55 protein-coding genes, 1 other RNA gene, 1 pseudogene and 1 riboswitch (1 of these 58 cut by a window edge) are annotated in these 56152 nt (G+C 38.5%); of the genes and pseudogenes, 10 read left to right on the forward strand and 47 right to left on the reverse strand.

Annotated elements, in window-relative coordinates:
* Nucleotides 1-1566: the 5' portion of a glycogen/starch/alpha-glucan family phosphorylase gene (glgP, locus tag HMPREF1128_RS06300; protein ID WP_035530205.1), read on the reverse strand. Its footprint begins 702 nt before the window's first position; the window shows 1566 of its 2268 coding nt (coding positions 1-1566); its start codon is at nucleotides 1564-1566; its stop codon lies off the left edge, out of view.
* Nucleotides 1553-3073: a 4-alpha-glucanotransferase gene (malQ, locus tag HMPREF1128_RS06305; protein WP_007524529.1), complete on the reverse strand. Its 1521-nt coding sequence runs from the start codon at nucleotides 3071-3073 to the stop codon at nucleotides 1553-1555. The genes glgP and malQ overlap by 14 nt, the downstream gene beginning before the upstream one ends.
* A gap of 193 nt (nucleotides 3074-3266) precedes the next feature.
* Between malQ and HMPREF1128_RS06310 the strand changes: the two genes are divergently transcribed.
* Nucleotides 3267-3980, forward strand: a complete 714-nt coding sequence (locus tag HMPREF1128_RS06310) for a UTRA domain-containing protein (RefSeq protein ID WP_007524341.1) — start codon at nucleotides 3267-3269, stop codon at nucleotides 3978-3980.
* Between the two features lie 93 nt (nucleotides 3981-4073).
* Here HMPREF1128_RS06310 and HMPREF1128_RS06315 read toward each other — a convergent pair whose 3' ends face one another.
* The 19 genes from HMPREF1128_RS06315 to HMPREF1128_RS06400 all read right to left on the reverse strand — a co-directional run bounded on the left by HMPREF1128_RS06315 (nucleotide 4074) and on the right by HMPREF1128_RS06400 (nucleotide 23971).
* Complete coding sequence (locus HMPREF1128_RS06315) at nucleotides 4074-4433, reverse strand: MmcQ/YjbR family DNA-binding protein (protein WP_007524152.1); 360 nt, start codon at nucleotides 4431-4433, stop codon at nucleotides 4074-4076.
* A 188-nt stretch (nucleotides 4434-4621) separates the two neighbouring features.
* Complete coding sequence (locus HMPREF1128_RS06320; RefSeq protein ID WP_007525353.1) at nucleotides 4622-6430, reverse strand: ATP-dependent nuclease; 1809 nt, start codon at nucleotides 6428-6430, stop codon at nucleotides 4622-4624.
* 26 nt (nucleotides 6431-6456) lie between these two features.
* A complete protein-coding gene (locus HMPREF1128_RS06325; RefSeq protein WP_007525375.1) occupies nucleotides 6457-7737 on the reverse strand; it encodes an ATP-binding protein in 1281 nt (426 codons plus the stop codon).
* A 254-nt stretch (nucleotides 7738-7991) separates the two neighbouring features.
* A complete protein-coding gene (locus HMPREF1128_RS06330; protein WP_007524893.1) occupies nucleotides 7992-9632 on the reverse strand; it encodes an ABC1 kinase family protein in 1641 nt (546 codons plus the stop codon).
* 338 nt (nucleotides 9633-9970) lie between these two features.
* Nucleotides 9971-11044, reverse strand: coding sequence for a T6SS immunity protein Tli4 family protein (locus HMPREF1128_RS06335; protein ID WP_007525000.1), 1074 nt, complete (start codon nucleotides 11042-11044; stop codon nucleotides 9971-9973).
* Nucleotides 11045-11384: 340 nt separating this feature from the next.
* Nucleotides 11385-12458 (reverse strand): T6SS immunity protein Tli4 family protein, encoded by a 1074-nt coding sequence (locus HMPREF1128_RS06340; RefSeq protein ID WP_007525127.1) that lies wholly within the window; start codon nucleotides 12456-12458, stop codon nucleotides 11385-11387.
* Nucleotides 12459-12724: 266 nt separating this feature from the next.
* A complete protein-coding gene (locus tag HMPREF1128_RS06345) occupies nucleotides 12725-13480 on the reverse strand; it encodes a TPR domain-containing protein (protein ID WP_007524846.1) in 756 nt (251 codons plus the stop codon).
* Nucleotides 13477-13890 carry a heme lyase NrfEFG subunit NrfF gene (gene nrfF, locus HMPREF1128_RS06350; protein ID WP_007524999.1) on the reverse strand — a complete coding sequence of 138 codons (414 nt, stop codon included), beginning with the start codon at nucleotides 13888-13890 and terminating at the stop codon, nucleotides 13477-13479. The genes HMPREF1128_RS06345 and nrfF overlap by 4 nt, the downstream gene beginning before the upstream one ends.
* The gene (locus tag HMPREF1128_RS06355) at nucleotides 13890-14423 is read right to left on the reverse strand and encodes a redoxin family protein (RefSeq protein WP_007525339.1); all 534 of its coding nucleotides are present in this window, start codon (nucleotides 14421-14423) and stop codon (nucleotides 13890-13892) included. The genes nrfF and HMPREF1128_RS06355 overlap by 1 nt, the downstream gene beginning before the upstream one ends.
* Before the next feature lie 9 nt (nucleotides 14424-14432).
* Nucleotides 14433-16355 carry a heme lyase NrfEFG subunit NrfE gene (gene nrfE, locus HMPREF1128_RS06360; protein ID WP_007525473.1) on the reverse strand — a complete coding sequence of 641 codons (1923 nt, stop codon included), beginning with the start codon at nucleotides 16353-16355 and terminating at the stop codon, nucleotides 14433-14435.
* A 113-nt stretch (nucleotides 16356-16468) separates the two neighbouring features.
* A complete protein-coding gene (locus HMPREF1128_RS06365; protein ID WP_007524061.1) occupies nucleotides 16469-17416 on the reverse strand; it encodes an ABC transporter substrate-binding protein in 948 nt (315 codons plus the stop codon).
* Nucleotides 17417-17430: 14 nt separating this feature from the next.
* On the reverse strand, nucleotides 17431-18081 hold the full coding sequence (gene tenA / locus HMPREF1128_RS06370) for a thiaminase II (RefSeq protein ID WP_007524295.1): 651 nt from the start codon (nucleotides 18079-18081) through the stop codon (nucleotides 17431-17433).
* Between the two features lie 8 nt (nucleotides 18082-18089).
* Entirely contained in the window at nucleotides 18090-18836 is a 747-nt protein-coding gene (locus HMPREF1128_RS06375; RefSeq protein WP_007524949.1) for an ABC transporter permease, read from the reverse strand.
* Nucleotides 18833-19555 carry an ABC transporter ATP-binding protein gene (locus HMPREF1128_RS06380; RefSeq protein ID WP_007524757.1) on the reverse strand — a complete coding sequence of 241 codons (723 nt, stop codon included), beginning with the start codon at nucleotides 19553-19555 and terminating at the stop codon, nucleotides 18833-18835. Before HMPREF1128_RS06380 ends, HMPREF1128_RS06375 begins: the two co-directional genes overlap by 4 nt.
* A gap of 67 nt (nucleotides 19556-19622) precedes the next feature.
* Nucleotides 19623-19710: riboswitch (TPP riboswitch) on the reverse strand.
* Nucleotides 19711-19853: 143 nt separating this feature from the next.
* A complete protein-coding gene (locus HMPREF1128_RS06385; RefSeq protein WP_007525407.1) occupies nucleotides 19854-21077 on the reverse strand; it encodes a uracil-xanthine permease family protein in 1224 nt (407 codons plus the stop codon).
* 155 nt (nucleotides 21078-21232) lie between these two features.
* On the reverse strand, nucleotides 21233-22750 hold the full coding sequence (putP, locus tag HMPREF1128_RS06390) for a sodium/proline symporter PutP (protein ID WP_007525217.1): 1518 nt from the start codon (nucleotides 22748-22750) through the stop codon (nucleotides 21233-21235).
* A gap of 71 nt (nucleotides 22751-22821) precedes the next feature.
* Complete coding sequence (locus HMPREF1128_RS06395; protein WP_007524250.1) at nucleotides 22822-23394, reverse strand: 5-formyltetrahydrofolate cyclo-ligase; 573 nt, start codon at nucleotides 23392-23394, stop codon at nucleotides 22822-22824.
* Between the two features lie 6 nt (nucleotides 23395-23400).
* Nucleotides 23401-23582: non-coding RNA, 6S RNA (ssrS, locus tag HMPREF1128_RS10240), on the reverse strand.
* Between the two features lie 77 nt (nucleotides 23583-23659).
* The gene (locus tag HMPREF1128_RS06400) at nucleotides 23660-23971 is read right to left on the reverse strand and encodes a cell division protein ZapA (RefSeq protein WP_007524031.1); all 312 of its coding nucleotides are present in this window, start codon (nucleotides 23969-23971) and stop codon (nucleotides 23660-23662) included.
* Between the two features lie 75 nt (nucleotides 23972-24046).
* Between HMPREF1128_RS06400 and HMPREF1128_RS06405 the strand changes: the two genes are divergently transcribed.
* From HMPREF1128_RS06405 to HMPREF1128_RS06420, 4 genes are all read left to right on the forward strand, one after another.
* Nucleotides 24047-24598 (forward strand): UPF0149 family protein, encoded by a 552-nt coding sequence (locus tag HMPREF1128_RS06405; RefSeq protein ID WP_007524755.1) that lies wholly within the window; start codon nucleotides 24047-24049, stop codon nucleotides 24596-24598.
* A 103-nt stretch (nucleotides 24599-24701) separates the two neighbouring features.
* The gene (hemE, locus tag HMPREF1128_RS06410) at nucleotides 24702-25766 is read left to right on the forward strand and encodes a uroporphyrinogen decarboxylase (RefSeq protein ID WP_007524579.1); all 1065 of its coding nucleotides are present in this window, start codon (nucleotides 24702-24704) and stop codon (nucleotides 25764-25766) included.
* Nucleotides 25767-25832: 66 nt separating this feature from the next.
* A complete protein-coding gene (locus HMPREF1128_RS06415) occupies nucleotides 25833-26423 on the forward strand; it encodes a YjaG family protein (protein ID WP_007525009.1) in 591 nt (196 codons plus the stop codon).
* A gap of 126 nt (nucleotides 26424-26549) precedes the next feature.
* A complete protein-coding gene (locus HMPREF1128_RS06420; RefSeq protein WP_007524806.1) occupies nucleotides 26550-26822 on the forward strand; it encodes an HU family DNA-binding protein in 273 nt (90 codons plus the stop codon).
* A gap of 60 nt (nucleotides 26823-26882) precedes the next feature.
* Here the strand turns inward: HMPREF1128_RS06420 and HMPREF1128_RS06425 are convergent, their stop codons facing one another.
* The 11 genes from HMPREF1128_RS06425 to HMPREF1128_RS06475 form a co-directional block, all read right to left on the reverse strand.
* Nucleotides 26883-27704 carry an SDR family NAD(P)-dependent oxidoreductase gene (locus HMPREF1128_RS06425; RefSeq protein ID WP_007524208.1) on the reverse strand — a complete coding sequence of 274 codons (822 nt, stop codon included), beginning with the start codon at nucleotides 27702-27704 and terminating at the stop codon, nucleotides 26883-26885.
* Between the two features lie 7 nt (nucleotides 27705-27711).
* On the reverse strand, nucleotides 27712-28278 hold the full coding sequence (locus HMPREF1128_RS06430) for a nitroreductase family protein (protein ID WP_007524736.1): 567 nt from the start codon (nucleotides 28276-28278) through the stop codon (nucleotides 27712-27714).
* A gap of 22 nt (nucleotides 28279-28300) precedes the next feature.
* Nucleotides 28301-29455, reverse strand: coding sequence for a tRNA 2-thiouridine(34) synthase MnmA (gene mnmA, locus HMPREF1128_RS06435; RefSeq protein WP_007524021.1), 1155 nt, complete (start codon nucleotides 29453-29455; stop codon nucleotides 28301-28303).
* 125 nt (nucleotides 29456-29580) lie between these two features.
* Nucleotides 29581-29829 (reverse strand): (Na+)-NQR maturation NqrM, encoded by a 249-nt coding sequence (gene nqrM, locus HMPREF1128_RS06440; protein WP_007525116.1) that lies wholly within the window; start codon nucleotides 29827-29829, stop codon nucleotides 29581-29583.
* A gap of 12 nt (nucleotides 29830-29841) precedes the next feature.
* Nucleotides 29842-30879: an FAD:protein FMN transferase gene (locus HMPREF1128_RS06445; RefSeq protein WP_007524542.1), complete on the reverse strand. Its 1038-nt coding sequence runs from the start codon at nucleotides 30877-30879 to the stop codon at nucleotides 29842-29844.
* Between the two features lie 178 nt (nucleotides 30880-31057).
* Complete coding sequence (gene nqrF, locus HMPREF1128_RS06450) at nucleotides 31058-32293, reverse strand: NADH:ubiquinone reductase (Na(+)-transporting) subunit F (RefSeq protein ID WP_007524820.1); 1236 nt, start codon at nucleotides 32291-32293, stop codon at nucleotides 31058-31060.
* Nucleotides 32294-32302: 9 nt separating this feature from the next.
* Nucleotides 32303-32899 (reverse strand): NADH:ubiquinone reductase (Na(+)-transporting) subunit E, encoded by a 597-nt coding sequence (nqrE, locus tag HMPREF1128_RS06455; RefSeq protein WP_007524089.1) that lies wholly within the window; start codon nucleotides 32897-32899, stop codon nucleotides 32303-32305.
* 3 nt (nucleotides 32900-32902) lie between these two features.
* Nucleotides 32903-33532 carry an NADH:ubiquinone reductase (Na(+)-transporting) subunit D gene (locus HMPREF1128_RS06460; RefSeq protein ID WP_007524316.1) on the reverse strand — a complete coding sequence of 210 codons (630 nt, stop codon included), beginning with the start codon at nucleotides 33530-33532 and terminating at the stop codon, nucleotides 32903-32905.
* On the reverse strand, nucleotides 33532-34320 hold the full coding sequence (locus HMPREF1128_RS06465; protein ID WP_007525286.1) for a Na(+)-translocating NADH-quinone reductase subunit C: 789 nt from the start codon (nucleotides 34318-34320) through the stop codon (nucleotides 33532-33534). Before HMPREF1128_RS06465 ends, HMPREF1128_RS06460 begins: the two co-directional genes overlap by 1 nt.
* Nucleotides 34313-35548, reverse strand: coding sequence for an NADH:ubiquinone reductase (Na(+)-transporting) subunit B (locus HMPREF1128_RS06470; protein WP_007525457.1), 1236 nt, complete (start codon nucleotides 35546-35548; stop codon nucleotides 34313-34315). The genes HMPREF1128_RS06465 and HMPREF1128_RS06470 overlap by 8 nt, the downstream gene beginning before the upstream one ends.
* Before the next feature lie 2 nt (nucleotides 35549-35550).
* On the reverse strand, nucleotides 35551-36879 hold the full coding sequence (locus HMPREF1128_RS06475; RefSeq protein WP_007524851.1) for a Na(+)-translocating NADH-quinone reductase subunit A: 1329 nt from the start codon (nucleotides 36877-36879) through the stop codon (nucleotides 35551-35553).
* A 430-nt stretch (nucleotides 36880-37309) separates the two neighbouring features.
* On the opposite strand from HMPREF1128_RS06475, the gene nfuA reads away from it, so the two are divergent.
* On the forward strand, nucleotides 37310-37909 hold the full coding sequence (nfuA, locus tag HMPREF1128_RS06480; RefSeq protein ID WP_007525149.1) for a Fe-S biogenesis protein NfuA: 600 nt from the start codon (nucleotides 37310-37312) through the stop codon (nucleotides 37907-37909).
* A gap of 82 nt (nucleotides 37910-37991) precedes the next feature.
* Here nfuA and HMPREF1128_RS06485 read toward each other — a convergent pair whose 3' ends face one another.
* The 4 genes from HMPREF1128_RS06485 to HMPREF1128_RS06500 form a co-directional block, all read right to left on the reverse strand.
* Nucleotides 37992-38435: a DUF5358 family protein gene (locus HMPREF1128_RS06485; RefSeq protein ID WP_007524406.1), complete on the reverse strand. Its 444-nt coding sequence runs from the start codon at nucleotides 38433-38435 to the stop codon at nucleotides 37992-37994.
* Between the two features lie 81 nt (nucleotides 38436-38516).
* Nucleotides 38517-40181 (reverse strand): ribonucleoside-diphosphate reductase subunit alpha, encoded by a 1665-nt coding sequence (locus HMPREF1128_RS06490; protein ID WP_007524304.1) that lies wholly within the window; start codon nucleotides 40179-40181, stop codon nucleotides 38517-38519.
* Nucleotides 40168-41148, reverse strand: coding sequence for a ribonucleotide-diphosphate reductase subunit beta (locus tag HMPREF1128_RS06495; RefSeq protein WP_007524103.1), 981 nt, complete (start codon nucleotides 41146-41148; stop codon nucleotides 40168-40170). Before HMPREF1128_RS06495 ends, HMPREF1128_RS06490 begins: the two co-directional genes overlap by 14 nt.
* A 216-nt stretch (nucleotides 41149-41364) precedes the next feature.
* Entirely contained in the window at nucleotides 41365-41613 is a 249-nt protein-coding gene (locus tag HMPREF1128_RS06500) for a hypothetical protein (protein WP_007525282.1), read from the reverse strand.
* A 200-nt stretch (nucleotides 41614-41813) separates the two neighbouring features.
* Here HMPREF1128_RS06500 and argR point away from each other — a divergent pair, with 200 nt between their 5' ends.
* Both argR and HMPREF1128_RS06510 read left to right on the forward strand, forming a co-directional pair.
* Nucleotides 41814-42266 (forward strand): transcriptional regulator ArgR, encoded by a 453-nt coding sequence (argR, locus tag HMPREF1128_RS06505; RefSeq protein ID WP_007525053.1) that lies wholly within the window; start codon nucleotides 41814-41816, stop codon nucleotides 42264-42266.
* Complete coding sequence (locus tag HMPREF1128_RS06510; protein ID WP_007524861.1) at nucleotides 42266-43147, forward strand: TIGR01777 family oxidoreductase; 882 nt, start codon at nucleotides 42266-42268, stop codon at nucleotides 43145-43147. The genes argR and HMPREF1128_RS06510 overlap by 1 nt, the downstream gene beginning before the upstream one ends.
* 66 nt (nucleotides 43148-43213) lie before the next feature.
* On the opposite strand, the gene argH is transcribed toward HMPREF1128_RS06510, so the two are convergent.
* The 11 genes from argH to HMPREF1128_RS06565 form a co-directional block, all read right to left on the reverse strand.
* Nucleotides 43214-44590, reverse strand: coding sequence for an argininosuccinate lyase (argH, locus tag HMPREF1128_RS06515; RefSeq protein ID WP_007524647.1), 1377 nt, complete (start codon nucleotides 44588-44590; stop codon nucleotides 43214-43216).
* 224 nt (nucleotides 44591-44814) lie between these two features.
* Nucleotides 44815-45780, reverse strand: a complete 966-nt coding sequence (gene nrfD / locus HMPREF1128_RS06520; RefSeq protein WP_007524450.1) for a cytochrome c nitrite reductase subunit NrfD — start codon at nucleotides 45778-45780, stop codon at nucleotides 44815-44817.
* Nucleotides 45780-46457: a cytochrome c nitrite reductase Fe-S protein gene (nrfC, locus tag HMPREF1128_RS06525; protein ID WP_007524349.1), complete on the reverse strand. Its 678-nt coding sequence runs from the start codon at nucleotides 46455-46457 to the stop codon at nucleotides 45780-45782. Before nrfC ends, nrfD begins: the two co-directional genes overlap by 1 nt.
* Entirely contained in the window at nucleotides 46457-47098 is a 642-nt protein-coding gene (gene nrfB / locus HMPREF1128_RS06530) for a cytochrome c nitrite reductase pentaheme subunit (RefSeq protein WP_007524126.1), read from the reverse strand. The genes nrfC and nrfB overlap by 1 nt, the downstream gene beginning before the upstream one ends.
* Nucleotides 47099-47117: 19 nt before the next feature.
* Nucleotides 47118-48620, reverse strand: a complete 1503-nt coding sequence (nrfA, locus tag HMPREF1128_RS06535; protein ID WP_007525271.1) for an ammonia-forming nitrite reductase cytochrome c552 subunit — start codon at nucleotides 48618-48620, stop codon at nucleotides 47118-47120.
* A gap of 304 nt (nucleotides 48621-48924) precedes the next feature.
* Nucleotides 48925-49725, reverse strand: coding sequence for a glycosyltransferase family 2 protein (locus HMPREF1128_RS06540; protein WP_007525558.1), 801 nt, complete (start codon nucleotides 49723-49725; stop codon nucleotides 48925-48927).
* Entirely contained in the window at nucleotides 49725-50606 is an 882-nt protein-coding gene (locus HMPREF1128_RS06545) for a glycosyltransferase family 2 protein (protein WP_007525200.1), read from the reverse strand. Before HMPREF1128_RS06545 ends, HMPREF1128_RS06540 begins: the two co-directional genes overlap by 1 nt.
* Nucleotides 50599-51801, reverse strand: coding sequence for a hypothetical protein (locus HMPREF1128_RS06550; RefSeq protein WP_007525403.1), 1203 nt, complete (start codon nucleotides 51799-51801; stop codon nucleotides 50599-50601). The genes HMPREF1128_RS06545 and HMPREF1128_RS06550 overlap by 8 nt, the downstream gene beginning before the upstream one ends.
* Complete coding sequence (locus HMPREF1128_RS06555; RefSeq protein ID WP_007524940.1) at nucleotides 51801-52571, reverse strand: glycosyltransferase family 25 protein; 771 nt, start codon at nucleotides 52569-52571, stop codon at nucleotides 51801-51803. Before HMPREF1128_RS06555 ends, HMPREF1128_RS06550 begins: the two co-directional genes overlap by 1 nt.
* Nucleotides 52568-53785 (reverse strand): lipopolysaccharide biosynthesis protein, encoded by a 1218-nt coding sequence (locus HMPREF1128_RS06560; protein WP_010130016.1) that lies wholly within the window; start codon nucleotides 53783-53785, stop codon nucleotides 52568-52570. Before HMPREF1128_RS06560 ends, HMPREF1128_RS06555 begins: the two co-directional genes overlap by 4 nt.
* Nucleotides 53763-54731, reverse strand: coding sequence for a polysaccharide pyruvyl transferase family protein (locus HMPREF1128_RS06565; protein WP_007524402.1), 969 nt, complete (start codon nucleotides 54729-54731; stop codon nucleotides 53763-53765). Before HMPREF1128_RS06565 ends, HMPREF1128_RS06560 begins: the two co-directional genes overlap by 23 nt.
* Nucleotides 54732-54870: 139 nt before the next feature.
* Between HMPREF1128_RS06565 and HMPREF1128_RS06570 the strand changes: the two genes are divergently transcribed.
* Both HMPREF1128_RS06570 and HMPREF1128_RS06575 read left to right on the forward strand, forming a co-directional pair.
* Nucleotides 54871-55611, forward strand: a complete 741-nt coding sequence (locus tag HMPREF1128_RS06570; protein ID WP_007524598.1) for a YdcF family protein — start codon at nucleotides 54871-54873, stop codon at nucleotides 55609-55611.
* A gap of 180 nt (nucleotides 55612-55791) precedes the next feature.
* Nucleotides 55792-56133 (forward strand): annotated as a pseudogene (locus HMPREF1128_RS06575) (transposase); the annotation flags it as partial.
* Nucleotides 56134-56152 lie beyond the last annotated feature (19 nt).

Raw genomic sequence — 56152 nt, forward strand, 5'->3', positions numbered from 1 at the left:
TTTTGGTAATTTACCTGCTTTAATTTCTAAGTATTTGTGAATAACATAAAGCGCATTCATCTGTTGGCGTTTATATTCATGGAAACGCTTAATTTGCGTATCAATGATAGAATTTTCATCTAACTCAATACCTTTATTTTCTTTAAGGTAGGTTTTTAATGCCAATTTGTTTTCAAACTTAATTTTCGCTAATTGTTGATGAACCTTTTTATCATCTTTAAAGGCTAACAATTTTTCTAATTTGGTTGCATCATGCAAATACTCATCACCAATCAATTCTTTAATGTAAGCGGCTAATGGTTGGTTAGAAAATTCTAACCAACGACGGAAGGTAATGCCGTTTGTCTTATTGTTGAATTTTTCAGGATATAACGCATAGAACGCTTTAAGCTCTGAATTTTTCAAAATCTCCGTATGTAATGCCGCCACACCATTTACAGAATTTGAAAAGTGAATATCCATATGCGCCATATGCACACGTTTTTGTTTATCAATAATTTGTACTGCAGGATCTTGATATTCTGCACGCACTAATTCATCTAATTTTTTAATGATCACTACTAAATGCGGCACCACTTCATCTAAATAATCTAGCGGCCATTTTTCTAATGCTTCAGCCAAAATGGTATGGTTGGTATAGCCCACCATATTACGTACAATTTCAACCGCTTCTGCAAATTTAATCTGATGTTTTTCCGTTAATAAACGAATTAATTCAGGAATCACCATTGAAGGGTGAGTATCATTGATCTGTACATACGCATAATCAGCTAAATCATGTAAATTACTTCCGCGCTCAATCGCTTCATCAATTAATAATTGTGCTGCATTTGATACCATGAAGTATTGTTGATAAATACGTAATAATTCCCCGTTTTTATCTGAATCATCTGGGTAAAGGAATAAAGTCAGATTTTCTTCAATCGCGGTTTTATCAAACTCAATTCCATTTTTAATCAATTTAGAATTTACTGATTGAATATCAAATAAATTGAGATAGTTTTTTGTTTCTTTCTTATAACCTAAAATATCAATGCGATCTAGTTTAGAGGTTAACGTAAATTTCTTAAATGGCACCTCATAGCTAATATCGGTTGGAATTAGCCAAGAGCTATCTTCAATCCAGTCATTAGGTTCAGCATGTTGTTCATTCTTTTTAAAGACTTGTTTGAACAAACCATAATGATAATTTAAACCTACCCCTTCCGCATTTAAGCCAAGCGTAGACATTGAATCAATAAAGCAAGAAGCCAAGCGCCCTAAGCCACCATTACCTAAAGACGGTTCTGGTTCAATATCTTCAATATGGCTTAATGATTTACCCGCACTTTCTAATTCTGTTTTGATATCTTGATACACACCAAGGTTAATCAGGTTATTAGAAAGTAATTTACCAATTAAGAATTCTGCAGAAATATAATAAACCTTACGTTTACCTGTGTTTTTAGGTTTATCTACTGAGAGTGTTTTTACGTAATTTAATAATTGAATATAAGTTTCTTTATCGCTTAATTGTTCAAGCGATTTATTGGTTTCGTTTTTTACAAATGTACTAAATTTCATCATTATGTTTTTCCTGATTCGCACGTTGATATAACGTGGTCATTTTTGCTAAAAAGTCTTTTTTATCTTGCGTTAAATCAGATTGCTGCATTCTCCATTGCCAGTTTCCACCAATTGTTGAAGGAACGTTCATTCTTGAACTGGCTGGCAAATCTAAAACATCTTGCATTGTGGCAATCGCAGTATTGCTAACCGTTGCAAAAAGCTGACGAATCATCGCTTGGCAAATCGATTCATCCTCACGGCGGTGTGTATAATCATTGATATATTGCTGCTGTTGTTCAGTCAGGCTGTTATACCAACCATTAGTCACATCATTATCATGTGTGCCGGTATAAACAATAGAGTGCGGGATGCAATAATGCGGGCTATCTAAGCTTTCTCCGCTAACATCTTCAAAGCCAAATTGCAGAATCTTCATGCCAGGATAGTTACAGTCTGCAAGCAACTTTCTGGCTTTGTCATCAATATTACCTAAATCTTCGGCAATAATCGGTAAATCGCCTAGTTGCTCTTTAACGGCTTTAAATAAGTCATAACCAGGGCCTGGCTGCCAGCTACCATCTTTAGCCACCTCTGCTTTTCCATCTACCTGCCAATAATCAGAGAAACCTTTGAAATGGTCGATACGCAGTACATCATAAATCTTGAAGCTTTCTTCAATGCGGTGAATCCACCAAGCGTAGCCTTGTTTTTTATGTTCTTCCCAAGCGTAAAGCGGATTGCCCCAAAGTTGTCCTGTTGCACTGAATTGATCCGCTGGAACCCCTGCAACAACAAGTGGATTGCGTTCTTCATCTAATTGGAAGAGTTCTGGTTTTGTCCAAACCTCTACGCTATCTGCCGCCACATAAATCGGCATATCACCGATGATCTGAATGCCTTTTTGATTTGCGTAATTTTTTAATTCAGTCCATTGTTTGAAGAAGAAATATTGCGTCACTTTAAAGTAGTGAATTTGCTCCACCAGCATGCTGCGATATTTTTCCAATGCACTTGGATCACGAGCCACAACTTTTTTATCATCCCATTTTTGTAATGCTTGATTACCAAAATGCTCTTTAATTGCCATAAATTCAGCAAAATCGTCTAACCACAAGCGGTTGTTTTTTTCAAAATTTTGGAAATCCGCTTGGAATGCTTGATTCGCTAAAAAATTTTTCACGGCTGTTTCTAAAATCGGACGGCGCGCATAGAAAACGCGTTCATAATCCACGTTAGTTGGATCATCACCAAAATTGACTGATGCATAATCCGCTTCTTTCAACAGACCCATTTGGGTTAATAAGTCAAAATCAATAAGGTGGGTATTGCCTGCAATTGCAGAGAAAGATTGATAAGGAGAATCACCATAACTGGTGGTGGTAAGTGGAAGAATTTGCCAATAAGTTTGTTTAGTTTCAACTAAAAAATCGACAAAATCATAAGCTGATTGCCCAAAACTACCAATACCGAATGCATTTGGTAGCGAGGTAATGTTCATGAGAACACCACTTGAACGAGTAAGCATAATATTTCCTCTAGGAAGTTATCATTTTGGCTCATTCTAACCTAAATGTATTTTTATGCAACAACTTATACGTAAAAGCTAAAACATTTTCGTAAAAGTGTGACTTATATCACATTTTTTACGTATAACATTGTGGGTTTTATGGTATGCTATGGCTATTTTAATGGAACGGCGGAGAATAAAAGGATAAAAAATGAGCAAGTATAAGCAGATCTATAACGAGATAAAGAGCCAAATTAACAATGGTAATTTAGCACCTTTACAAGAGCTTCCAAGCGAAAATGAACTCATGCAAAGCTATGGTTTCTCTAAAGATACTATCCGTAAAGCACTTTCTTTACTTGAAATTGATGGCTATATTCAAAAGCAGCAAGGCAGAAATTCGATTGTTTTAGAACATGACTTATCTAAACCACAAATGCTTTCTGAAATTAAAACCGTCAGCGAATTAAATAGTGCCTCAACCCATCAAGTAAAAACCACATTAACTAGCTTATATATTGTGCAAGGCGAAGAAGAATTGATGGATATCTTTAACGTCAATGATCAAATTGATTTCTACCGCATTGCTCGTCTGCGTGAAATTGATGGCGAAGCCGTTGAATATGAGGTTTCTTATTTTGATCGCCGCATCGTGCCTTTTATTAGCCGAGAAATCGCAGAACACTCTATTTATCACTATTTAGAAAGCGAATTAAAACTAAAAATTAGCCACTCACAACGTAAAATTGTGTTTCGCTATGCAAATGAAGAAGAAAAAAATGCGATGGATCTTGGTGAGTATGACATGGTTGTCAATGTAACGAGCACCACTTATTTAGCAGATGGGCAACTATTCCAATACGGTAGCATTAGCTACCGCCCAGACAAAATTACCTTTGCATCAACTGCGAAACGACATATATAAGTCAGAAGATAAAAGTAATCCTCTCTTTCACTGAAAGTGAGGATTTTTATTTGGTTTGTAAAGAACAAACGAGCAGAAATAATTTGTGAAACGCTACTTCGTCAAATCATAACTCCAATCTAATAACTTAAAAATTTCTTCCGTTTCTACGCCATGATCTAACACTATTGTCAGCCAATGGGTTTTGTTCATATGGTAGGCGGGTAAGAAATTAGGCGATTGCTGTAAGATGCTTACCATATCGGGTGGACATTTGAGATTGATAAAATTAGCCTCTCCTTCTTCTTTTAAACCAAGCTTGGTTTTACTGATTTTACCAATAAGCGCATACCATTTCCTTTTAGCATTGCCATGACGCAAAACGGCATATTCTGGATGTTTTGCCCAAAGATATTCCGGCTGCGTCGCATATTGATTCGCCGCATAATCAAAGACTTGTTGTGCTTGGCGCATGGTTTACTCCTTGAATGAGGATTTCGGTTATTATTATTCTTAGAATAATAAAAAGAAAGGCAGCTTGAAACTAAAATCTCAAACTACCTTTTCCATTTCTAAAAGCGGTCAAATTCTCCAGTATTTTTGCAAATGCTCTTCAAAAATTGACCGCTTGAAGTCTTAACCCGTCTAAAGATCCATTCAATTTATTCAATTCCTAACTTATTATTAATAACCTTTCGTACATCATCATATTTATTCAAGATAATAGGAAAGCCTGTTACATCTAGCACTTTGCTAGTTATAGATACTTCTAGTTTTCCTTCTTCATTAATTCGATGATGAAATATTGATGACTGTCTTCCTAATGTATTCAAATTTTCTTCCCCTTCTGCATAATGGGCATGAATTGGGGAAACAAAGGATAAAAGCTCGTCTCGAATTGCTCTTGATTCATCAATAGATTCACTATCTGACGCATATTTCAAGCACTTCAGAATATCTTGGTATGTGCTTTCAAGCTCGTCTGATGAAGATAAAATATATTCACTTTCAATAACTGCATCCTCAACTTTATCTGTAATTGCATTATTATCATGATAATAGGATTCAAGAGCTCCTTTTCTCAAAATAAACAATCCTGTTTCTTCAAAAATATCAAATAATACACAGAGTCTATTTTTCAACATACTCCAAGCCCCTTTTGAATTTTGTTCATTGAATACTGCACATAAAGCTGAACGTTTTTTATTCAAGGATTCATTTTCTGATAAGGTAAAATATGAATGATTCTGAGCTATATTAGCAATATCATCCCAGTTATTTTGAACTAATAAACAGAAGTCATCATAAATATCCTTGGCAAAATCTAAAATACTTGAATGGCCTTTTTTACTCACTAATCTATCTGCAGTATTCCGTATTTGTTCATTATGAAAATAAGCACGAACTAGATCCAAACTATCTGCAAAAGCATCTGCATCAACTAAAACTGTTGGTGTTTTACCCATTAATCTAAATAACTTAACTGTTTCAGGCATAGCTTCCTTGCCATTAATCGGCAGAATCTGTGAACCTGCTGCTTCGAGATTTAAATCTAATTTATCTGAAAGCGCATTGCAGACAATAACATCAGATGGGCCTTCGACTAAAAGTGGTGTTCTAGAGAATAAGGCTAATTTGTGTTCTTGTCCTAATCGAGTAATAAGAGTTCTTAATTTTCCATTTTTTAACTCCCCTGCATTTTGAGGAATTTGAATAGGCTCCTCTTTTAAATCATTACAAAAAATAAAAGATAACAAATCATCTGTTTTCGAAATCTTGATCATTTCCGTTGAGTGTGTTGCCATCACAATTATTTTTTTATAGCCATCTTTACCAGGGATTCCCGCAACACGTGTAATTTCTTTAAGTAGAAAGGCTTGTAATTGTGGGTGTAATGAAACTTCAGGCTCATCAATAAGTAAAACCCCGACTTCATCATCGTATAGTGCAGATAAAATCCCAACAAGATGTAGTAACCCAGATGCTTCACGCCCAGAGGAGTAATATGAATTACAGTCATCTAGTCTAGCAAATGACACTTTTAACTCTCCAGCATCCCAATCAATTTCAATATTTCGTTTAAACAATTTTTGTAAACGTTCTCTTACCTTGATTAAGATATCAGTGCGAACTGACAGCGTATGTAAATCTCCATTAATAGTTTCTATTTTATGGCGATATTCAGAATCATATTTACTACCATGAATAGCTCTATCTGCATCACCAGAGCGATCATATTGATCATAATTGGAGCGATATTTTTCCAAAGGACCTAAACGCCCAGCAGAAATAAAACGAACTTTTTTATTAGTGTAACTATTAAAACTTCCTTTTAATCCCTTTAATAAATGAGTTTTTCCTGAACCATTTGGCCCGACAATAAATGTTAATGACGATCTTAGTTCAATTTCTCTAGAAAAATTACCTTCATGGCTATTGATATTAGCTGTAATAGATAATGGGAATTCCATAATTTAGTTCCTTATTAATTAACATATTAAAAAACATACAACGGCACATTCACTAGCCAATCCTGTTCCCGATAATCCGCCATGGAAAAACGAATAGCTTGCGCTGGCTGAAATTGTTCTACATACACTTTCAAACTTTTTGCTTTTAAATTTTCTTCTGCTTTGACCTCAATCGGGATAACGGATTGCTTACGTTGCAGAATAAAATCGACCTCTGCCGTACCTTTTTCAGTTGCCCAATAAAAAACAGGGTTTTCTTGCGTGGCAATCAATTGTTGCAAGACATATTGTTCGGTTAAAGCTCCTTTAAATTCAGTGAAAATACGGCTACCTTCTAGCAGTACGCTGGCATCCAAATTGCTTTGTGCGGCAAGTAGCCCGACATCTAACCCATACAATTTAAAGGCGTTATCTTGATAAGCGGAAAGTGGTAAATGTGGTTTCTTCACTCGAGGCACGCTATGTACTAAGCCGCTGTCTTTTAGCCATTGCAAAGCAATTTCATAGTCTTTGCTTCTCGCCCCTTTTTGTAGCTGAGCATAGATAAATTTTTTATTTTCTTTGGCAAGTTGCTCTGGAATGGAAGCCCAAATTGACCGCACTTTTTGCACGGTTTGACCATCGTGAATATGTTTGGAAAAATCTTGTTCATACGCCATCAATAAATTACGTTGTACTTGACGCACTTCATCGACATTTTGTGTTTCGATAAATACTTTTACCGCTTCAGGCATACCGCCAACAAAATAATATAAACGGAGTAAATCAATATAGGTGGTTTTCATGGCGGAAATTAGCGACCAGTCTTTCAGCTCAAGCAATTTCACCAAATCTTGTTTGCCAAGTGCGGTTAAAAATTCGTGAAAATCCATGGGATAGAGTGGTAAAAAGTCCACTTTGCCGACAGGAAAAGAGACTTGATGATGTAGTGATACCCCAAGCAATGAGCCAGCCGCGACAATATAAAATTGAGGTGCATTTTCGTAAAAATATTTGAGTGAAGATAATGCCTGCGGGACTTCTTGTATTTCATCAAAAATAATCAGGGTGTTTTCTGCTTGAATATCGACACCGCTTTCAATTTTCAAACCGAGTATCAAGCGATCAATATCATAGTCGCCAGAAAATAGCGTTTTCATGCGAGGGTTATTATCAAAGTTGATATACGCCACTTTTTCAAAGGATTGCTCGCCAAAGTGTTTCATCGCCCAGGTTTTTCCTACCTGTCTTGCTCCTTGAATAATCAACGGTTTGCGGTTTGTTTTGTGTTTCCAATTTTCTAAGGATTGTATGATTTTACGCTGCATAATGCCCTCCAAAACGACGGATATAGGCTAATTATACAGTGATGAATACACTTTTTCTAATGATATGAGTTTATATATTTACATTTTTTCAAATGAAAAAATGATTGATTTTTGCATTTTTTAAATTGAATTTAAGATAATGAAAAAGCCGTCTGAAATTTCAGACGGCCTTTTCATGCCAAAAAGCGGTCAAATGTTGAGGTGTTTTTGCAAATCATCTTAAAAATTCGACCGCTTGTATTATTCTCATTACATTAATTCTTATCTATTCGCTTAATCAATAAAAAGACCGCCAGTACTAATGCAATCGCACCGCAAATCAAGCTTGGTATTGGTATACCATTGAGCTGAGGGAGATTTTCGTTCAACGATAAAATAGACGCTGCAATAATGAGTGCAGCAATAATCAACATAATGCCCACTCGTTCGACAGTCTTACGAAAATGCTCTAATCCGTGGATTTCATGTTCAAGACGAATTTCCTTATTGCTGATTTTTTGTAAGAAAATTTTGACTTCTTCCGGAAGCGAAAGCCAGTTGTTGTAGCTGTCAGCAATTTTTTCGAAATTTTCACTAATCACGCGTTTAGGTGAAAATCGTTTCTTGAGCATTTGTGTAACATAAGGTTTAAGTACGGCTGCAATATCTAATTCAGGATAGAGATAACGCCCGATTCCCTCAATCTGGGCAAAACCTTTTGCTAGCAAATAAACGCCCTCAGGCATAATAATGCTATTTTCGCTCATAATTTTGGTAAAACGATTCATCAATTCACTGATATCTAACCCTGCCAAATTGCTTTCAGTGAGGAGCATGAAAATCTCAGAAAGATCATTTTCTAGCGTTTTTTCATTCGGCACATTATAACTGACAGCAAGCTGCTTAATGGTCTCGATGATTTTTCGCACATTTTTTTGAGAGGCATAGTACAAACAATTTCCAAGTAATTCGCGTTCTTTAGGACTGAGTTTGCCCATTGCCCCCAAGTCAATAAAAGCAATCTGCCCGTCAGGCGTTAATAGAATGTTGCCAGGGTGGGGATCAGCATGAAAGAAGCCAAACTCAAATACTTGTTTCATATAGAGATCTAATCCAAGTAAAGCAACATCTTTAGCCAGTAAACCTTGTTGTTCAATCTGTGCTTTATTGGTCACTTTTGAGCCATACACAAAATCCATACAAAGAATGTTATTGTTTGATAAATTCGAATAGGTTTGTGGGACTAAAATACGTGAATCTTGCTTAAAATTATTAGCAAAACGCTCAATGCTACGACGCTCACTTTCAAGGGAGAGTTCTGTTGTAATGGATTCTTTGAAGGTATTTAATAACGCTTTAGGTTGAAGGTTAGAAATAATGTCGTTGCGTTGTTCTAGAAAATTCACGAGATCTTGTAAGATAAGTAAATCTGCCTTAATGACCTCATCAATGCCTTCTCGTTTGATTTTTACCGCAACATCTTGTCCGTTTTTCAACCGCCCTTTGAATACTTGACCGATAGAAGCTGATGCCATAGGCTCTGAAGCAAGCATTTCGAAATGTTCATGAATATCTATGCCTAATTCACGCTGAAATTTCTCTGCAATATCAATGGGCTGAACTTCTACTTTATCTTGCAATTTTTGTAGTTCAGTAATCATTTCAACTGGTAGCAAATCACGGCGATCACTTAACATCTGCCCTAATTTAACGTAAGTTGTGCCCAGCTCTTCCATCGCTCGACGGATACGTTCATATACAGACACGCTTCCACTTGATTCATTGGCTAACTTATTTGAAAGGGATTCCGGTAACCACTTCTCTAAATTACTGCGTTCAAAAAACTCATCTAAACCATAACGTAATAAGATTTCTGCAACCTGCTTGGTACGTTGAAATTTGTTAAAAATGGCCATTGTAACTTTCCTCTTTGTGCATGCTATTTAGCGAGTGTTTAAAATAAGGTTGATTTGCGACTAAATTGAGACAGGTCTTTTACATCTCTAACTGAAGATTTTCGAAAATTGCTGATGATTTCAGTTTATCCATTTTTCAATTGGATCTCTACAATTATTTACAAGGCAAGCCACATTAGATTTTTTTAATTTAATACTAATAATCAAAATCTCAATGCGCTAAGTTTTGAAGGCTTTTGATTTAAAAGAGCGGTCAAATTTTACAGTATTTTTGCAAATTACCTTCAAAATCCAACCGCTTGTATTTTTACTTTAATTTAACTGCAATAGTCCCTTATTTAAAGCCGTTTTTTTAATGTCGGCAATATCACATCCCAAGCGGTTAAAGCCTCTTTCTCACTGAGTGGCGAACCTTTGGCATTTTTCTTATTGGTACCAAAAGTCATCTTAAATCTCACACTGCCATCATCTTTTTCCCAGATAAATAAATATCGATTTCCCTGCCACTTAACCAGTTTTTCACTGCCGGTCATACCATTAATATCGCGTTTTCCTTTGCGGATGGTGCTGTATTTCGCCCACGAGAAGAGTTTATCCAAACCACTATCTTTAGTGAAAAGATCGCGTTCTAATAGCGGTTTATCACCTTCCTCCAAAGATCCACCCGTCGTTAGCTCTGTATAAACGTCTTTATAGTCTTTGATTTTAATGCCCGCACTGCCAAAAAACGGTTCAGTTCCCTTATCGGCAATAAATCCTTCTGTTAAACAGACCCCCTGTTGCTGTGGCATTTCAGTATCTTTACGATCTCTCAGCTTGTCAAAAAAATCATTCCGTATCTGTCCAATAGCTTCATCAACTTTACTTTTTTCCAGCTGTTTCAGGTTTGGTGGCGCTTTGCCGTTGACAGGCATAATGCTTGCAAGAGTTGTAATGGAATAGGCATCATTCTTGCTTAACTTGAAATAGAACGTGACATAATAGATCATGCCTTTTAAGTGCTTTGACACCGAGTGTTCCCATGAACCAGGAGCCTGCGTGACCATCGCTATCGCTTTGTTAGGAATAATTATGCGATTTTCTATAAAACTCTCATTTCCGTTATATCCTTTTTCTTTAACCTCTAATACGGATTCTACTTCCAGATTCCAATAATCTGGTCGCACAATTATCTGCCAACCATTATATCGAAGCCAACCAGTCCCACTTATACGGTTAGCAGGTAAGTTAATTTGGTAGCGCCCGCTGCAAAATGGCTGCTCAGTCCAATACGTAGCCACATTTTGAGCATAATTGCTCGCTGCATTTTCTACTGCTGAGTGGGTTTGGGGATGTTGACTGCAAGAAGACAACATAACACTAGTTAAAACAGTGCTATAAAACATCAGTTTAGAAATTTTCATCTTCGGCATGCGATCTCTTCCTTACTGTAAATTTAAGAATGCTAAATAAAATGGAATTTTTAATCTGCTAACTCCTACTTCTCTTAGTTGTTCTACCATCACTTACAAAATTCAATAGTAAAAGGCTGTCTGAAATCTAACTTAAAGTTTCAGATAGCCTGTTATTGTAAAGATAATGTTTCTAGATACACATCGGCCAACAAGAACTACATCCTGTTAATACTATTGCTATAGCACCATATAATAAGCCAATCTTAAATATATTTTTTCTACGATATTTACGGTTCATTTTTGTCTCTTTCTTAAGCTTTAAAGTTAATAAATGTAGTAAGTTTCATTAAAAATCTGATCAAATTCGCTTTTTCAATGTCGGCAATATTGCATCCCAAGCCGTTAAAGCCTCCTTTTCACTTAATGGGGAACCAGTAGAATTGTCATCACTGGTACCGAAAGTCATCTTAAATTTTACGCTTCCATCATCTTTTTCCCAGATAAATAGATATCGATTTCCTTGTAACTTAACCAGTTTTTCACTGCCGACCATATCATTGATATTGCGCTTTCCTTTGCGGATGGTGCTGTATTTCGTCCACGAGAGGAGTTTATCCCAGGCACTATCTTTAGCGAAAAGATCTCGCTCTAATAGTGGTTTATCACCTTCCTCCAAAGCTCCCCCCGTCGTTAGCTCAGCATAAACGTCTTTATAATCTTTGATTTTGATACCCACTCTGCCCCAAAATGGCTCGGATCCCTTATCAGCAATAAACCCCTCTGTCAGGCAGACACCCTGTTGCTGCGGAATATCGCTCTCACTACGATCTCTAATCTTGTTGAAAAAATCATTCTGTAAATACCCAATAGCTTCATCAACTTTACTTTTTTCCAGCTGTTTAAGGTTTGGTGGCTCTTTACCGTTAACAGGCATAATACGTACAAAAGCTCTAACCGTATAGGCATCGTTCTTACTTAATTTGAACCTATAATCGACATAATAGAGCATCCCTTTTACCTCTGGTAACGTCGGATTACTCCATACGGCAGGAGCCTGTGTCACCGTAGCTATCGCTTTATTAGGAACGATTGTACGGTTTTCTATAAAAATATCACTTCCATTATGACCTAGCTTCTGGATCTTTGACGCCAACTCTACTGATTTATTCCAATAGTCTGGTCGTACGGTTACCTGCCAACCATTGTATTTAATCCAACTGGTGCCATCTTTACGATTAACCGGTAAGTTAATTTGGTAGCGACCACTGCAAAATGGCTGTTCAGTCCAATACCTTGTCGCTTTTTGAGCACCATTGCTTGCTGTATTTTCTACTGCTGAGTGGGTTTTGGGGTGTTGACTGCAAGAAGACAACATAACACTAGTCAAAACAGTGCTATAAAACATCAGTTTAGAAATTTTCATCTTCGGCATGTGATCTCTTCCTTACTGTAAATTTGAGAATGCTAAATAAAATGGAATTTTTGCTGGCGCCTTTCTTTCCATATTGCGCTTGGTCGATAAGTTTATATGTTTTTAATGATAAGTGCAACTTTACACTATATTAAATAATGACATTATCAAGCACATTGCGTGACATATACAATCCATTTTAAAGAGAATATATTACTCGTTTCTGGTAGGTTTCTGTAAAAAAGCCCGCTAAACAAGCGGGCATATTTTTCTTAAGATTTGCAAAATTACTGTTGCACTTTTAATTTTGCCTGCGCTTCTGCAATACTTTGAATCACAGCGCGTCTATCCAGCGCTTCATTATCGCTATCTAAAACACGGCGCCAATAACTCACAGCGCCAGCATAATCTTTATTTCGATAAGCATCGGTTGCAAGCAACAGCAGACTAGCACTCTCTTTAGCATCTAATTTTAAAGATTCAGCAAGCCACGCTTTGGCATTTTCTGATAAGTTTTGACCATTTTCATAGTAATCAGCAGTTGCCATTGCGCCTAAAATCGCCGCCTTTTTACCTAGCACTTTTTGTGCGTTGTCAAAGCAGATAATGGCTGCATTAAAATCATTATTTAATGCATATGCTTGCCCCAACTCATACCACAAATCGCCATCGTTAGGGTTTGCACGTAATCTATCTTGTAGGCTGAGAATATAATGACTGTTTTTCTGCTCTTTACTTTCTAGCGCAGATTGCACTTCAAACGCTTGGTGAAGTTGCTCGCCTTTTTGCACAATTTGAAAACGTCCACTTTGCGCATAAATACCCACGGCCACTGCAGCTACTAACGCTAATACCAATATGGCTACGATAACAAGCGGGCGTTTTTTGGTAAATTTTTGCGATTTTTCGACCGCTTGCTGCTCAAACTCAAAACGGGCTTGCGCTTCTTCTTTTAACTCAGCCGCTAAATCATTTGGTAAGTGTTGCGCTAACTTTAATGCTTGCTCATAAGTTTCTTGGCTGATTTCAGCACGTGTTTTCATGATTTTGCCTCCGCTTTACGGCGTTTGGTTCGCCAGAAAATAGCAGAAAATAAAATCACCACTAGCCCAACCGGAATTCCCCAAAGTGCCCAAGTGTGCGGGTTAAATGGGGGGTTGTAATTTACAAAATGCCCGAAACGTTGAGTCATGATTTCAATGATTTCTTGATCAGACTTCCCTTCATTGACCATCTGATAAACCTCAAGACGAAGTTTATAAGCCGTCGTCGCATTCGATTCCACTAAGTTCTGGTTTTGACATTGCGGACAACGAAGCGATTTAGCCAACGCCACCGCACGAATACGATCGGCATCGGAATGGAATTCAAAGGTATCCACCATTTCCGCTTGGGCAACAACACTCATGACAAGCGGTAAAATTAAAGCTATTTTTTGCAAAATTTTTCGCATTATTTTTCCTCTCGTAAGGCTTTTAAGCGAGGCAGAAAATCTTGCTCGAAATCAGGGTTGTAGCCTTTTTGTTGATAACGCACTACGCCGTGTTTGTCGATCAAATAGCTTGAAGGCGCAGAAGAGACTTTCAGGGTTTGAATTAAGAAGCCTTTTTCATAATCATCAATCACTAAATGAAACGGGTTACCCCATTGCGTTAATGCCTCTCTTGCATCATTAGGCTGATCGCTATAAGTCAGCCCAACAATTGGTACGCCCTCTGCTTTGAGCTTGTGCAAAATCGGGAATTCTTTAATACACCAAGTGCACCAACTTGCCCAAACATTAAGAATATAAGGCTCTTTCGGCAAACTGTTATTATTTAAACGTGCGTTTGGATCAAGCAAATTTTTCCCGACAAACTCAGGAATCGGCTTATCGCGCCAATCTTCCGTCGGTGAAAGATTATCTTTATTCATTAACGGCACTGTAAGCATTGCTACAATCGCCACCAATAACAACAGCGGTAAAAATAAAAAGGCTTTTTTCATTCTATTTTCTCATTTATTACTTTGTTTATGCGCTTTTCTATTCGCTTGGCGATAGCCAAATAATGCTAATAAAGAGGCAAATACCATCACAATGCCACCAAGCCAAAGTGCGCGCACATAAGGTTTATAATGCAATCTAAACGCATATTCTAAATTGCCAAACTTATCGCCCATGACAATATAAATATCATCTAAGAAATGATGATAAAGCCCAACTTCTGCCATCGTCATGGTGCGTACATCATAATAGCGACGTTCTGGAGTCACTTGTGCTAGCGTTTCGTTCTCTTTAGCAATCTTAAAAATAGCGCGCTCAGCCGTGTAGTTTGCGCCAATTACATCTTGATAGTCATCGTAAGTGAAACTAAACCCCGCTAAAGTGGCAGACTCATTCGGTTTCAATCTTACCCCTTTTTCATCGCCATAATAACTATTCATCATTGCCCCAATCACGCAAATTGCAAAACCGATATGCGCTAGACGCATCGCAAGCGGTCGAATTTGCCACATATATCGCAAATAAGGCAGATGAGTCAGAATAATCCAAATTGCCAAGCTAATAAAAATTGTCGGCAAAATTTGTAATGTATAAGCAACTTGCGTCAACGTTTGCATAGTGAGTGCTACGGCAAGCAGTACGGCTACTGGCAATAAATAGAGTCGCCATAAGATCTGTTTAGTTGGTACACTCTTCCAACGCAATACGACTGCAATTCCCATCGCAACCATTAACAACAGCGCAAGCGGCGTGAATACGTGGTTAAAATATGGTGCGCCAACGGAAATTGATCCCCAGTTCATCGCCGTAAAAACCATTGGATAGAAAGTTCCAACCAGTACTGCAGAAGCCGCTACAGCAAACAAACCGTTAATCAGTAAAAAGGCGGTTTCTTTTGACCAAAGTAAGAAGCGTACTTCGCCTTGCCAAAGATTCACACGGAAAGCAAATAATGCCAATGCAATAAAGCTTAAGCTGAAAAAGAGAATAAGCAATGCCATGCCACGGTCAGGATCAACCGCAAAAGCATGAACAGAAGTTAAAACCCCAGAGCGAACAATAAAGGTACCAAGCAAACTTAATGCAAAAGCAAAAATCGCTAACAGAATCGTCCAGTAATTAAACACACCACGTTTTTCACTGACTATCAATGAGTGCACTAACGCGGTGCCTAATAACCAAGGCATTAAAGAGGCATTTTCAACAGGGTCCCAGAACCACCAGCCGCCCCAGCCTAACTCATAATATGCCCACCAAGCACCAAGAATAATCCCGGCAGTTAAAAAGCCCCAAGAAATCATCGTCCACGGGCGAATCCAGCGTGCTACTGCGGCATCAAAACAACCGGAAACTAAACTTGCCACAACCATAGCAAAGCTAATGGCAAAACCAACATAGCCTAAATAAAGCAATGGTGGGTGAAAAATCAGCCCCACATCTTGCAACATTGGGTTTAAATCTCGCCCTTCTGGTGGTGGCGGGAAACTGCGTTCAAATGGGCTTGAAACTAACAAAATAAATAGCATAAAGCCTAAGGCAATCAGCCCAATCATGGCTAAAGTACGATGGTAGAACAAGCGGTCAGATTTATCCGCAAAAATGCAAAATACGCTTGTCCAAAGTGTTAATGCAGCAAGCCAAAACAACATGGAACCTTCATGCCCGCCCCAAGTTGCCGCAAATTTAAAGAAATCAGGTAATTGGCTATTAGAATGTTGCGCAACATAGATAACGGTAAAATCATCCGTTAAAAAAGCGTGCGCTAACAGAGCAAAGGAAAGCAGAGAAAACAGCGACTGCACGCCAGTTAATAGCGGATTTAACGCTAAATAATGCGGTCGTTTAAACAGTTCGCTAAAAAGAGAACAACCCACTTGAAAGGCGGCAGCCACCGCCGCCAAAATTAATGAAAAATAGCCCAATTCCGGAAGCATAATAAAATCATCGCAAAAAAATTTGGGCTATTATGCCACATCTATGCCAAAGACTGAGAGAACTAGATCAATCTTTGTCAAAAAACGTTGATTTATTCACCAAAAAATAACCGTTATGGCGCTAAATCAACAACATAATCTGTGACCGCAAACTTGTTTTTGATTAACCCTTGTTGCTGCATGAATTCAGCCATTTTGTCATAAGTGGCAAAATCAAATGCGCTTGGCTTCTCAGTCAGATAAGGCAGCGTATCTTTCCATGCGCGACGATTCAATTCATTATCTAGCTCAGCGGGTTTATAACTGACAAACAACTCCCAGCTTTCTTGTGGATGCGCTTTTAAATAAGCACTCGCTTGTGTTAAAGCCCGCACAAAATCACGATATTTCGGTGCTTCCAGCTTATCTTTATTTGCTACAATAATGAGCTCATCATAATTTGGCACGCCATGCTTTTCTGGGAAAAACGCTTTGCCTTGATACCCTTCAATTGCAAGTTGATTCAATTCAAAATTACGGAATGAACCAATAACGGCATCAACTTGTTTGCTGATAAGTGAAGGAGAAAGCGACCAATTCACATTCACTAGCTGCACATCTTTGAGGCTTATCCCTGCAGACTTAAGCATCGTTTCTAGTAAAGCCGTTTCAAAACCACTAACCGAATAGCCAATTTTTTTACCTTTCAAATCCGCTAACGTTTTAATTTCACTATTTTCTAACACCACTAAGCTGTTTAACGGTGAATTCGCAAGCGTTGCAATACGAACTAAAGGCAGTTTTTCATCTAACTGCATTTGTAATTGAGGTTGGTAATCTACCGCTAAATCTGCTTTACCTGCCGCCACTAATTTAGGGGGTAATGAAGGGTCAGCCGGCTCAATAATTTCCACTTCCAAATTCTGCTCTGCAAAAAAGCCTTTTTGTTGTGCCACAATCAATGCAGCATGATCTGGGTTGACGAACCAGTCAAGCATTAACGAGATTTTTTGCTTTTCTGCCGCTTGGCTATTTAGCGCTAAGGCGCTCGCAAGCAATGTGAGTAAGTAACGTTTTTTCATTTTGTCTCCTTTTATTATTCAGATAAATCTAGCCCCATTTGCCAAAACCCAATTTCTAGGCGAGTGGCTGTGGTAAAAATTTTTTGGATATTCTGTAATTGTTCGGCATTAAGATGAGCACAGCATTGATTAAGAAAATCAGCGGTTTCTTTTGCTACTTGTTGGAAATCCTCGCTGGCATAAGTATCAATCCACGTTTGATAGGGATTATTCGGCAGTCTAGGATAGTTATCACAAATATAACGGCCAACTTCAGCATAACCGACCGCACAAGGGGTAATTGCAGCGTAAATTTCTGCTAAACCGCCATTTGCACCACAATCAAGTAGATAACGTGTATAAGCAATACAGGCTGCACTTTCTTGTGTATTAAAGATTTCTTCTTCGCTAATTCCCCATTCTTGGCAATAATTAAGATGCAGCTGGATCTCTTGGCAAATAGCGTCTAATGCTTTACGAGGTGTTTCCATTTGCGCAAAATCTTTTGCTTTAAAAATCGCTAAAGCGAAAGCTCTGCTGTAATGAAAAAGATAGATATAATCTTGTTTTAGATAATGGCGAAAACAATCGGCAGGTAATGAACCTGTAGCTAACTGTTTGACAAAATCGTGCTCAATATAATGCTGCCAGTCAGGCTGCGATTGCTGAATAAGTTGTTTTAGCATAAAACCTCTTAATGAATATAACGAACCCAAGGTAGTGATCGGCGTAGCCAGTAATCAGTGAAAAAATATAAGCAAAGCGCAATTAGTAACAATAAAAATAGTGCAGCAAACATTAGATCAATTTGCATTCTGGCATTGGCTTGCAACATTAAATAGCCTAACCCTTCTGAAGACCCCACCCATTCGCCAACCACTGCCCCAATGGGTGCAATAGAAACTGCAATTCGTAGGCCTGAAGCTAATGCGGGCAATGCAGCAGGCAAACGCACCTTAAACAACATTGCCTGTGGAGAAATTTGTAAAGTTTGCGCCAGTTGTACCCAAGATTGAGGCGTATTACGTAAACCGTCATAACAAGCAGCCGTAACGGGGAAATAGATAATCAATACTGCCATAGCGATTTTAGAAGCCATGCCATATCCCAACCACAACACTAAAAGTGGGGCAATCGCGAAAACAGGCACTGCTTGGGAGATAACCAGCAACGGCATTAAAAAGGCAGAAACGCGGCGTGAAAGTGTGAGCAATAAAGCAGAAATTAACCCCAATATAAACCCACAAATTAAGCCCAATGCGATTTCAATTAGAGTAACCTTAGCATGGCTGAGCAATAAATCAGTGTGCTGTAATAAACGCTCAAAAACCGCTATCGGTGAAGGGAAAAGATAGGTTGGTAAGATAAATATTGAAACTACCGCTTGCCATAAGCCAATCAATAAAAGAAACAAGCCAAGCCAATTAGCTAATTTTTTCATGATGCCTCCTGCATTAACTTAGCAATCAGTTCTTCTTGTAATTGCCAAGCGGTTGCTTGAGCCATGTTATGTGGTTTCGCGCCACTTAATTGACTCACTAAATGCATTTGCGCAGGGTGACCTTGCAAAATATAGAGGCTATCGGCTAACCGAATGGCTTCTTGTGGATCATGCGTCACTAAAATGACGGTTTTCTCATGCAACAACTCACATGCGAGATCTTGTAGCTGCATACGCGTTACCGCATCTAATGCAGAGAAAGGCTCATCCATTAAAATTAAATCCGCCTCTTGCATCAAGGTTCTAGCTAATGCGACACGTTGGCGTTGCCCGCCTGACAGTTGATAACAAGCCTTGTGGATATGTGCTTGCATATTGACTGCAGCTAATAATGCTTCAGCTTTTGCTAAACTTTCAGCATTTTTTGTGCCTTTTAAATGTTGTGCAAGCTGAACGTTATCTAATACTGAAAGCCAAGGAAAAAGGCAATCCTGTTGCGCCAACCAAGCTAATTTGAGATGAGGGGCAAAATGAATCTTTCCTGCACTTACGGCGGATTGCTCAAGCCCCGCAATTGCGCGTAAAAGCGTTGATTTTCCAACGCCTGAGCTGCCTAAAAGTGCAACCCATTCGCCTTGCTTCACATTAAAGTTCAAATTATCAAACAGCGATTGTCCGGCAAATTGCAAAGATAAACCTTGGACTTGGAGGCAAAACATAGCAACCTCATCAAGCGTTCAAAGGGAAAATAGCAAGAAAAGCAAAAAGGGGAGAAAATAAAAGAAATGGTTTCATCATTTAGTTTCCTACGTCAGTGTTAACTGTTTCAGGTTCACGGGTATTATCTCAGCCTATGGCACCCCGACTAATATGTTGCAAAATTCTAGTAAAAACCGAGAACAAAAACAAACTTTTCATTTAAATTTTGTGATCTACCTCACATTACAAGCGGTCTGATTTTAAAAATTTTTTGCAAAAAAAGCGCATCTACAAGATGCGCTTCATCACTTATTATTGTTAGGCATTCTGCCCTTTTTCTTTTGGTAAGATTAAGTTCATGATAATCGCTGCGATGGCACAAAGGCTAATACCTTTAAGCGAGAATTCACCTAGATTGATGAACATACCACCAATACCGAAGGTCATGACCACAGAAACGATCACAAGATTACGTGCCTCACCCATATCCACTTTGGCTTTAATCAGTGTACTCATGCCCACAGCCGCAATAGAACCGAATACGAGCATCATGATGCCACCCATCACAACACTTGGAATCGTCTGTAAGAAAGCGCCAACTTTTCCACAAAATGAGATCGCAATCGCCCAACAAGCTGCCCAAGTCATGATTTTCGGGTTAAAGTTTTTAGTGAGCATTACAGCACCCGTCACTTCTGCATAAGTCGTATTTGGTGGACCACCAAGTAAAGATGCCGCCGAGGTTGCAATACCATCGCCTAATAAGGTTCGGTGAAGCCCCGGTTTTTGTAAGAAGTTTTTACCCGTTACCGAGCTAATCGCCATAATACCGCCAACGTGCTCTACTGCTGGTGCAATCGCAATTGGGAGTAAGTAAAGAATGGCTTCTAAATTAAATTGTGGTGTGGTTAAAGTTGGGATAGAGAACCAGCTAGCCTCGGAAACTTTAGTAAAATCAACTAAACCAAGATAAAGTGAAAGCAAGTAACCAACTAAAATACCGAACATAATCGGAATAAGCTTCATTAACCCTTTAGCGAATACAGCAACGATAACAGTGGTAACTAAGGTTACCATAGAAACTAAAATCGCAAGATTTTGCTCAATCTGCATATTTTTGCCAACCGCCATATCCACCGCAACAGGCGCAAGCCCTAAACCGATGATGATAATAACCGGACCTACCACTACAGGTGGGAAAATTCTGTCCATGATTTGTGCGCCACGCCATTTTACTAAAGCGCTAAGCACGACATAGACTAAACCAGCACAGGCTAAACCGCCCATTGTTGAAGGAATTCCCCAATGTTGTACACCGTATTGGATAGGCGCGATAAAAGCAAAAGAAGAAGCTAAGAAAATCGGTACTTGACGACCGGTGCAGAGTTGAAAAAGAAGGGTACCAATACCTGCAGTGAGCAAGGCAGTGTTTGGGTCTAAGCCCGTAATAAGTGGCACTAAAACTAGGGCGCCGAAGGCAACAAATAACATTTGTAAACCGACAAACGCTTGTTTTGGCGTGCTAATAGTTTGTTGAGTCATGTTAGGTAAGTCCAGTTAAGTGAAAAAACGAAAACGTTATCTTTCGACAACTGGAAATTAATTATAGATCAAAACCTAATTGCTGACGATGCCTCTTTAACAATATAAAAGAAAAATCCCGTTAACTGCTGATAATTTATTAACGGGATTGGAAATTATGCTTTCTCTTCAGCTAAAAAGGCTTTGTTGGCTTTATCAAAAGTTTCTAACACTTGCTGATTCGGCATTGGTGTTATCAGAGAAACAATAATAATTGCCAAAATAGCAAGGAAGAATCCAGGAATCATTGAATAAACATCAGGCAATGCCAACCAAAGCGTAATATCTTTCCAGAAATACACCACTAAAGCCCCTGTTAGCATCCCCGCAATCGCACCAAAACCATTCATCCGTTTCCAAAACAATGACAACAACACAATTGGGCCAAATGCAGAGCCAAAACCTGCCCATGCATCTTTCACTAAGCCAAACACTTGGCTATTTGGATCTTGTGCAATATAGATGGCTAACCCAGCAACCGCTAATACCATCACTCGACCTAACCAAATCAATTCACGATCGCTTGCTTTTGGTCTTAAAATGCCTTTGTATAAATCTTCGGTAATCGCGCTTGAGCAAATCAATAATTGTGCAGAAAGTGTACTCATTACGGCAGCAAGAATAGCAGAAAGCAATACGCCAGCTGTCCATGGATCAAATAATAATTTTGCTAGTTCAATAAAAATCTGCTCATTGTTTTGACTCACTACACTGGCTTTTTCTGGGAATTTGAAAAAATACAACATGCCGAAATAGCCAATACCAATCGCGCCCACTAAGCAGATAACCATCCACGTCATACTGATTCGGCGCGCATTTTTAAGTGATTTCACACTCTCTGCTGCCATAAATCGTACAACGATATGCGGTTGTCCAAAATAACCTAATCCCCACGCCATGAGACTTAATACGCCTAAAACTGTGGTGCCGCTAAACATATCATTATAATTTTTGCCACTCGCTGCTTCTGCCAACACTAAAGTGGATTTGATCTCATCTACACTACCAATGCTTAATATAACAAAAAGTGGCGTCAGCAATAATGCAAAGACCATTAGCGACGCTTGGATCGTGTCCGTCCAACTCACAGCTAAAAAGCCGCCAATAAAGGTATAAAGAATAGTAGCAACCGCACCATACCAAATGGCATCTGCATAAGGTACCCCAAAAAGATTTTCAAAGACGCGCGCACCCGCGACGACGCCAGAAGCACAATAAACAGCGAAAAAGAGTAAGAAGATAAACGCAGAAAGGATTTTAATGAGCTTAGTTTTATCACCAAAACGGTTATGAAAATACTCAGGTAAAGTTAGCGCATCGCCACTATATTCGGTATGAGCACGCAATCTACCGGCAACTAATTTCCAGTTTAAATAAGCCCCGATCGTTAAGCCAACTGCTAACCATGCTTCAATCAGACCACCTGCATAAACAGCACCGGGTAAGCCCATCAATAGCCAACCCGACATATCTGATGCACCAGCCGATAACGCAGTAACGAAACTGCCTAAACGGCGCCCACCTAAAATGTAATCAGAAAGGTTATTCGTGACTCGGTAAGCAATCAATCCTATCAGGATCATCGCCACAATATAGATAAGGAATGTAGTAGTGGTTGGATCAAACCCAAACATGCGCGCCTCTTAAGCCTTAAAATGGAGGAAAAGGCAAAAGATTACCCATTTTGGCGTAAAAAATCAATGTTTTAACCGAGAATTAGGTGATCTAATGGTTCATCCCAAGCTGCTAACGGCAATTTTTCTACCTGTTGACAACGATGCGCTAGCCCCACACTAATCGCAGAAGATTGGCTTAATGTACGATCATAAAACCCGCCGCCATAACCTAAACGCCCATTGTGTTTATCACAAGCCACTAATGGCGTAAAAATCATGTCTAATTCATTTAAAGGCAACACTTTTCGAACATCTAACTTAGGTTCTTGCATGCCAAGAGAATGTGTAATCCACTCATCGTTTGATTCATAAGCTATAAATAACAAATTACCAGAGCTAAATGGATGCACAACGGGCAAATAAAGTGATTTACCTTGTTTATGCAATATTTCCATCAATGCAAGCGGTGAGAGTTCACCATTAAATGGCAAATAAAAGGCGATATGCTGAGCTTGGTAGTGAGCGATTAAATCTAATGCCGGTGTAATAATTGCCTGACTAGCCTGTTGCTGCGCTATAGGGGAAAGTTGTTGACGTTTGATTTTCATTTCACGCCGAAGAGATTGGCGTAAGGCTTGATGTGAATCCAATGAAGTGTTCATAACCAGATGGTGTCCGAGGTGCCGTAACCTATTGTAGTCCTTGAACCAGAAGGTTCAAGGGAGTCAAACGTATTCGCCTTTAGGCTTCTTACTCAAGGTAAGCTTGCTCACCGGTGACTAGATGTCCAACTCAAGGTTTTAAATTATCGGCTCAGGGACGTAATAAGCTACGCACACCCCCGACAAGATTTAATATAACGGAAATTCGCTGTTTTTCCTAGCAATAAAAAAATAAAAATAATTAACCGATCAGCTTTTAAGCAGTTTATTGATTCGTATCAATTACGCCTAAATTATTCAATTTCCCTAACGAACTATCAAGCTGGTGAATACAAGCTTCTAACACGTTTTTGTTGTTTTCATTTTTTTGCTTTTCTAATTCAAGCTCGTAATTTAAGTTCAGCGCCACAATTGCCAAGACTTTTTCAAGCTGGATAATACCTGATTGCTCTTTTAAAACCGCTACGCGCTCTTCTAAACGCTCAGCAGAAGCTAATAAATGTTGCTGTTGTTCCGGCGGACAATGCAAGCGAAGCACCTGTCCAAAAATTTGGACTTCAATATAATTTGCCGACATAGGCGTAAAATCCTCACTTATCTATAAAATTTTTGTTATTATGCCATTCTTTCTAAGAATAACAAAGACGATACTATGTCAAATCTTCAACCAACTGAATTTAAGCAACTGATTGCACAATTAGCTATTGAGCTTAATCCCGCTGAGTTTCACGGCTTTTTAAGCGGGTTAATTGCTGGCGGCATTCAAGATGAATCTTGGAAAACACTGACTTATCAATTTACTAATGATGGTCATGCTTTCTCACAAGTTCCTCTTCAAGCACTCAGCCAATTTTATGAAACATTAAGTCAATCATATCGTGAAGCGAATACGCTCTTTTCACTCTGGTTGCCAGAAAATGAAAACGATGGTATAGCTTTAGCTGAAAGCATTGCCGATTGGATAAGCCAATTTATTTTAGGTTTAGGCTTAGCACAACCCAAATTAAATGAAGAAACCGATGAAGTTGGTGAAGCCATTGATGACTTAGAAGAAATCTCAAAACTTGGCTATCATGAAGATGACAGCAACGAAGAATTACTCGAAGCTGGCGAAGAAGTCGTAGAATACTTACGCGTATTATCTCTTTTCCTCCACAGCCATTTTGCATTAAATGCAACGGAGAAGCCAACCAATATCCACTAATGTTACCGACCGCAAAAATTGCTAAAAATTCATCTTCGCAAGCGGTCAAATTTAAAAAAGCATTTGCAAATTCCTGTTTTCGCTAAATTATGAAGGAAACCTCATGACACAATTAAAAAATGATCGTTATCTTAAAGCATTATTACGTGAACCCGTAGATATGACCCCTGTTTGGATGATGCGCCAAGCCGGTCGCTATTTACCAGAATATAAAGCCACTCGAGCAGAAGCTGGCGATTTTATGTCATTATGCCGTAATGCAGATTTAGCTTGCGAAGTTACCCTTCAACCCTTACGCCGTTATGCTTTAGATGCGGCAATTCTCTTTTCTGATATTTTAACTATTCCTGATGCTATGGGATTAGGCTTAAGTTTTGGTGCTGGTGAAGGTCCGAAATTTGCTCGCCCAATTGAAACAAAAGCACATGTAGATAACCTTCCAATTCCAGATCCAGAAGGCGAATTACAATATGTGATGAATGCTGTACGTACTATTCGCCGTGAGTTAAAAGGTGAAGTACCGTTAATTGGTTTCTCTGGAAGCCCATGGACATTAGCTACCTACATGGTTGAAGGTGGTTCAAGTAAAGCATTTACTAAAATCAAAAAAATGATGTACACCGAACCTCATCTTCTTCATGCATTATTAGATAAACTTGCCGATAGCGTCATCTTATATTTGAATGCGCAAATCAAAGCAGGCGCACAAGCAGTGATGGTTTTTGATACTTGGGGCGGCGTATTAGCACATCGTGATTATCAAGATTTCTCATTACGCTATATGCACAAAATTGTAGATGGCTTGATTCGTGAAAACGAAGGCCGAAAAGTGCCTGTCACACTCTTTACTAAAGGCGGTGGCTTATGGTTAGAAGCCGTAGCCGAAACAGGTTGTGATGCAATTGGTTTAGACTGGACGGTTAACTTACACGATGCACGTCAACGTGTTGGCCATAAAGTTGCATTACAAGGCAACATGGATCCAAGTGTACTTTATGCCTCTGCTGCGCGCATTGAGCAAGAAGTACAGCAAATTTTAGCTGACTTTGGACAAGGTTCAGGTCATGTCTTCAACCTTGGGCACGGTATCCATTTAGATGTGCCAACCGAGAGCCCGAAAGTGCTGGTTGATTCAGTGCATGAATTCTCAAAGCCTTACCATAAATAATTAAAATGATCTCAAGCGGTTTGGTAAAACATAATGAAAATTGAACCGCTTGTTTGAGGGAAATATATGAGAAATCCAATTCATAAACGAATGGAACGTTTTGAGCCCTGGCAACACCTCACTTTTATGGCATGTTTATGCGAGCGCATGGCGCCTAATTTTCAGCTTTTTTGCGAGGTAACGGAACAACCTGATAATAGCAAGGTCTATCAGAATATCTTAAATCTAGTTTGGGAATCTCTTACCGTTAAAGGTGCCAAAATCAATTTCGATAATCAATTAGAGAAATTGGAAGCGATTATTCCAGATGTGAATGATTATGAGTTTTTTGGCGTATTACCAGCACAAGAAGCCTGTGAAGCACTGTCTGAATTACTACACAGCTTAATTGCAGGTGCAACCTTAGAACAAGCAATCCGCATTAGCCAAATTTCATTAGGTACGGTGGCTAGCTATGTGGAAATGCAAACAGGTGAAGAGTTAAATGAACAAGCTTTGAAAAACTCTGCTGAAATTCAAGCCGAATTAGATGTGCAATGGCAAATTTATCGCCTGCTCAATGAGTGCGAAGAACGCGATACTCAGCTCATTCTCGAGCTCAAAAATGAGATTCGCACTGAAGGAATTAGTAATATTGGTGTAAATTTTAATCAATAAACTAAAAATAAACACAAATATGCATTTTAGCTATTTGAGAAATCGGTAGTTTGAATTAAGCTACACACTAGATTGACGCTCCTTGTCATTATTATAGCAACAACATTCTTTTAGAGGATTAACACTATGAACAAAACTGAATTAATCGATGCAATCGCAGCGAAAGCAGAATTAAGCAAAAAAGATGCAAAAGCAGCTTTAGAAGCAACTTTAGAAGCGATTTCTGAAAGCTTAAAAGCAGGCGATGCAGTTCAACTAATCGGTTTCGGTACTTTCAAAGTTAACGAGCGTAGCGCACGTACTGGTCGCAACCCTCGCACTGGCGAAGAAATTAAAATTGCTGCAGCTAAAGTACCAGCATTCGTTGCAGGTAAAGCATTAAAAGATTTAGTAAAATAATCTTAATCTCTGAATGTACAAAGGCGTTGAAGAACTCTTCAACGCCTTTGTTTTTTTGACTTATCCACCCGCTTTGCGGTTAATCGCATCAAATAATGCTGTCGGTAACAACCGCCGTAGCCACCAAAATAATTGAGTAGGGAAAGTAACCTGATAACGAGCTTTCGGTTTTTTCGCCGTTAAGGCTTTAAAACACGCCTCTGCACAAGCTGAAGCAGGCAAAGTAAATGGATTACCATTACTCGCTGCTGTCAGACGTTGTAGCTGTTTTTGATTAAAGTCTTGATGGAAAGAATCATCCAAATCAATGTATTGCTTTAGTTTTTCCACAGAATTTGGGCGGAATCGACTTTGGATTGGGCCTGGTTCAATCAAGCTAATATAAATATTTGAACCATAAAGTTCAGCCCTCAACGTATCGGCCATTCCTTCTAACGCAAATTTCGTCGCATTATATGCCCCTCGATAATGCATTGCTGCAAACCCTAAAATACTGCTGGTTACCAATATTCTCCCATGATTTTGTCTTCGAAAAATTTTTAGTGCAGCATTCATCACTTCCCAAGTTCCGAACACATTCGTTTCAAAAATCTCTCGTAGTGCTGCGCGAGGTACATCTTCCACGCAACCAGGCTGCCCATAACCCGCATTGCAAAACACTGCATCTAATTGACCGCTTGTTTGAATATAATCAAAGGCTGCGTTAATCTCGCTACTATCGGTCACATCTAACTTTATGCATTCAAATCCTTCTTGTTGCAAGCGCATAACATCTTCAGTTTTTCGGCAGCTAGCAATCACTCGCCAACCTTGCTGCCGTAAATAAAGTGCTGTTGCATAGCCAATGCCAGATGAGCAGCCAGTAATTAAGATAGTTGGCATCACTTCACTACTTAATCACGTCAAAGAAACCATCAATTTCTTCTGGCTGACGCGCAAGCGAAATACCAGATTCTGGATCTTTAGGTGAACCTACTAATAATAAGCCCACAACTTTATCGCCTTCTTCGCAATTAAATAGCGCACGTAATTGAGTCCCTTCAACCCATTTTTTGCTAATCCAAACGGTTTCAAACCCTTGCGCATTTGCTGCTAATTGCATTGCATAAGCGGCACAGCCAGTAGTAAGCATTTGCTCCCATGCAGGAATTTTCGGTGATTCATGATCAATTTTGGCGATCACACCAATCACCATTGGCGCTTGGTTGGCTAGTTTATCCGCTTTAGCTGCATTTTTTTCATCCATATCAAATTCAACTGCTGCTGCTTCTAAGCAAGCCTTTAATGTTGGCATAGCCGATTTTTGCAATACAACAAAATGATAGGGCTTAAGTCTGCCATGATCAGGGGCTCGTAAAGCCGCTTTAATCATATTTTCTAATTGCGCTTGGTTTGGAGCAATCTCGCCAAATTGTTTACTTGAACGACGGTGATGTAATAATTCTAAAATTTGCATTTTTTCTCCTGAAAATGACCGCTTACTTTAATTGCTCTTCAATCACACCGCCACCAAGGCATACTTCACCTTGATAGAACACCGCTGATTGTCCTGGTGTGACCGCAATTTGTGGCTCATCAAAAATCACTTTTACCGTATTTTCATCTATTGGGAAAACTTCACAAGCAATATCCGTTTGACGATAACGGGTTTTCACTGTACAACGAAGTGCTTCACGCAGAGGTTCACCACTAATCCAATTTAATTGTGAAGCAATAAGCCCGCTTGAAAGCAACGCAGAATTATCATGCCCCTGAGCAACTACTAACACATTATTGATGAGGTCTTTCTCTACCACATAGAACGGATCTTCGCTTAAGCCTTTTACGCCACCAATTCCTAATCCCTTGCGTTGCCCAAGCGTGTGATACATTAAGCCATCATGACGCCCAACTAACTTGCCATCAACCGTTCGAATCTCCCCTGGCTGTGCAGGTAAATAACGTGCTAAGAAATCTTTAAACTTACGCTCCCCAATAAAACAAATGCCTGTGGAATCTTTTTTCTTGGCTGTCGCTAACCCTAAATCTTCAGCAATGGCACGTACAATCGGTTTTTCAATTTCGCCTACTGGAAATAGACTCTGCCCAACTTGTTTTTTAGTAATCGCATGTAAAAAATAACTTTGATCTTTATTCTCGTCTAGCCCACGCAACAATTGTGCATTATCATCACTGCCTGCGCGACGAACATAGTGCCCTGTGGCAATATAATCCGCACCTAAATCTTCTGCGGCGTATTCTAAAAACGCTTTAAACTTAATTTCTTTGTTACAAAGAATATCTGGGTTTGGCGTGCGCCCTGCTTTATATTCATTTAAGAAATGTTCAAAAACATTATCCCAATACTCTGCGGCAAAGTTGATTTTATGCAGTTTCATTCCAAGTTTATCAGCCACCGCTTGTGCATCAGCTAAATCAGCTGCAGCAGTACAATAATCGGTGTCATCATCCTCTTCCCAGTTTTTCATAAACAAGCCTTCAACCTGATAGCCTTGTTGTTGCAAAATAAACGCAGAAACTGAAGAATCAACCCCACCAGACATGCCGATAATGACTTTTTTCTTAGCATTCTCAGCAAGTTGTTCAGGGGAAAGTGTTGGAAAGTGTTGGTTATAAGTGTTTGAAATTAACATAAGTCTCCCGTAACTTCGGTTAAGGCGAAGCACATTTGGTGATTTGATAGAAAACTATCACAAAGAAATAAAGCGGCAAAATTTGCAAAACATCACACAAATATTACCGCTTGCCATAGATAAATTTATTTTACTTCGTAAAATTTAGGCTCTTCTTTTGCAAAGCGAGCAACTTCTTCTGGATCTGCTGTGCCATCTGCAATTTTTGATTTGAGGTTATCGCATGGCTCTTCACAGTCACACATTTTTTTCATACCTAACGCAGAGATGCCGCCACAACTCCCTTTTAAGGCATTACCTTTAATTAAAAAGCCAATTGACATTGCAAAGACAACGGCAATAAAAAAGCCGAATGTAAGTAATAAAGTTTCCATTATTCACTCCAATTATTTTTGGTTAATAATTTTCTCAAATTCGCTCGACATTTTGGTTTCAAATGACGAACCACGTTTAATAATCAAAAAGACAGCTAAATGCTCACGCTCAGCCACTTCTAAAGCTTTATCTTCGCCTAATACAAATAAGCCTGTTGATAAGCCATCTGCAGTCATTGACGTTGGCGCAAGTACTGTAATTGAGGCTAAATTATGCTTGACCGGACGTAATGCTTTCGGATCAATGATATGCGAAAGACGATTTCCTTGCTCATCTTCAAAATAGTTACGATAATCACCAGAAGTTGCCATACCTAAATTATGTAGTGGCACCACAATTTGAGCCTTTTCACCTTGCACTAATGCAGGCTGCTCGATGGCAATACGCCAATCGTTGCCTTGCGCATTTTTACCCTTACCGCGTAATTCCCCACCAATCTCAACTAAGTAATTTTCTACACCAAATTGCTCTAATTGTTCTGCCACTTTATCAACACCGAAGCCTTTGGCAATAGAAGATAAATCTAAATAAAGTGCAGGGGCTTTTTTAGTTAGACTAAATCCACTTTCCGTATTGACACTTAATTTATCAATCCCCACACTAGGCGAAAATTGGGCAATCTGTTCTGCACTTGGGGCTTTATTTAAGCGTTTATCGGGCCCAAACCCCCAGAGGTTAACTAATTTTCCAACGGTAACATCTAATGCACCCTCGGTAACTCGATTTAAACGAATCGCTTCTTGGGTGACTTTAGCAAAATCAGCAGAAACAGTAAAAGGTACATTGACTTCTTGGCTTTGGTTAAAACGACTGATTTCTGAATCTTTTTGATAAGTGGACATTTGATTGTTCACTTCTTTTAAAACGGCATCAACTTGCTGTTGCACATCCTCAATCTTAGGTAAATTTACTTTACCATTATCAATATATTTAACTGTATAGGTCGTTCCCATTGTTTTGCCTGAAAAAGCCATTTGCTCAGGCACTTTTTCGCAAGCGGTCAAAAAAAGTGAACCGATTGCAAGAAATAAAAGCGATTTTAATTTCATTATATCCTCTTGATTGAGATGCCTAGTATTTCATTCTAATGCTAGGTTAAGCATAATTCAGCTCATTAAAAAATATAAAAAGACTGAATTATGTTTAACCTATGACATAAGTCATAGGCAAAAAGCGGTGGAATTTGCAAAACATTTTACAAATCCAACCGCTTGTTATGGTCAGAGATTAGCCACCGAAGTCATCTAATAAGATGTTTTCATCTTCAACGCCTAAATCTTTCAGCATTTTAATCACTGCTGCGTTCATCACTGGAGGACCACACATGTAGTATTCACAATCTTCTGGTGCTTCATGATTTTTTAAGTAGTTTTCATAAAGTACGTTGTGAATAAAGCCGGTGTAACCTGTCCAGTTATCTTCTGGCAATGCATCAGAAAGTGCCACATGCCATACGAAGTTTGGATTTTCAGCTTGTAATTGGTCAAAGTCTTCTTGGTAGAAGATTTCACGTTTAGAACGCGCACCATACCAGAATGACATTTTACGTTTAGAGTGTAAACGTTTTAATTGGTCAAAGATATGTGAACGCATTGGCGCCATACCTGCACCACCACCAATGAAGACCATTTCATTATCGGTTTCTTTCGCGAAGAATTCACCAAATGGACCAGAAATAGTCACTTTATCACCTGCTTTTAATGACCAAATGTATGAAGACATTTGACCTGGAGGTGCATCAGGTTGGCGTGGAGGAGGTGTTGCAATACGCACGTTAAGCATAATGATACCTTTCTCTTCTGGGTATGAAGCCATTGAGTAAGCACGAATAATATGCTCGTCAACTTTAGACACATAACGCCATAAGTCGTATTTATCCCAGTCCTCGTGGTATTCTTCTGGAATATCGAAATCTTTATAGTTCACCACATGTGGATCAGCTTCGATTTGGATATAACCACCCGCACGGAAAGGTACTTCCTCACCTTCAGGGATCGCTAATTTTAACTCTTTAATGAAAGTTGCTTTGTTATCGTTAGAAATAACAGTACATTCCCATTTTTTCACACCGAAGATTTCTTCAGGTAATTCAACGTCCATACTGCCTTTCACGTTAACTTGACATGCTAAACGATAGCCTTCTTTCGCTTCACGTTTGTTAATGTGAGAAAGTTCGGTTGGTAAAATTTCACCACCACCACTTTTCACTTTAACAATACATTGACCACAAGAACCACCGCCACCACAAGCAGATGAAACGAAGATACCTTTACTCGCTAACGCGCCTAAAAGTTTACCACCTGCTGGTAAAGTAATTGCTTTTTCTGGGTCATCATTAATGCTGATAGTAATATCGCCTGAATCCACTAATTTTGATTTAGCGAAAAGGATAATTGCGACTAAGACTAAAACGATTGCAGTAAAGGCTACAACACCAAGTAAAAGAATATTTAATTCACTCATTATTGTCTCCTATAACTGAATACCAGAAAATGACATGAAGCCAAGCGCCATTAAGCCTGCAGTGATGAAGGTAATCCCTAATCCTTTTAAGCCAGCTGGTACATCAGCATATTTCATTTTTTCGGTTAAGCCTGCAAGAGCAACAATTGCCAACATCCAACCTAAACCTGCACCAACACCATACACAGCTGATTCAGCAAAAGTGTATTCACGTTGTACGGCGAAAGATACACCACCGAAGATCGCACAGTTAACCGCAATAAGAGGTAAGAAGATACCTAATGCATTATAAAGTGCTGGGAAAAATTTATCTAAAGCCATTTCAAGTAATTGAACAAGACCTGCGATAATCCCGATGAAAGTAATAAAACTTAAGAATTCAAGACTTACACCATCAACTAATGCACTATCTTTTAAAACGTGTTCATAAACAAATTGGTTAGCTGGTACAGCAATACCAAGCACTACCACAACTGCAATACCTAAACCGAACGCAGTTGATACTTTTTTAGATACGGCTAGAAATGTACACATCCCCAAGAAGAAGGAAAGTGCCATATTTTCAATGAAGATCGCCTTAACTAATAAGCTAATATAATGTTCCATTGATTATTTCTCCTGTTGCTCGGGTTTCCACGTTCTTAAGCCCCAAATAACGAAGCCAATGATGAAGAACGCACTTGGTGCAAGAAGGAATAAACCGTTTGGTTGATACCAACCACCATCTTGGATAGTTTGGAATACAGGGAAACCTAATAGACGACCAGAACCGATAAGTTCACGTAATGTGGCAACAATTAATAAAATTACCCCATAACCTAAACCGTTACCAATACCATCAACAAAGCTCTCTAATGGACGAGATTTCATTGCAAATGCTTCCGCACGCCCCATTACGATACAGTTTGTAATAATAAGGCCAACGAATACTGACAACTGTTTTGATAAACCGTAAGCAAACGCTTTTAAGGTTTGGTCAACTACGATTACTAAAGAAGCAATAATCGCTAATTGCACAATGATACGGATACTATTTGGAATATAGTTACGAATCATTGAAATAAACATGCTAGAAAAACCGGTTACTAAACTTACCGCAATTGCCATTACGATAGCCGTTTGTAACTGAGTAGTTACCGCTAATGCAGAACAGATACCTAAGATTTGTAATGCAATCGGGTTATTTTTAGCAATTGGATCTAATAAAAGACCTTTTAAATTTACTTTTCCTTCAGCCATTATTTGATTTCTCCTGCTTTAAATTTCGCTAAGAATGGGCCAAAGCCATTTTGGCTGAACCAATAATCAAATGAGCCTTGCACACCGTTACTAGTCAAGGTTGCACCAGATAAACCATCTACACCATGCTCTTTATCTGCAGAGATACCTTTGTAGATTTTAAATTTCTGATTACCTTGTTCGTCAAATAATTTCTTATCAACGAACTGTGCTTGCCAACGTGGGTTTGCAATTTCACCACCTAGACCGGCTGTTTCACCTTGGTCATAGTAAGTGATGCCTTTGATAGTATTCGCATCTGGTGCAACAGAAACGAAACCATACATGGTTGACCATAAACCACGACCATACATAGGTAACACTACTTGGTTCACATTGCCTTGCTCATCTTTAACAAGATAGATACGTGCTTGGTTAGCACGCACTTTAATGCCTGCTTTATCTGCTTCTTGCGGAATTACTTGGCTTTTAGCTGGATCTTTAATGGCATCTTTTGGTTCAAATTTATTGATCTCTTCAGCCGATGCTTGAACAACATCACCCGTTTGTAAATCAACTAAACGAGGTTCAATGAATTTACCGTATGTTTCTTTGATAACAGAAGCATTATCTTCTTTCATTAAACCAGCAACAGTTAAAATGTTGCGTTGTACGTCAAGGGATTTTTGTTCATCTTGTTTTGCTTTTAATGCCACTGCAGCACCAGAAACAACGATAGAACATACTAAACTTAGCAACACAACGACGGTAACTGTACCGCCTACGCTATCTTTATTAAATTTAGCCATTTGTTCTTGCTCTCCGACGTTTGATATTTGCTTGAACCACGATGTAGTCGAAAATTGGTGCAAATAAGTTTGCAAATAAAATCGCTAGCATCATACCTTCTGGGTAAGCAGGGTTTACTGTACGAATCAATACAGCCATAACACCGATTAACGCACCGTACCACCATTTACCAGTATTAGTAAATGAAGCAGAAACAGGGTCGGTTGCCATGAAAATCATACCTAATGCGAAACCACCTAATACAAAGTGCCAATGCCAAGGCATTGAGAACATTGGGTTAGTATCTGAACCAATGATATTAAATAAGGTTGCAGTTGCCGCCATACCAATCATTACGCCAGCCATAATGCGCCAAGAAGCGATGCGAGTGAATAAAATCAGTGCACCACCAATTAACAATGCAAGTGTTGAAACCTCACCCATTGAACCAGGAAGGTTACCAATAAATGCATCCATCCAAGTAATTGGTTGACCACTTACTGTATGTTGTAATGCTGCTTGACCACCTTGTGACCATTGTGAAAGCGCAGTTGCACCAGAGAAACCATCTGCTGCAGTCCATACTAAATCACCCGAAATTTGAGCCGGATATGCAAAGAATAAGAATGCACGACCTGCAAGCGCTGGGTTCATAAAGTTACGGCCTACACCACCAAAGATCTCTTTTGCAACAACGATACCAAAAGTAATACCAAGCGCTGCTTGCCATAATGGTAATGTTGGTGGCACGATTAACGCGAAAAGAATGGTAGAAACGAACATCCCTTCATTCACTTCGTGGCCACGCACTACTGAGAATAATAATTCCCAAATAGTACAAACAGTAAATACCACTAAGTAAATTGGTAGGAAGAAAATCGCACCTAGCGCCATTTTGCTGCCCCAGCCTGCATCTAGACTTAAATCTAAACCTAAAGCATGCGCAATAGCATAATGCCAGTCATTTGCGATCAATTCATTTAAGTTACCTAATTTAGCAATCGCTGGAATTGCTTGGTGACCTACGTTATACATTCCATAGAAAATCGCAGGAAATAACGCTAAGAACACCGTAATCATCATACGTTTTGAATCTAACGCATCACGAACGTGTGTTGTTTTTTGCGTTGCCGTACCTGGTGTATAAAGCAAGGTATAAATCGATTCAAAGATCGGATAAAGCTTGCTGTATTTACCACCAGGTAAAAACGCGGGTTCCATTTTTTCAAAAAGATTTTTTAAACCCATTTTTAACCTTCCTTCTCAATCTTGTCTAATGCTTGACGCAAGAATGAACCGTAGTCAGCTTTACCTGGACACACGAAAGTACAAAGTGCTAAATCTTCTTCATCTAACTCTAATGCACCTAATAATTGTGCCGAATCGGTATCACCTACTTCTAAATCACGCAGTAATAATGTCGGAAGAATATCCAACGGCATCACACGCTCATAGTTACCAATTGGAACCATTGCACGGTGGCCACCATTTTCTGCAGTCGTGAAATTAAACAATTTCTTACCAAAATGACCTAAAACAGTACGAGTGATTGAAAATTTATTTGGTTGAGGAGTAATCCAACCAAAGAACTCTTTTTCTGTATCTTCTGCAATAACAGATACTTGTAATGCATAACGACCTAAATAATCGTGAACACCAGCGGCTTTTGCACCGTGAAGTACAGAACCAGAAATAACACGGTTATTACCCGCATTTAATTCATTTGCCGTTAATTGTGAAAGATTTGCACCTAAACGTGTGCGTACTAAACGTGGATTTTTCACTTGTGGGCCTGCTAGTGCAACTACACGGTCAGTGAATAACTCACCAGTAGTAAATAATTTACCGATAGCAATAACATCTTGATAATTTAAATGCCACACTTGTTTAGTTGCGCCAACTGGATCGATAAAGTGAATATGCGTTCCCACTAAACCTGCTGGATGAACACCTGCAAATTCATGCACTTCTACATTTGATACAGAAGGAATATTTGCGCCAGCTGCTTTTACTAAATTCACTTTTGCTAATTTAGTTAATACGGCTAGACCATGTTCAAAATCTGCTTTGTATTCATTGATAATCACAGCCGGATCTGCCGCTAATGGGCTTGTATCCATCGCATTGACAAACAGAGATGAAGGGGTTGCATCTAACGCAGGAACTTTGCTAAATGGACGAGTACGTAATGCTGTCCATAAACCAGATTCAACTAAATTTTGTTTTACTTGCTCGTTAGTTAAAGAGGCTAATTGTGCTGCCTCATAACGAGTAAAGGTAACTTGCTCATCACCCTCAATTTTGATCACAACGGATTGAAGAACACGCTTCTCACCACGGTTAATAGCAACCACAGTACCACTTGCTGGAGCCGTAAAAACTACGCCTGGATTCTTTTTATCTTCAAAAAGAACCTGACCTTTTTTCACTACATCGCCTTCACGAACTTTCATTGAAGGACGCATGCCCACATATTCTTCACCAAGGATCGCAACTTCCGTCACGGTATTGCCGTTATGGATTACTTGTGCTGGTTTACCTGAAATTGGTAAATCCAAGCCTTTTTTGATTGTAATCATATTATTTGCACTACTTTTGCTTGGGTTAATCACTGACTGCGAATCTCGCAATCGCTTTATTGAGTCGCAACTTTAAATGAATATCAAAGGAATTCCCCACTTATTCCTAAAGTTACATTAAGGTCTCAAATCAGATTCCGTCTAACTTCTAAGAAAGACAAAATAAACGCCCTATTTTAGCCTATAACGGGGGGAGATTCTAGTTAAAGCCACATTATTTGCAAAAATAGCCATTGAAAAAATGAACTTTGTTAATATTTATCAAATAATAAAAAACACTATTAACTACAAAGAGTTACCCTGTTAGCAATTTTTAACAAGCAGTCTAATTTCTGCACGCATTTGCAAAATTCTTTCTAGATTAAACCGCTTCTAGAGCGTAAAATGACACACAAATTTACTCAAATATTGAATACAAGAGACTTAAAGAATGGAACAAGAACAACTTACACACATTAGCATTTCAGATGAAGCACAAGCGCATTTTTTACGCTTATTAGAGCAACAAGAAGAAGGGACGAATATTCGTATTTTTGTCGTTAACCCTGGTACACCAAGCGCAGAATGTGGTGTTTCATACTGCCCACCAAATGCGATTGAAGAAACCGATACCGAATTTCCGTACAACGGTTTTTCAGCTTTCGTCGATGATGTCAGCTTGCCTTTTTTAGATGAAGCGGAAATTGACTATGTGACAGATCCTATGGGATCGCAATTAACTTTAAAAGCGCCAAATGCCAAAATGCGTAAAGTCGCCGATGATGCACCTTTTATTGAGCGTTTAGATTATGTGATTCAAACACAAATCAACCCACAGTTAGCAAGTCATGGTGGTAAAGTGACACTGATTGAAGTCACAGATGAGAAGCTCGCCATTTTACAATTTGGCGGTGGCTGCAATGGTTGTTCAATGGTAGATGTCACGCTAAAAGAAGGTATTGAGAAACAACTTCTTGCTATGTTCCCAGATGAATTAGTCGGCGTTCGAGATGTTACTGAACACCAACACGGTGAACATTCTTACTACTAAAAGCCCACACTAAACATAAAGACAAGCGGCCAAATTTGTAAAACGTTTTGCAAATTTGACCGCTTGTTGATTTTGCTAAAAATTATTTTGAACAGCCACAGCCTCTTGCACCCTCTAAGAAACTTTCAAAATCTTCTTTAAAGACCGCACACGCCTTTGGATCGACTTTCGCTTTTTGGTTATTTAGTCTGTGATGTTTTTCAATAAAATAATTGGCGGAATCTTCATCCTGTTCTAAGAACGCATAATTATCACCAATAATCTCAGATAATAGACGATTACTCATATAATCCCAGGTTTTCTTTTCAGCATCAGATTGCTTGCTATACACTTGTGCTTCTGCTTGCTCATAAGAAAGTCCTGCCAACTGCGGATAAATACATTGTTCACGATTATTAAGTTCGAGAATATACTTTTTTACCTCTTTGTCGGTAATTTTATATTTAGCATTCGGATAATTCGTTACCTCATTGCCACAAGCCGTTAAGAAAAATAAGATTGAAACTGTAAATAATTTTTTAAGCATAGTTTTTGCCCTTTATTAAAAATAAACCATTACTAATAAAAAAGGATAGCTATTATTAAATAATAACGATCCTTTCATTATTTACCCTTCGCAGCTTGAGCAGCTTAACAAGTTGCGGTTAAACACCTGTGCCGCACTCATTGAGTATTGGTAATAAATGGATTTCAACCCCAATTCTTCGGCAGTTAAATACAACTGGTTCAAATCACGCGCTGGCGTATTTGGATGGACCATAATGTTGATACTCTGTCCTTGGTCAATATATTTTTGACGTTGTGCAGCCTGCTGAATGATACTTAATTGGCTAATTTCAGAGAAGGTTTTAAACACCTCTTTTTCTTCATCACTTAACTGTGTTAAGTGTTGAACAGAACCATCATTATGTAAAATAGATTCCCAAATCTCTTCTCTATCTAATCCTTTTTCTTGAAGTAATTTCTCTAAGAATGGATTCTTATAAACTGTCTTGATTTTTGATAAATCTTTTACATAGTAGTTTGATTTAAACGGCTCAACTGATGGTGAAACACTACCCAAAATAAAGCTACTTGATTTTGTCGGCGCAATAGACATCAAAGTTGTATTGCGACGTCCATAACCTTTTAATAATTCAGGCTGACCAAAACGATGCGCTAATTCTTGTGAAGCTTTTAAAGTTTTTTCTTGTAATGTGCGGAAAATCTCATTGTTTTTCTGCATTGCTTCAAAACTATCAAACGCAATATTATTTGCCTGTAAATAACTATGCCATCCCAATACACCTAAACCCAATGCACGATGACGCACAGCAAAACGGTTCGCCTTATGTAAGAATGGGATATCTTTACTTTTTTCAATGAACTCAGACATAACAACATCTAAGAAATAGGTTAATACTTCTGGTGCATCAGTATCTTTCCACTCATCAAAATAAAGTAAGTTCATTGAAGATAGACAACAAACGAAACTCTCTTCCGAACTTGATGGCAACATGATTTCTGTACATAAGTTTGAAGCATGTACAGTCATGTTTTTATCTTTATACACATCTGGACGACCAGCATTTGCATTATCTTTAAAGAATAAATACGGAATACCGGTTTCAGTTTTACGTTGTAATAATTTTGCCCAAAGTTGGCGTTTGTATGGATCGCCTGCTTTCATGGATTCTAACCAATCATGCCCTACACAAACACCGTAATACATGAGCTGAATTGGGTTACCTTCAGTATGAATATCTAACCACTCATCAATATCGCCATGTTCAATATCAATATAGCCAGCAAACTGTCCTTTACGGGAAGTTCCTTGTGAAATAACATCAATCACTGTATCAAATAACTTGCTGAAGTTAAATGAACCGTCTGATTTACCGTTATTTTTGATTGCAGAACCACGCGGACGAATATCACCAAAATAGGCTGATGTACCGCCACCAATTTTACTCATCATGCCTACTTCTGCAGTAGTTTCCATGATTTCATAAATTGAGTCGCCAATATAGCTTCCAAAGCAAGAAATCGGTAAACCACGATCTAAACCAAAGTTAGACCAAATAGGCGAAGAAAGCGAAAAATAACCACGCGCCATATAGTGGTAGAATTTATCAGCATAACCTTCAATGCCAAGCTTACGCTCAGCATGTTCTGCAATAAAACGAATACGATCTAACGCGGTGGTACCTTCTAGTAAATACCCACGTTGTAAAAATAAACGGCTATCTTCATTAAGCCAAGCAAAGTCAGGACGAGAATTAGAATAAGTCATCTGCGGTAATCTGTTTCATTTTTTTACTATAATCTGTACTACGTTTGTTAAAGAAATCTGTTTCTTTCGTTGACAGAATTTCAATATCAAACCACTCTGTTTCTTTTAACAATTCAGGATTGATATCATGAGGTGGTTCTAAACCCAATGTACTTAATGAATTGTTATAACGGCTTTTAATGTAATTAAGCACCGTTTCTTTGGTGAGAAAACTTAAATCACCTTCTTCAAAAATCCAATCTAAAATGCCTTTTTCAGCATCAAAAGCTTGATTAGCTAGCGTTTGCAACTCTTCGAAAAATTCAGGCGTAAATAGCTCGCTATGTTCATCACGTAAAATCTCATATAACGCAATACCGAATTTACCGTGAATTTCTTCTTCTTTTGAGGTTGCTTCTACCGCATTAGAGATACCTTTAAACAAGTTTTTGTACTTGTTAAACGACATCATAATTAAGAATTGACCGAATAAAGAAATATGCTCAACAAAAAGTGAAAATAGCACTAGTGAGAGCACAAACTCGCCTTTACCCGCATCCTTATCTTTCATGAACGATTCCATATAGCGGATGCGATTCATTAACGGTTCAATATTTTGAATATCGGCAAACATATCGTTTAAGCCGAGTTTCTCTAACAAGAAAGAATAAGCATCTTTATGGCGCACTTCTGATTCTGCAAAAGTACCGCCTACATCATCCATTTCAGGTTTTGGGAAGTAACGATAAAGCTCACCCCAGAAACGCTTTACATTTACTTCTACTTGAGAAATCGCCAACATTGCGCGGGTTAATACATGACGTTCATGATCCGTAATCGTAGTTCGATAGTCTTGAATATCACCTGTAAAGTTAAATTCCGTATGTAACCAATATGAATGGCGAATCGCATCTTTAAACTCTAGGAGTTCAGGATACTCGTATGGCTTGATGTTCAAGCGCTTTTCGAAAATATTACGTTTTTTCATTATGTATCGCTCTACCGTTAAGTGTGAAATCGGAGGGGGATTTTAGGGAAAAATTTTTATAAGAACAAGTCTTGACAATTTGCGTTTTTGACTAGGTTCTTGATTTATCTATGTTTATCCTAAAAAAAATTTTTTTCGTACCAAAAAACAATATCTTGTGTTTTATTATTGGAAAAACACAAGATATTGTGATAGTCGTTGCCGACAAGCAATAACCTAATCAGCGTGATAATGCACAAAGGCTTTAACAACACCACCATTGCCTTGGCAAGCTTGTTCAATAGGAGATTTAGAATAAGAACCATCCACGCAGATGGCTGTTACGCCTTGTGGAATTTTATCTGATGATTTTGCACGGAACTCTGTTTTAGTTTCAGGTGCTTTAGCAACTTCAACACCGTGACGAGGGGTACATGCAGCTAACATAGCTACGCTTAATAGCGAAAAAATATAATGTTTTTTCATATCCATCTTCCTTATAGAAAAAAAATCCATTATTTGCTTTGCAAACCTAATTTGCTAAAGTACTTTGAGCTCAATATAGCTAAAAAGAGCCTAGGACTCAACCCGTTTTAGGTAGAAGTTTATATTATTTCTTTTTTATTGCTTTTTATGCATAGTTAAGCAAGAATAGTGCATATTTTTGAACTTTTATTGGAATATTTATGAATAGTTTATCAGAAGCATTCAAAGCCCTACTCAAGGAAGAAAAATTTGGCTCACAGAGCGAAATTGTGGCTGCTTTGCAAGAAATGGGGTTTGAAAATATCAATCAGTCCAAAGTTTCTAGAATGCTATCGAAATTTGGTGCAGTAAGAACACGTAATACAAAAATGGAGATGGTCTATCAACTACCTGCAGAATTAGGCGTGCCAGCAACCTCTAGTCCGTTAAAAAATTTAGTGACCGATATTGATCACAACGAATTGCTAATCGTTGTCAAAACTAGCCCAGGTGCCGCACAACTGATCGCTCGCTTACTCGATTCTGTGGGTAAAAGCGAAGGCATTTTAGGCACGATTGCCGGTGATGATACTATTTTCATTACACCTACTGCGCATACTCCAATTATTGAACTGGTTAACCGTATTACAACACTTTTTGAAACGACACTCTAATGCATATTTTTATGACAGGTGGGACAGGCTTTATCGGACAAAGGCTGACCACAGAACTCATTCATGCGGGGCATCAGCTCACTATCTTAACTCGCCAAATACAGAGAAAATCTTCGCAAGCGGTCACTTTTTGCCATTCGCTTGCAAACTTACCTAATCTAAGTGGTTTTGATGCTGTAATTAACCTGGCTGGCGAACCTATTTTTGACAAACCTTGGAGCAATGCACAGAAAGCACGCCTCATTGAAAGTCGGGTTACGCTTACTACTCAATTAACACGACTCATTCAACAAAGTGAGCAACCGCCTCACACCTTTCTCTCTGGCTCTGCAACAGGTTATTACGGAGATTTGCCTTTAACTCTGAAAAAAGCGGACGAATCTACAACTGCTGGAACACATTTTAGTGCTCAATTATGCCAACAATGGGAAGCGGCAGCACTTCAAGCACAAAGTACAGAAACACGAGTTTGCTTACTTCGCACGGGCTTACCACTATCAGTTGAAGGGGGAGTATTAAAAAAAATATACCCTATTTACCGTTTAGCACTTGGTGGGAAAATTGGTTCTGGAGAACAACACTGGGCATGGATTGCACTAAGCGATTACTTACAAGCGGTCATTTTTTTATTAGAAAATGCAAATTTGCAAGGCGCATTTAATCTTAGTGCGCCAACACCAGTAACCAATGCACAATTCAATGATTGGCTCGCTAAACAATGCCATCGACCAGCATTTGCAACAGTACCAACTTGTTTAGTTAAATTCGCTTTTGGTGAGCGTGCGCAACTTTTACTCGATAATCAACCCATTGTTCCACAAAAACTCATTGATTCGGGTTTCAAGTTCCAATATCCACGTCTTAGTGATTTCTCTCTTTAAATATATTCCAATTTATCTAAAACAAAAGGCAAGCGTTATGCTTGCCCTTATCTATCTCATTATTATTTACTCTGAAAGCATTGCTTTTGCGGCAAGAATCGCCTCTTTAACGCGTTCAGGATTTACCCCACCTTTCGCACAACGTTTTTCCAAACAAGACTCTAATGAAAGAATTGGGTAAACATCTTCTCCAATTACTGAATGGAACTGCTGGAATTCTGCAACGGAAAGTGCTTCTAAAGGTTTACGTTGTGTAATCGCATAGACGACTGCTTCACCCACAATATGGTGTGCTTCACGGAATGGAATACCTTTAGCTACCAAGTAATCCGCCAACTCGGTCGCATTTGAGTAACCTTGTTGTGCAGCTTCTCTGGTACACTCAACATTCACACTAATATCTTCTAACACCAATGCACCAATTTCTAAACATGCCTGCCAAGTTTCAATCGCATCAAAAATACCTTCTTTGTCTTCTTGCATATCTTTGTTATACGCTAATGGCAAACCTTTTAAAGTGGTTAATAACCCCGTTAACGCACCAAATACTCGACCAGATTTACCACGAATTAGCTCGCAAGCATCTGGATTTTTCTTCTGCGGCATTAAAGATGAACCTGAGGTTACGCGATCAGATAATTCTAAGAATGCAGATTCACCACTGTTAAAGAAAATTAAATCTTCTGCAAAACGAGACAAATGCACCATGCTGATTGAAGCGCTTGAAAGTAATTCTAAAACGTGATCTCGATCTGACACTGAATCCAAACTATTACGTGTACCAATACGGAAACCTAAATCTTGCGCTAACACATCACGATCAATGGCATAGGCTGTCCCCGCTAAAGCACCCGATCCTAATGGACAAGTGTGCATACGCTGATAAGCATCACTTAAACGGCTATAATCACGCTCTAACATTTCAAAATAGGCCATACACCAATGCGCAAATGTAATTGGCTGAGCACGTTGTAAATGCGTATAACCAGGCATTACCGCATTTTGGTTTGCCTCTGCGGTTAAAACCAACTTTTCTTGTAAGTTGCGAATACGATCTTGTAAAACAAACACTTGAGCCTTACACCACATTTTCATATCTACCGCAACTTGGTCATTTCGGCTACGGCCTGTGTGTAATTTTTTACCTAAATCGCCTACTTTTTCAATGAGTTTAGACTCTACCCAGCTATGAATATCTTCTGCATCATCTTTTAAAATAATCTCAATTTTAGGTTCAATTTCTGCGCGCAACGCTTTAAGTGCTGCAACTAATTCTTGATATTCGTTTTCAGTAAGAATACCAACCGATTGAATTGCTTTAGCCCAACCAATTGAACCATCAATATCTTGTAATGCTAAACGGTAATCAAAACGTAGAGAATCGTTAAAAAATTTGAATTTTTGGTCTGCTTCTTGTGTAAAACGTCCGCCCCAAAGTGCCATATATGCGCTTCCTTATTAATTTAGTAAATGAGATACCGCATTGCGGTTGATTTCCGCTTATTTTGCATAAATATGCAAAATTATTCAATAATTATTTAACTCAAGCGGTTAAATTTTTAAATATTTTGCAAAAAAAGAAAAAAACAGACCGCTTGTATAGCATCTGTTTTCCAAAAAGAAAACCTCAAGGTAAGAACCTTGAGGTTTGAAAAATAGATTTAGGATTACGCTGAGATAGTAAGTTGTCCTGCATACAAGATAAAGAAACGTAAGCAGAATACCCCAATTAAGTCGAAAATCGATACTAAGATAATGAATTTCGGACTATATTTAACGGTATGTGAGCCGAAGAGATTCGCAATTAACGGAATTAAAATCCCGATAAGGAATACACCAACCCAGAATACCATACCCCATGTTCCAGTTAAGGCATTATGTAAGGCTAATTGTTTATCAGCTCCACCGAAGTGTAAACCTACAAAGAAAGCAACTAATAAACCTAATTCCGTTACCATAATTGGCACTTCGAATTTATGGATAAAATGTATCTCTTTGCTATCACCTGACAATTTCCCAACAATTAAAATCATTAAGAACGTTGCCGCAATACCAGATGAAGTACCTGATGCCAAGAATAACGCAGGTAATACCGGGTTATTTAACATCGGATAACTAATTAATGCAGAAAGTAAGAAACCAGTATAAGCACCAAGCACAGCTGCAAGGGTAAAGAGTACAAACTCAATTGGTTTTAATAATTTACTTTCAGCAAAATCAATCCAAGGTAAGACGAATTTAAACATCGGTAAATAGCGATTGATTAACACAGCTAACCAATCTTTAAACATGATCGCAATCCATACGACAAGCACTGCCATATAGGCTTGGAACAACATTACCCCCATAGACATTACTGAAGTGCCATTGTAGTTAAACATTAACTTCCAGAATGTCCAAGGCTTGGTTAAGTGGAAAACCAACAAGGTTAAGCCTATAAGGGTCGGGATTGTTCCTAAAATTGCCGCACTGCGAATCATCCAGTTTTCGCTAGGCTTTTCAATCTTGAAGCTATTACGGTAAGCAATAGCTAATTGCACAGCACCAGATGAAATCCCTAATAAGAAAAGGTAGATCGCAATCGTACTATCCCAAACTAAATTCGGGGTGTGAAATGGAATATGCTCGTTCATTATCGATGCTCCCCTTTACCGAATGGAATATGATATAGATTTGGTTGCGTACCAAGTGAAACTTTCGTGCGATAAACTGGGTTATCACGCACTTTTTTCGCCACATCACTATTTGGATCATTCATATCGCCAAAAGTTAATGCTTTGGTTGGACAAGCTTCTACACAAGCTGGTTGTTTACCTGCAGCCAGATTAGTATCACGACAGAAGTTACATTTATCTGCAGATTTTTTCTCTGGATGGATAAAACGAACACGATATGGACAAACCGCGATACAGTACTGACAACCTACGCATAAATCAGAATGAACATCCACAATGCCGGTTTTAGGATCTACGAAAGAGGCACCTGTTGGACAAACTGAAACACAAGGCGCATTCGTACAGTGCTGGCAAGATTGGCGGAAGAATTCATATTCTACGTTAGGGAACTCACCATAAGGTTCGCTACGAATAATCTCTAGGCGAGAAACACCTTCAGGTACATTGTTAGTAGTGCGACACGCATCCATACAAGCTGTACAACCGATACAGGCGGTTTCATCATGAACCATCGCATAACGAATTTTTTTCTCTTCTTTCTCAGTAGCTAGAGTTACTGAGGTAGCAAGCCCAGTGCTTGCTACGACAGCGATTGCACCAGCCCCTGAGACGAAGTCTCTACGGGTGCAAGTCATTATTTATTTTCCTTAGCTTCCTGAGCTTTTAATTCAGCTTCTTTTTTGGCTTGAACTTTAGTATGGCAATCTGTACAAAGTTTGATACGTTGTTTTTCAGGAATGCCTTTCATTGGTTCTTTTTCCGGGTGTAATTCATGGCAGTTTGCACAAGCGATTTTATTTGCATGTGTATCATGAGCCCAGAATTTTTCGCGTAATTTATCCGCTGTATGACAGCCTACACAAACTTGATTTTGTTCATGAACAGTACGTTCAAGTTGTGGATTGCTGGCTTTACCAATTGCATTGAAACGCATCACATCTTTAACCCCTTTACGGTGGTTTTCAGACATATTGCCATGACAGCTAACACAAGTAACTTGCTGGCCATTATTTGGGCTTTTTGCATCACTTTGGAAGTGTTTGCCTGCATGGCTAAATGGTTTACCTGTTGCATTTCCTGTTTCGTGACATTGCGTACAATATTTGTTCGGATCACGACGTGCATCTTCAGCAATTTGGCTGTCTGATTTTGCTTCCCACATTTGCTGTGGAAGCGGTGGCATTTCCGCATGTGCGGTGGAGATTGCAAAACAACTTGCAAAAATGACCGCTTGGAGGGCGATTGCTCGCCCTGCTTTTGAGATTAAATTTTTCATTTGGTCACCTCAAGCTTAATTATTTCGCTTCTGCTTTTGGTGTAGTAACTTCTTTTGGCGCTTCTTCAGCAGGTAATAAACCTTTTTCACGCGCTTGTTTTTCCCATTGTGGAACAACTGTACGTAAGAATTCATCTTTTGCAGCTTGTTCTTTAGGAATATCTAAACCAATCGCTTTTTGTGCTTTTTCACGAGTTGAAATATCAGGAATTGCAACTGGTGTTGTTACACCGTGTTTCGCTAATACTACGCCTAATTTAGCACGCGCATCTGCCGCACGATCGATACCTGTTGCAATAACATGTAACATTACGTCTGGAGCATGCATATGGCTACCGTGACCTGCTGCAGAGTAGTCCCAACGCCATTGAGCGTGACGAATTGCTTTTAATATATCTTGCATTTCTTCTTGAGTTGCACCAGCATCCCAAGCAGCTTTCGCTTCAAAGTGCGCCTTAACTAATTGATCTTCTAATTTGATCATTGCATCTTTTACTTGTTTTTTGTGCTCAGCTACACGTTTTTGTAGTGTTTCTTTGCTTTGTTCGTGACAAGTTTTGCAGCTTGCATCAAATTGATCGAATGGGTTACCAATTTTGTGATCAGTATAAACTTTGCCGTCTTTATCTTTCACTTTCGGCATGTGACAGTCGATACAAGTCACACCATTTTTACCGTGAACACCTTGTGACCAAATTTCAAAGTCTGGGTGTTGTGTTTTTAACATTGGTGCTTTTGATAATGCGTGAGTCCAGTCAGCAAATTCAATTTCATCGTAGTATTTTTCAATACTATCTACATCAACGCCTTTATCCCATGGGAAAGTTACGTGTGTTTTGTCTTTGAAATAGTATTCAACGTGACAGTTAGCACATACAGCTACACGTTTACCATGTTTATCTAGGTCTTCGAATTTCCAACCAACAGTTTCTAACGCACGTAAAACGTGAGGTCGCGCAACGCGTAATGCTGGTTTACCTTCTTCAAATTCTTTTGATTTAGTATCGTGACAGTCACCACAACCAACTGAGTTTGCGATTTCTGCACCATATTTAGCCCATTTTGCATTGAAATAGCCATCTTCGCCTTTCTCTTCGATTAAGCGAGGAACATCTGGGCCTTTACATGTCCAACAAGCCATTGGTTGCGGGCCATCATTTTCATCTTTAGGTGCGCCAGTACGTAAGATTTCACGCACGTCAGTTACTGCATAGTAGTGACCACGTGGTTTGTTATAATCTTTAGCAAATGAATAACCTGCCCATAGAACTACATAACGTGGGTCTGCAGATAATGCACTACTACGGTCTGTTGATTCAGAGGTTGATTTCCAAGAGTTATATTGGAGTGGATATTTCTCAGCAAATTTATGGTTTGCTGATTCGATTTCTACGCCTAATTTTTCATGTTTTAGCGCTTTATCGGTTAAAGATTCTGCCGCTTTTTCCTCAGCTTGCGCCGATTGAAAGCAACCTAGCATCGCAATGGCTGTCATTGCTAAAGTTTTGGTTAAACGTTTCACGTTATGCCCCCACAAGATGTAAACAACAATAGATGAGAATGTTTCTTATTTACTTTAAAATCAATAAGATACAATAAATTTTTACTCTTCCAAGCATACGAAACGGCAAGGGCTTTTTCTACTAGAAAATGACTTTTTTTTGAAATAAATCAACAAAAATAGGTAGAATACCTCTTTATGGTTAACTTAATACTTTAGTGTTATACTATACTATAGAAGGGAAAACGAAAGAATCTCAAAAAGATAAAACAAAAATGGGTAGTAAAAACCGCTTTTTACCTACCCATTTTGCCTAAAATTAACTTTATTTACGTAGCAGTTGGTAAACTTTTTTTAGCAGTGCTAACGGTAAAATCCGAGGAATCGCTCTCATTAAAAAGATCGGGAATCCAGAAATTGGATCATGGATATGGCAGCGATTTTTTAAACGATAAAGCGTCCATTCATAAGCGAATTGATTCCAACCACGGCGACGCCCAACCATGCCATTACCTACTCGCGCATAAACCAACATATCAGGTAAGTTTGCCACTTTTAATCCTGTTGCGATCATTTTGATCCATAGCGTGTAATCCTCTTGTAAACCTTGATAACCGCCACATTCAATCACTTTCGATTTTTGATATGCAACTGTCATATGGTTAAACGGGCAACGCAAGCGGGCAAATTTTCGAATATTTTGCAAATCAGTTGGAACATTACGATAAGCGACAATATCCTGAATACTTTGCCCAAATTCTGCGATCTGACCACCAAAAATAATCACATCTGGATTTGCTTCAATAAACGCAACTTGTTTTTCAAAGCGCTCTGGCACACAAATATCGTCAGTATCCATTCTAAACACCCATTCATTTCGGCAATAATTTAAACCATCATTGAGTGTTTTGCCTAAGCCTCGATTTTGCGCAAATTTAACTGCATTGATTGGTAATTTATCTTGATAGTTTTCTACAACTGCCTCTAGTTCTGGTGTTACTGTCCCATCAAATAATACAACGATCTCATCTGCAGGATAGGTCTGTGCCACAAGGCTATCAAAACATTCACGGAGAAATTGAGGATCCTCTTTAATATATAACGACATTAATACTGAAAATTTCATTAGAAAAACCTTTTCATATTGATTGCCAATTTTGGCGACATAAAAGTTAATAAAGCAATAGCGAGATGTTTCGGGCTATGACTTAATTGAAACATTTTAAAATAATAACTAGCTGCCTGACGTGAGAGATTCATCGCACATGGATAAGCCAGCATATATAAAGCGTTAATCGCAAAATTTTTCGCTTGCGTTTCCGTTTTCACAAATTTTTCACGAATCACTGCGATCGCTTTTTCTGTATTAGAAGTATTGGTTGAAACGCTTGCACGCTTAGTATGAAACCCACAAATGCTCAACGGCGCATCAAGTCTAAATGCTCGTAATTTTGCTGAACTGGCAACTTTAAGCATAAAGTCATAATCCTCTAACGATTTTAAATCAGTAGAAAGACCACCTAATTCAAAAAAGAATGCTTTTTGAATCGCAACCATTGGCATACCACCGATCTTATTCGCTAATAGAATGTTATCTACATTGATCTGTGTAGGATCTATTGGGTTGGTCACGTAACTAAAACCTTCATTGACCATCACACACTTGGCTGGATGATAAATAAAATTGATATCAGGATTAGCCTTAATGCTCTCCATCAGCATAGCGCATTTTTCTGGTGCGAAACGATCATCATCATCTAAAAACAGTAGCCATTCATGCTGAGCATGGCGTGCTCCAATATTACGGCTCTCAGCGGCACCTTGATTTTGTGCATTACGAATTACTTGTACATGAAAACCGTAATTTTCTGTCACTATGACTGGTGTTTGGGAACAATCGTCAACAATCACTACCTCAAAATTTTGTTGAGTCTGCTCAGTCAAACTGGCAAGCAATGCAGGAATTTCGGTATGACGATTATATGAAGGCACGATAATACTAAACATTTTTAGCCGTTTCCTTTTGGTAAAAAATTGTTTTAATTCGACCGCTTGTTCCAAATAATGAGAGGAACATGAGCAAGACAAACATAACACCCGGATAAGCATAAGTGTCTGCTTTCACATTTAATATGGTTAAAATCAGCATTGTTGAAATCACAAACTTCCAACTGCCATTAAACCAGTTATCTGCAATTCGCTTAACAAAATAGAAAGTAAAAACAAAGCACACCAGAATGTAACCAACTCCGCCATAAAGCGCTTGGCGAATAAAGCCTGAATCTGAACCACCATAATAGCTCCATCCATTTGGCGCATAATATAAGCCATCTCCCATCAATAACTGTTTTGTTGTTGGCATAAACAGATGCTTATTTAACAAAGTATCTGTGGAAGAGCTCAAACGTTCTCCCCCGTTGATTAAGTTAATGATGGGTTCTAGAGCATGTTCAACATAAATATTCTGTGGATAAAAATACGCTAAACCGACAATAAGCACGCCAAAAGCAATCAATGCAGGCAGATAACGCCAACGAAAATAGATGACGATGCTTAGTACAGAAAACATAAGGAAAGTACGACCAGAAATTAAACCAATCACTAGTAATAAAAATAAGTAAATTCCTGCTAACGGCTTTGTTTTTGCATGATAGGCTAATAAAAAATGTAATAACATTAAATAAAATGCACTTAATGGAAAAAACGCCGATGAGGTTAAGTTATATAAGCGATACTCTTGCTCAGATCCGATAAATCGAGGTAAATGCCCTCCCATTGGTGCATTTGTATTGATAGCTAAATCAATCACAAATGGTACACCTAACAAGGCCAAGATCCCAATTGTAGCCTGTAATAGAATGCCTAATTTGAGATCACGAATTAACTGAGTTTTACCTTGATTTTGTTGATAAAACGCATTGTAAATCACTACGCCAAGTCCAAAGGCAATAAGCGCTTTGATATACATGCTTAAAACACCTAGCTCTTTTGTCCCATTAACAAACAATGGAATACAAGAAACTGCGCAAAGTGCAACGCAAGCGAATAAACTATCTAGTGGTAAACTTAGGCTCATTTGACGTTTTGAGAACCAACGATAACCTAAATATAACAAGGCAATTCCACCAATAATTAAGCTCATTCGTAGCACATGGAAAAACCAAGGATCGTATAAATAAAACAGACTAATCCAAGCACTCATTATTGATTTCTCTTAATCGCAAGTAATTTTTTTAAAGGATACTTCAACCATTTTTTCACTGTATTGTGATGTAAGGCGCCTCTTAAATCAGCTAAGTTACTGATTAAATTAGGATTTTCAATGGCCATCAGCGGGCGAACGACTAAAGTTTTTAGATTAAATTGCTGCCCAAATAAAATGTAATCATCAGCTAACCAAAACGGTTTTGCACTATTGGCTTTAGCTAAAAAGGTTCGTGCTGCTGATTTTTTAATTAAATAGGCAACCGTTCCCGCAAAATAATCTTTATAGGGGTAAGCATAACGATAAGCAGTATTCCCAATAGGTTTACGCCAAAAAGTAAAAGTAGTGGGATAATTGATTTCAAGTTCAAGATCATCAAATTTCAAGATTTTTGATTGGCCAACTAGCACCATATCTGTACTTGGTTTTTCAGCTAACAAAGCATCTAGTGTAATTTGAAAATTAGGTGCAAATAAACAGTCATCTTCACATACTAAAGCGTATTCTTCTTCGCCAATAGTTTCATCACCTACAATGAGTTGATACACACCCAAATGGCTTAATGTGCAGCCAATTTCACCCTTAGTGACAGCGCGTCCATAATGTGCTTGAAATGCCTCGAAATCAAATCGCGCACTCAACGCTGCTTCTTCTAGCTGCATAGTGTTAATCGCATCAAATAGGTAAAAGTCAGCCGTATTCGGTTGCGAAAAAAACAAGGTTCGACGCTCGCTATCCTTTGCTAAGGAAATTAAATATTTTTTCATACGGATTCCGTTTTCTCGGTCTGTGTTATATGCACCGGATATTTAAAATAGTAAACAATAGAAATCAATAAACGCACTAAACTGCTACCAATAAAGGCATAGGCAACGCCATAAAGTTGTTCATTTCTAAATAGATAAAATAATCCGACAAATACTGCAATCGCAATAATTTGGCGAGTAAATAACTGAACTTGTTTACCTAATAACAACATATTTTGCGAAAGCACCCAAGAAAGCCCTGCAATAATGGCATTAAGAATAAACAAGACTAACACCGGTGCAACTTCTATATACTTCACACTAAAGAAAAAGCGAATAACGGGTTCTGCCAACCAAGGCACGCAAATGATGGCTCCCACGCTCATCAATGCAACCACTGCCAACACAGCTTTTAGACGATTCTGACGATTTAATAAACCCGAATAGTAATAATCCGCCAGCATATTAATGAATTTGGTCATTAAAGAGTCAAACGCAATACAAACGGTATAAAGGCCCAGTACATAATTGCCCATTAACGCCATAATTAAGAATTTATCAAGGCTTGAGGTCGTTGCACCGAAGATTTGCAGTAAATTCTGTTTTGCCCAAGTTTTAAAAAAGAAAGTACGATCAATTTCACTGACCTGATTTTCTTTGCGAAAATGACGATCCATTTTTGCAAGATAGAGCAAACAAGCGACCGCTTGTATGCAACTAAAAGTACTTAATAAGTAAAAACCTGTTTCTAACGACTGCTCACCAAATCCGTAATAGGCCGTACCATAAATCAGCACCATTAGAACTGGCTGTTGCAACGTCAACAAGCGGTAAATTCGCATCGCTGGATCAATTTTGCTTTTTTCTAATGTCATCGTCAAAATCGCAGTAAAGACAACATTAAGCACAAATAAAAAGTGCGCCTGCGTGAAATCAAAGAACCAAACTGCTAAATTTGCGACTAAAATGGCAAAAATTAAAAAGAGAGAAAAATAGCGCCGCCAGTGTAAATACTGTTTTTTACGCATAGCTAATGCAATTGCAAAACCTACACCGCCAGTGCTGATAGTCACGACATAAGAAATGCTCGTGACAAAAAGTTGAAATCCGCCTCGGTCTGCGACCGAAAGCATATGGGCTAGAATAAAAGAACTGATCATCGTCAACCCCATACTCAATAAGGTGACGAAAATCAGTTTAATAAAGTTGCCATTAGAGTTGGTAGATTTTGGCATAGTCGATGTCTTTCGTCCATTGATGGTAATAACCCGTATTTTTTCCGTAGGAGTTATCGCAAACCTCATTTGGCAAGCCTAGTAAACAAGAGAAAATATGCCCATGTAAACGGCTGGTTACCACATTATCGTAGCTTAAGAAAACAGCCTGACAACGCTCAATGACTTGCATCGCATGCTGATACCACATCTCATTAATTTTATCTTTTAACCAACCAAAATGGAATCGATTTGCTAATTTAGATAAACGGCTACACCAAAGCTCAAATTTCATATCACTTGGCAATAAAATATCATCCCAGTCTTTAACATCTTCTAAATTTGAGAGCTTAGCTTGCACTTGCGCTTCAATATGGCTTTTTTCGATATCTTTACGCAAGAAATAAAGCGTTTTCCCATTCGATTTTGTACGATCTTTTTGTGCTAATGTTCCATAGAGTTCATGAGCCATATCTGCCGACAATGCAACATTCGATGAAAAATGTGCTTTCATTAAATCGAAGGTTTTAATATCACGGGCAAACAAATGCAAATCTGGATGCGCTGAGAAAATTTTTGCAGAACGTAACATAGCCGCTTCATTCGAGAAATGTGCTGTTTGCGGCAACAAAATAATCCGATTTTGAGGGAAATATTGCACAATATCCTCACGCATTTTTTGAATGCTTGGGTAAAGATCGCCAAAGTTGCCCCCACCATGACATAAAATAGTGGTATTCGGTGTAATGTATTTTTTTGCCTCATCAATATCAAAGGCTTGCAAACTGCGGCGTAAGCGAATACAAATATCGTAATCTTTAAAAAATTGTTCTGTGCCTGCGTAGATAAGCAAGTCACCTACATTTAAATGCAACGGATAGTCAAAATATACAACATCTTGTTTATCGATAATCAATTCAGCAATTTGTTTTAATTCTGCTTTACGTGCTAATAAGATTTCATTCATAAGTAATCAGATCCAATATCAAGTCAATTTCAGATTTTCGACCGCCAATCTTGTGCTAGGTTCAACCTAAAATTCCGAGTAAAATAGCGCAACATTTTAACAAAATCTATCTAAAAGCGCGAAAATTTTAAGGATAAATATGTTTTACCTCACTAAAATCATTACTGCAATCTTACTTCCTCCTTTTAACCTTGCAGTTATTTGGCTTGGCTCACTTTTATGTTACCGCCTGAACCATAAAAAAACAGCAAGAATATTAAGCTTTTTAGGAATCGGACTGCTTTATTTACTCAGCACGCCTTATTTGGCAACGAAATTAAGTGATTCTTTAGTCAAAAATGACAACCTCAGCTTAAAAGACTACCAAAGCGCTCAAGCAATTGTTGTGCTTGGAGGTGGTGTACGAGACAGCCAAGAAATATATGGTAAAACCACCGTTGGTACTTATGCACTTGAGCGTATGCGCTATGCTGCTTATTTACAAAAAGAAACTGGTTTACCCATGCTGATTACCGGCAGCAGCCCAAACGGAACTTCAGAAGCCGCATTGATGGCAAAAGAATTTGAATACTTTTTTAATGTACCGACCACATGGCAAGAACACCAAGCAAAAACCACCAAAGAAAATGCAAACTTTAGTCGCCCTATTTTAGAGCAAGCAGGTATTCACAAAATTATTTTAGTAACAAACCAATGGCATATGCAGCGAGCAAAAATGCTCTTTGAAAAACAAGGCTTTGAAGTTTTACCTGCCAGTATCGGGCATGGCGTTACGCCACCAGAATATATTGGTTGGACTTATTTTATTCCACAATCTGGCGCAATGGATAGCAGTATGGTCGCCCTTAAAGAATGGCTTGGTTATTGGAAAGAAAAATAATTTAACTAGAAGAGTCCTTAGAAAATAAGGTCTGAAAACGATTAAAACAGGTAGTCATTTGATCTGCACTCCAAAAGTTAGACTAACCTTCTAACTGATTAAGGTGCAGATTTTTTATGACTAAATACAATCAACTTTTCAAACAACAAGTCGTGAATTTCTATTTCGAACATCACGAAAAAAATTCTGTTACAAGCGGTTAAAAAATTGCCGAGAAATGCGAATTTGATATTACATTCAGACCAAGGAATCCATTATCAAATGCCTAGCCATCAACGCCTATTAGCGAAAAATAGGATTTCTCAAAGTATGTCGCGAAAAGGAAATTGTTTGGATAATGCGGCAATGGAAAACTTTTTTGGGCGAATGAAAACGGCGTGTTTTCACGGAAAATCGTTTACTAGCGTTGATGAACTGGAAAAGGTTATCAATGATTATGTACGGTACTATAATGAAAAACGAATCCAATTAAAATTAAAAGGACTGAGTCCGATACAATATCGAAAGCAGTCCTTTAAATAACAGTCTAACTTTTTGGGGC

Origin of the sequence: Haemophilus sputorum HK 2154, from assembly GCF_000287615.1 — a bacterium.
Classification (GTDB): domain Bacteria; phylum Pseudomonadota; class Gammaproteobacteria; order Enterobacterales; family Pasteurellaceae; genus Haemophilus_A; species Haemophilus_A sputorum.

Bases quoted from the DNA above. Each gene is read 5' to 3' on its own strand.
- nrfE (WP_007525473.1), bottom strand. From the start codon at position 16,355: ATGCTTCCGGAATTGGGCTATTTTTCATTAATTTTGGCGGCGGTGGCT.
- nrfC (WP_007524349.1), bottom strand. From the start codon at position 46,457: ATGACTTGCACCCGTAGAGACTTCGTCTCAGGGGCTGGTGCAATCGCT.
- nqrM (WP_007525116.1), bottom strand. From the start codon at position 29,829: ATGGAAACTTTATTACTTACATTCGGCTTTTTTATTGCCGTTGTCTTT.
- HMPREF1128_RS06485 (WP_007524406.1), bottom strand. From the start codon at position 38,435: ATGCTTAAAAAATTATTTACAGTTTCAATCTTATTTTTCTTAACGGCT.
- HMPREF1128_RS06315 (WP_007524152.1), bottom strand. From the start codon at position 4,433: ATGCGCCAAGCACAACAAGTCTTTGATTATGCGGCGAATCAATATGCG.
- HMPREF1128_RS06365 (WP_007524061.1), bottom strand. From the start codon at position 17,416: ATGAAAAAACGTTACTTACTCACATTGCTTGCGAGCGCCTTAGCGCTA.
- HMPREF1128_RS06540 (WP_007525558.1), bottom strand. From the start codon at position 49,725: ATGAAATTTTCAGTATTAATGTCGTTATATATTAAAGAGGATCCTCAA.
- HMPREF1128_RS06385 (WP_007525407.1), bottom strand. From the start codon at position 21,077: ATGACTCAACAAACTATTAGCACGCCAAAACAAGCGTTTGTCGGTTTA.
- nqrE (WP_007524089.1), bottom strand. From the start codon at position 32,899: ATGGAACATTATATTAGCTTATTAGTTAAGGCGATCTTCATTGAAAAT.
- argR (WP_007525053.1), top strand. From the start codon at position 41,814: ATGAATAGTTTATCAGAAGCATTCAAAGCCCTACTCAAGGAAGAAAAA.
- HMPREF1128_RS06345 (WP_007524846.1), bottom strand. From the start codon at position 13,480: ATGAAAACACGTGCTGAAATCAGCCAAGAAACTTATGAGCAAGCATTA.
- nrfD (WP_007524450.1), bottom strand. From the start codon at position 45,780: ATGAACGAGCATATTCCATTTCACACCCCGAATTTAGTTTGGGATAGT.
- HMPREF1128_RS06415 (WP_007525009.1), top strand. From the start codon at position 25,833: ATGAGAAATCCAATTCATAAACGAATGGAACGTTTTGAGCCCTGGCAA.
- HMPREF1128_RS06555 (WP_007524940.1), bottom strand. From the start codon at position 52,571: ATGAAAAAATATTTAATTTCCTTAGCAAAGGATAGCGAGCGTCGAACC.
- HMPREF1128_RS06425 (WP_007524208.1), bottom strand. From the start codon at position 27,704: ATGCCAACTATCTTAATTACTGGCTGCTCATCTGGCATTGGCTATGCA.
- mnmA (WP_007524021.1), bottom strand. From the start codon at position 29,455: ATGTTAATTTCAAACACTTATAACCAACACTTTCCAACACTTTCCCCT.
- HMPREF1128_RS06320 (WP_007525353.1), bottom strand. From the start codon at position 6,430: ATGGAATTCCCATTATCTATTACAGCTAATATCAATAGCCATGAAGGT.
- HMPREF1128_RS06340 (WP_007525127.1), bottom strand. From the start codon at position 12,458: ATGCCGAAGATGAAAATTTCTAAACTGATGTTTTATAGCACTGTTTTG.
- HMPREF1128_RS06400 (WP_007524031.1), bottom strand. From the start codon at position 23,971: ATGTCGGCAAATTATATTGAAGTCCAAATTTTTGGACAGGTGCTTCGC.
- HMPREF1128_RS06560 (WP_010130016.1), bottom strand. From the start codon at position 53,785: ATGCCAAAATCTACCAACTCTAATGGCAACTTTATTAAACTGATTTTC.
- nrfF (WP_007524999.1), bottom strand. From the start codon at position 13,890: ATGCGAAAAATTTTGCAAAAAATAGCTTTAATTTTACCGCTTGTCATG.
- HMPREF1128_RS06495 (WP_007524103.1), bottom strand. From the start codon at position 41,148: ATGAAAAAACGTAATATTTTCGAAAAGCGCTTGAACATCAAGCCATAC.
- HMPREF1128_RS06470 (WP_007525457.1), bottom strand. From the start codon at position 35,548: ATGGGTTTAAAAAATCTTTTTGAAAAAATGGAACCCGCGTTTTTACCT.
- HMPREF1128_RS06420 (WP_007524806.1), top strand. From the start codon at position 26,550: ATGAACAAAACTGAATTAATCGATGCAATCGCAGCGAAAGCAGAATTA.
- HMPREF1128_RS06570 (WP_007524598.1), top strand. From the start codon at position 54,871: ATGTTTTACCTCACTAAAATCATTACTGCAATCTTACTTCCTCCTTTT.
- HMPREF1128_RS06460 (WP_007524316.1), bottom strand. From the start codon at position 33,532: ATGGCTGAAGGAAAAGTAAATTTAAAAGGTCTTTTATTAGATCCAATT.
- HMPREF1128_RS06405 (WP_007524755.1), top strand. From the start codon at position 24,047: ATGTCAAATCTTCAACCAACTGAATTTAAGCAACTGATTGCACAATTA.
- HMPREF1128_RS06465 (WP_007525286.1), bottom strand. From the start codon at position 34,320: ATGGCTAAATTTAATAAAGATAGCGTAGGCGGTACAGTTACCGTCGTT.
- HMPREF1128_RS06335 (WP_007525000.1), bottom strand. From the start codon at position 11,044: ATGCCGAAGATGAAAATTTCTAAACTGATGTTTTATAGCACTGTTTTA.
- malQ (WP_007524529.1), bottom strand. From the start codon at position 3,073: ATGCTTACTCGTTCAAGTGGTGTTCTCATGAACATTACCTCGCTACCA.
- nqrF (WP_007524820.1), bottom strand. From the start codon at position 32,293: ATGAGTGAATTAAATATTCTTTTACTTGGTGTTGTAGCCTTTACTGCA.
- HMPREF1128_RS06490 (WP_007524304.1), bottom strand. From the start codon at position 40,181: ATGACTTATTCTAATTCTCGTCCTGACTTTGCTTGGCTTAATGAAGAT.
- hemE (WP_007524579.1), top strand. From the start codon at position 24,702: ATGACACAATTAAAAAATGATCGTTATCTTAAAGCATTATTACGTGAA.
- HMPREF1128_RS06565 (WP_007524402.1), bottom strand. From the start codon at position 54,731: ATGAATGAAATCTTATTAGCACGTAAAGCAGAATTAAAACAAATTGCT.
- HMPREF1128_RS06380 (WP_007524757.1), bottom strand. From the start codon at position 19,555: ATGTTTTGCCTCCAAGTCCAAGGTTTATCTTTGCAATTTGCCGGACAA.
- HMPREF1128_RS06355 (WP_007525339.1), bottom strand. From the start codon at position 14,423: ATGAAAAAAGCCTTTTTATTTTTACCGCTGTTGTTATTGGTGGCGATT.
- HMPREF1128_RS06545 (WP_007525200.1), bottom strand. From the start codon at position 50,606: ATGTTTAGTATTATCGTGCCTTCATATAATCGTCATACCGAAATTCCT.
- HMPREF1128_RS06395 (WP_007524250.1), bottom strand. From the start codon at position 23,394: ATGAACACTTCATTGGATTCACATCAAGCCTTACGCCAATCTCTTCGG.
- nrfB (WP_007524126.1), bottom strand. From the start codon at position 47,098: ATGAAAAATTTAATCTCAAAAGCAGGGCGAGCAATCGCCCTCCAAGCG.
- nfuA (WP_007525149.1), top strand. From the start codon at position 37,310: ATGGAACAAGAACAACTTACACACATTAGCATTTCAGATGAAGCACAA.
- HMPREF1128_RS06445 (WP_007524542.1), bottom strand. From the start codon at position 30,879: ATGAAATTAAAATCGCTTTTATTTCTTGCAATCGGTTCACTTTTTTTG.
- HMPREF1128_RS06510 (WP_007524861.1), top strand. From the start codon at position 42,266: ATGCATATTTTTATGACAGGTGGGACAGGCTTTATCGGACAAAGGCTG.
- HMPREF1128_RS06310 (WP_007524341.1), top strand. From the start codon at position 3,267: ATGAGCAAGTATAAGCAGATCTATAACGAGATAAAGAGCCAAATTAAC.
- putP (WP_007525217.1), bottom strand. From the start codon at position 22,750: ATGTTTGGGTTTGATCCAACCACTACTACATTCCTTATCTATATTGTG.
- HMPREF1128_RS06430 (WP_007524736.1), bottom strand. From the start codon at position 28,278: ATGCAAATTTTAGAATTATTACATCACCGTCGTTCAAGTAAACAATTT.
- HMPREF1128_RS06550 (WP_007525403.1), bottom strand. From the start codon at position 51,801: ATGAGTGCTTGGATTAGTCTGTTTTATTTATACGATCCTTGGTTTTTC.
- tenA (WP_007524295.1), bottom strand. From the start codon at position 18,081: ATGCTAAAACAACTTATTCAGCAATCGCAGCCTGACTGGCAGCATTAT.
- HMPREF1128_RS06325 (WP_007525375.1), bottom strand. From the start codon at position 7,737: ATGCAGCGTAAAATCATACAATCCTTAGAAAATTGGAAACACAAAACA.
- HMPREF1128_RS06375 (WP_007524949.1), bottom strand. From the start codon at position 18,836: ATGAAAAAATTAGCTAATTGGCTTGGCTTGTTTCTTTTATTGATTGGC.
- HMPREF1128_RS06475 (WP_007524851.1), bottom strand. From the start codon at position 36,879: ATGATTACAATCAAAAAAGGCTTGGATTTACCAATTTCAGGTAAACCA.
- HMPREF1128_RS06330 (WP_007524893.1), bottom strand. From the start codon at position 9,632: ATGGCCATTTTTAACAAATTTCAACGTACCAAGCAGGTTGCAGAAATC.
- HMPREF1128_RS06500 (WP_007525282.1), bottom strand. From the start codon at position 41,613: ATGAAAAAACATTATATTTTTTCGCTATTAAGCGTAGCTATGTTAGCT.
- argH (WP_007524647.1), bottom strand. From the start codon at position 44,590: ATGGCACTTTGGGGCGGACGTTTTACACAAGAAGCAGACCAAAAATTC.